A 55,355-nucleotide genomic window follows, 5' to 3' on the forward strand; every position below is an offset into this window, starting at 1 on the left:
CAAGCGAGAGCCCCTCGTCACGGCGCCATCGGCGCTGGACGCTTCCCGGAGAAGGGGGAGGTGTTCATCCCATCTCAGTTGGCTCATGAGCCTGAAACCCTGATGGTGAACGGTCATGAATAGCGTTGATTCGACGATCTCCGTGCGCAAATTCGTTTGCCTGAGCCTTGTCATGATGTTGCTGCTGCCGCGTGCGGCGCTGGCGGAAGAGGAGATGCGGGGTGCCGCGATTCCGTTGCTGCCCAAGTACAAGCAGGAGTGCGCGACCTGCCATATCGCGTATCCGCCCGGGGCGCTGCCTGCCGAGTCGTGGCGCCGCATCCTGAACGGTCTTGATCGCCACTTCGGCACCGATGCGACGTTGGATGCGGCAACGGTCGGGCAACTGGAGACCTGGCTGACGGCACACGCGGCGACGGGCTCCGCGGCCCGCCGTCCGCCGGAAGACAGGATTACCCGATCGTCGTGGTTCATCGCCACCCACGATGAAGTCCCGGCGTCGTTGTGGCGCAGCCCCGCAGTCAAACGGCCGTCGAACTGTGCCGCGTGTCATACACAAGCAGACAAAGGAAATTTCGATGAACGATTCATCCGCATCCCCGGTACGAGGTGAACCGGAGAAGTCGCGTCCCGCACGGATACTGGTTTGGGACGCACCGCTGCGCGTGTTCCACTGGCTTCTGGTCGTTGCCTTTGGCGGCGCATGGCTTACCGCCGAGAGCGAACAATGGCGACTGATGCACGTCGCGTTCGGGTACACGATGCTGGGGCTCGTTGCGTTTCGCGTCGCGTGGGGCCTTGCCGGCACGCGTCATGCGCGGTTCTCTTCGTTCGTGCGTCCGCCGGCGACCGCTTTCCGCTACTTGCTGAGCCTTGCCAAAGGCAGGCCTGAACATTACGTCGGCCATAATCCGGCCGGAGCGATTGCGATTGTGGCCATGCTGGCGATGACGGTCGTCACCGGCGCGACCGGCTGGGTGGCCTACACGGGCAATGGCGAATCGTTCGGTGATTTCCATGAGGGTGCGGCGAACATCATGCTCGCGCTCGTTGCGGTACATGTCGCCGCCGTTCTCGTCAGCAGCGCCGTTCATCGCGAGAATCTGGCCGGTGCGATGGTGACCGGCTACAAGCGCGGGGCGCCAGTTGACGGCATCCGGCGTGCTTGGTGGGGAATTGCGGCCATCATGACAGCAGCGGTGATCGGCTGGTGGTGGACACAATGGCGTGCGGCACCGCAGCCCGTACCAGCGGACCGGCCCGTCGCGACGGACACCAACCGTCCCGCGAACGGGGCGGGCCGGGACGACGATTGACGGCCGCAGGCGGAGTGCTTCATCGTGCGTATCCTGCTCGTGGAAGACGACGTCCTGCTCGGTGACGGAATCCGCGCCGGATTGCGCCAGCAAGGGTTCCAGGTCGACTGGGTGCGCGATGGCGACGCGGCCCAGCGCGAGCTGCGCGCGCATGTGCATGCCGCGGCGGTCCTTGATCTCGGTTTGCCGCTCGTGGATGGCATGGATGTCTTGCAACGCATTCGTCGCGACGGTGTTGCGTTGCCGATCCTGATTCTTACCGCGCGCGATGCCGTGCCCGACCGCATCAAGGCGCTCGATGTGGGGGCCGACGACTATGTGATCAAGCCCGTAGACTTATACGAGCTCGGTGCGCGCCTGAGAGCGCTGGTTCGGCGCTCCCATGGCAGGCCGACGGAGCGGCTCCAGGCGCAGGACGTCGAGCTGGAGCCCGCGTCGCGAACTGCGCGCCGCGCCGGCGTCGCCGTTGCGCTGTCGACGCGCGAGTTCGACCTGCTGCACATCCTGATGCTGAATGCCGGTCGGGTCCTGTCGCGCGAGCAGATCGAGCAGTATCTGTACAGCTGGGGGCAGGAGGTGGAGAGCAACGCCGTCGAGGTGCACATACATCGTTTGCGTAGCAAGCTCGGCAGCGAGCTGATCCGGACCGTGCGCGGCGTGGGTTACGTGCTGATGCGGGACGGCGCATGAAAGCCATGCTGCCCGCGCGCTCGTTGCATGGCCGGCTGCTGACGCTCGTGCCGGCCGTGGTCCTCGGCGTCTGGCTGTCGACGCTGATGCTGACCTGGCTTGATGCTCAGCGCGAGATTGACCAGTTGCTCGACGGCCACCTCGCGCAGGCGGCGGCACTGCTCGTCGCGCAACAGGCGCGAGGGCCGGATGACGACGACAATGCGATTGATGCGCCGATCCTTCATCCGTACGGGCCCCGCGTGGCATTTCAGGTGTTTCATGACGGGCGGCTCGGCCTGCACTCCGAGAATGCGCCGTCGATGCCGATGGTGGCTTCCGAACTGATCGGGCGCGATCGCGCCTCCGGATTCTGGACCGTCGTGATCGACGGGGCTGCGTGGCGGGTATTCGTCGTGCGCGGATTGCGCGACGATGTTCAGGTGTTCGTGGGCGAACGAATCGATTCACGCAAATCGATCCTGGGCGCCGTCATGCGAAGCGCATTGTGGCCGATGGCGGCTGCCTTGCCGTTGCTGGTGCTGGCCATCGGCTGGGCGGTACGCCGCGGCACGGCGCCGCTGCGTGATTTTGGCCGGGCGCTGGCGAAACGGAATCCGCAGGCGCTTGACACGATTCAACTGGATCGGACGCCGCTAGAGATGCGGCCGATGCTGGACGCGCTGAACCGCCTGTTCGAACGGATTCGTACCGTGCTGGACGCGGAACGCCGTTTCACTGCCGATGCGGCTCACGAGTTGCGCACGCCGATTGCGGCCGTGAAGGCACAGGCGCAGGTTGCAATGGCAGAGCGAAATGACGAGCGGCGCCAGCATGCGCTGCGGGGCGTTCTCGAAGGGTGTGATCGAGCGGCACGTCTGGTGGATCAGCTCTTGCTGCTTTCGCGTCTCGATGCGGGCGCACTGGCGGATCGCGCGCCGGTCGATGTTTCGGCCCTGGCGAAGCGGGTGGTCGCGGAGGCGGCGCCACTGTCGATCGGGAAACAGCAGAAGCTGGAACTCGATGCGCCATCGCCGTGTATCGTCGGCGGCAACGAAGCATTGCTCGCGTCGATGGTGCGCAATCTGGTCGACAACGCGATTCGCTATAGCCCGCCGCGGGCGCATATTGTCGTTTCGGTAAGCCGAGAACGGCGGCGTACCACGCTACGGGTCGAGGACAGCGGTCCGGGCATTGGCGACGTCGACCTGCGCAGACTGGGTGAACGGTTCTTTCGGCCGGCGGGAACCCGGCCGAGCGGGAGCGGCCTTGGATGGTCGATCGTGCGGAGAATCGCATCGGCGCATGACGCAGACATCCGGATCGATCGATCGACCACGCTTGGCGGATTGCGTGTGATCGTTTCGTGGCCGGATGCTGACGAAATCGATACGGCACCAGGTTAGCCGATCGGGTAGGTCCGGCCGGGCAGGACGAGTTCTACGCGTTGCCGGAGATCTTGGGAGCGGCCAGAGCAGCAGTACCGGCACGTTCGGCACCGGACGCGCCGAACCATGTGATCATTGGCTGGCCGCGCCGTTTCCGGGACCGCCAGGTTGGCCGTGCATGTAGCCCATGCCCATGCCCATGCCCATGCCTTGCCCCCGATGCATGCCCTTCATATGGGGGGGAACGTCCGGGAGCTTGATGCCACGTGCTTTTGCTCGTTTCTGCATTTCGGCGTGGTGTTCGTCACGTATTTTTTCGCGCTCGGCGTCCGACGCGGCGGCGAGCATACGAGTACGGTATTCATTCCGCTCGGCCGGCGTCATCAGCTGGCTGCCGTAAATCATGCCTCCTGCCTCACTTGCCGTACTGCGAGCGGGCTGACGGGGCTGGGCATCGGCAAAACTGAACGTCATCGCGATTGCAACGCCGAGCAGGCAAGCAACGGTGAACGTATTCGCTCTGGACATGGAAGTCTCCAAACCATTTTCGTGTATTCAACCGTATAGAGAAGGGCGGCAGATCCTTTGTTTCAGATCAAGTGCCGGCGAGTGACCGTCAATACTATCGAACGCATACCGCGGATCACGTTGTGGTCAAATGTGCGCCGACCCGTCGATGATGTATGCCGCACGTGCGCGAATGGCGTTCGACGAACTTGCGCTCCGAACGTCTGCACTGGAACAGCATGCGTCCTTGCCCCGTGTTCTCGACTTGCTGACATGCCATGACCGGTAAGCACGTGCCGATCCGGTTCGCTCAACCCCTGGAATGTGACACGGATCGTGACGTCAAAGAACAGCGATGATTTCCCGGAGACCGTTGCGGAAGCGACGCCAGCGGCGGCCGTGGCAGCCACTCGAAGCACCTGGGTGAGCGTCGCGGTGAATCTCGTGCTAAGCATCGGACAGGTGGTGATAGGTGTTCTGTCCCGATCGCAAGGTCTCGTCGCAGACGGTATTCATTCATTGTCCGATTTGCTCGCGGATTTCGTCGTCCTGCTGGCCAGCCACCATAGCAGGAAGCCCGTTGACGCAAAGCATCCGTACGGACATCAGCGCTTCGAGACCGGCGCATCGCTTGCACTTGCATTGATCCTGCTACTGGTCGGTGGCGGGATGCTCTGGTCCGCGATACAGAAACTGGAACACCCGGAAGCAATCCAGCGCGTCCACGCGGTTGCTCTATGGGTCGCGGCTATTGCGCTTATCGCGAAGGAAAGCTTGTTCCGTTACATGCTTGCAGTTGCAACGCGGGTGAAATCGAGCATGTTGGTCGCCAACGCATGGCATGCGCGCTCGGATGCCGCGTCCTCTCTGGTGGTCGGGTTCGGCATCGTCGGCAATTTGCTCGGTTACCCGCTCCTTGATCCCGTTGCCGCGCTGATCGTCGGCGGGATGATCGTGAAAATGGGCGCTACTTTCGGTTGGGACGCATTGCACGACCTGATGGATCGATCGGCCGACGCCAAAGATGTGCAGGCGATCCTCGCGACGCTACGTACGACACCGGGCGTGCTTGACGCGCACGACCTGCGCACGCGAAAGACGGGCGATCTGATCCTCGTCGACGTGCATCTCGACATCGATGCAGATCTCACCGTTGCTCAAGGGCATGCTATCGCTGTCGACGCGCGTGCTCGCGTGATGAGACATCATCGTGTTCTGAACGTGACGACGCACGTCGATCCCCGCAAGCGGGAAAGCGTCGCCGAAATCGCGTCGGAGATTCGAGGTGCGTAGACAAGAAGGGCCCGTCGACACGCTCGTTCAAAATGCTGCCTCGGCGGGGGGATCGGTGCAGGGTGGTGGCGCGTTTGCCTGCCACACTCTCCCGGAGCGCGCCCGTTCATGTCATCCGGAGTTGCGCGGATGATGACCGCGTCGAAACGTCAATCGACGTTCGTTGACGAGTGCACGCCAATTGAGCTTCATCAACGCGAAGACGAAGCCGAGCAATACCAGTTGCGTGACGACGAAGTATCCGCCGAGGTAAGTGCCTTCGAGCTGAGATTCCACATCCAGCCGGGTCGACGCAAAGCGGCCGAGGAGCGCCCAGATCGCATAGGTCATTGCGCGGCCGATGAAGAACGCCACAGCGATGATCTTGAGCGGCAACCCTGATAGTCCATACGCGATGAACAGATAGTTCGATGGAAGCGGGCTCAATGCATAGAAAAAGAATGCGCTGGCGGTCAGCGTCTTGTGCTTCCGCAGCCAGTGTGTGGCGATGTCGATATTCTCGCGATCGGATTCCCGTATCCAGCGGGACCGCACGAGCGACCTCGCGAAGGTAGCCAGAATGACGCGGCCCGTTGTTGCAGCGCCAGCCGCGACGACAGCAAAGATCAATGGATTTCCGGCAGGCAGATTGAACCCGACCCACGACATCGCCATCCAGGTCGGAGGGGCGAACGCCGGTATGAGATTCAGCAGAAGAATCACGAGGAACAGCACGGCCAGCGTTAGCACGATATCGACTCCAGGCCATCCGGCATCATGATTCCATTTTGCTGACGAAAGGAGTCGACGGCTTGACTCACGTCAAGCAAGGCATCGTGCCCGCATTTCGCCGGAGGCGTGTCGTCCTGACCCAGGTCAAGCATCGAACGGAGGCGTTTCCTAGACTGATGAAACGCGATCCGCGACCGGGTTCGGGTTCACCGAACACGTCCATGCACGGGGATCTGAAATATCGTCATGTCTCGAATTCCCTGGTCAATCGATTTCATGTTGCTGGTCTTTGCGGCCGTTACGCTCGCCGGTGGAGGCGTGTGCGTTGCGTTCGGCCTGCCTTCAGTCGCGCGAATCGTCTGGCTGCTCGGCACGTTGCCGGTCTTGCTCGCCCTGACTGTATCCATCGCAAAGGCCGTCGTGAAGCGGCAGGCCGGCATCGATGTTCTCGCGTGGCTGGCGATCGGGCTGGCGGTGGCGCTCGACGAGACGCTGACTGCCGCCGTCATTGCATTGATGCTGGCCAGCGGACGTACCCTCGAACAGTATGCGCAAGATCGTGCGCAACGCGAGATGACCGCGCTGCTCAGCCGTGCGCCCCGGCAGGCAATCCGATTCGAGAGCGGTGAATGGCGTTCTGTCGCGCTGGAAACCATCTGCCCCGGCGACCGGCTGCTCGTGCGGAGCGGCGAATTCGTGCCGGTCGACGGCACGCTGACCAATGACGCGGAACTGGACGAATCCATGCTGACGGGCGAGTCGTCGACCCAGCGGCGAAGCTCCGGGGAGCTCGCATGCAGCGGCGTGGTGAACGCCGGTGCTCCGTTTGAAATGGTCGCCCGCGCGACGGTCGGCGACAGTACATTCGCCGGTATCGTCCGGATGGTCGAGAGTGCGCAACGCGAGCGCAGTCCGGCCGTCCGTCTTGCGGATCGCTATGCGGCATTCTTCGTGCTGGTTTCGCTGCTGATCGCGGGTATCTCCTGGCTGGTGACAGGCGACATTGCACGCGCGCTTGCCGTGCTCGTCGTAGCCACTCCATGTCCGTTGATCCTCGCGGTGCCGGTAGCAATCGTTTCCGGCATGTCGCGCTGTTCGAAGCGAGGCGTTCTGGTCAAGGGCGGAGGCGCGCTGGAACGTCTAGCGCAAGCGACGATTCTCTTCTTCGACAAGACAGGGACGCTGACGGGCGGCCGGGCGCGCATCGTTTCGATCGAGTGCGGCCCGGATGTCGGAACGCACGATGTGCTGCGTTTCGCGGCATCGTTGGCGCAAGCTTCGGGTCATGTCATTTCGGATGCGTTGACGGTCGCGGCGCGGGAACGCCACGTCGACCTTTCTCCGCCGTCGGCCGTCAAGGAAACGGCCGGCGAAGGCGTGACAGGCCAGGTCGACAACCGGACCGTCGCAATCGGCAAGTTCGAGTACGTATCCGCCCGTTCGACCGTTGTGCCCTGGAGCGACGCCTTCCTTCGGCGGGTCGGCAGCCAGGGCGGGGCTGCAGTATTCGTTGGCGTGGATGGCGCGATGATCGGCGCAATTCAAATGGCCGACCAGGTGCGGCTGGAAACGCCGAGGGCATTGCGGCTGCTGAAACGCGAGGGCGTCAAGCGTCTCATCATGCTGACCGGCGACCGGCGGGACATTGCGGAAGCCGTTGGCGAACTGTTGGGCGTAACCGATGTACGCGCGGAGCAAACGCCAACGGACAAGCTTGCCGCCATTCGGGCAGCTCGCAAGGAGGGCGTAGTGATCATGGTGGGCGACGGCGTGAATGACGCGCCAGCGCTGGCGGCGGCCGACGTCGGTATTGCGATGGGTGCGCGCGGGGCGGCGGCGTCGTCGGAAGCGGCCGACGTGGTACTGCTGGTGGATCGGCTGGATCGGCTCGTGGACGCGATGCGTATCGCCCGGCAGTCGCGCCGGATTGCGCTGCAGAGCGTGGTGATCGGCATGTCGTTGTCTGTCGCCGCCATGACGATTGCTGCGTTGGGATTCCTGCAGCCGATCGCCGGTGCGGTGATTCAGGAGATCATCGACGTCGTCGTCATCATCAATGCGTTACGGGCGTCACTTGCGCGCCCGATGTCGACGGAGGCTCGCCTCGCCGACATCGACGTCGAAAAACTCAAGAGCGAGCATTCGGCATTGGCGCCGCTGATGGACCAGATCAGGGATCTGGCAGATCGCATACCTAAGCTATCCGGCGCAATCATGGCGAACGAACTCGCTCATGTAATCGACTCGCTGGACGAACGGCTTTTGCCTCACGAACAATCCGACGACCTCGACGTCTACCCGCGTCTCGCGCCACTTCTCGGCGGCGAGGACCCGCTCGCGGCGATGAGCAGCGCGCACCGGGAAATTTTCAAGATGGTTCGGTCGCTCAGGCAGATGGTCGCGGACATGCCGGATGACGGACCGGACGCGATGCAGATGCAGGCGGTACAACGCTTGCTGTACGGGCTGGAAGCAATCGTACGCCTGCATTGTGCTCAAGAGGAGGAGCTGTTCCACGCAGTCGGAACGGATGCGTGACAAAAAGCGCGTCACGCACCACGCGCATTCACGAGAAGGACAGGCGTCTTCGTGATCCGCGCGACGCGGCCGGCAACGCTACCGACAACCCAGCCCGCGATGCCTCGCCGCCCATGGGTGCCCATGACGATCATGTCCGCATTCCATTCGGCAGCTTCGTGCACGATTACCTGAGAAACGTCCGAGCCGGTTCGATCCGTTTGAAGCAGTTGCGACTGCGAGTGCGCGGTTACGCCATCGAGCACGGTCGCGGCTTCTTGCAGCGCCTGATTTCCTTCGTTGATCAATGCGCCCTCTATTGTTTCGACTGGTACGAAGTCACCCAGCGATACGGCGCGATCCTGTACGTAGATCGCGCGTAACTCGGTGTCGGGTCTCGAGAACTGCAATCCGACTCGCAATGCGTCGAGCGCCAGGGGGCTTCCGTCAACGGCAAACAGAATTCGCTGCGGCAGATGCTCGGCAGCCGAGACGAAACTTTCCGGAACGATAAGCAGCGGGCAACGAACAAGCCTGGCAAGCGGGCCCGAAACCGTTCCTTCAACCCATCTGCGCAACCCATGGTGCTGATGCGCACCGACGATCAGAAGGTCGGCCTGTTGAGCTTCCGTACTCTCGATCAGCGCACGCACGATATCGCCGCCATGCTTGGACAGGTCGATGACTTCCGTTTCGATGTCGATATCGTCGCGCTGCATTTCGTTTTTGGCGCGTGACACGGAGTCGGATGCGTCTTTAAGCAACTCGTTGCGCGCGGCCTCGAGAAATGCAGTGGCCTGTGATCCGAGCGGCACGAGCGTTCGCGGATTTTCCGCAATACTCACGATGTGTACCGACGCATTCGGAGGAACGATGTGCTGCGCATAGGCGACTGCCCGGTCGGACGCAACGGAGCCGTCGATTGCGATCAGTACCCTTTGGAGAGGAGCCCCTGCCTGGAAGGTTGAAGTGCTGGTGCTCATGAGCGTCTCCCGGTGGCAACCCAAGGTCTTGTACGCGGTAATTTTTTGCGCGCGCGGCTTGTGGCAGCTTGATCGCCATCAAGTTTTCAAGAATTAGCCGGCGACGTTCCGGCCCCACTCGGATCACGCGCGTTGCGTATGGGCGTCCGCGTGTTTCGCGTGCCCGGTGCCGGCACGCATTTCCTGTTCCAGGAGCGCTTTCGCGGCTTGCCACGCCCGCCCTGCGGACGCCGAATCGTTGAACGCTCTCGCTTCGACTGTCGCACCGTCCAGCAGCATCATATAAACGGCCGCCAGCCGTTGTGCCGTTTCGGGCGAAACGAGATCCGCGAGCAGTTCGGCGATCCATTCGACCATCTTGCGGCGATAGCGGATCGCGACATCCGAGATGGGCGCATACGCCGTTCCGAATTCGGCCAGCGCGCGCTCGAACAGGCAACCGGCGAATGCCGGCGTATTGAACCACGCTTCGTACCAGTCGAAGATCGTCTTGACCCGCTCGACCGGATCGGCGACGTGCTGCAGCTGCGCGTCGATACTGCCTACGATCAGGTCGTAACGCTGGACCAGCACTTCCCGGATCAGTTCGTCCTTGCTCGGAAAATGCCGATACAGCGTCATTCGGGCGACGCGAGAATCGTCGATGATCCAGTCGACACCGACCGGATGAAAACCGTGCTTCGAGAACAGTTCGGTAGCTTTATCTACCACCAACTGGCGTTTGCTGGCTCGCACGAACGGTTCCCTCCTTGATCCTTCCGACTGCGTAGATTAAACATTCTAGCATCGTACCGCTCGGTCACATCCGGTCTCGCCACCGATCTCCCGGACTTGGCGGGTCCGCATCATGATGCGCGTTCGCAAGTTGTCTTGACTATGATATAGACCGATATGTATCATTTGAAACTGGAAAGCGATGGTCGATGCTGCGTGCTTTAAAAAAATAGGAACGTGAGCCATCGATTCACTGCTCGACGGTGCCGCAGCGGGCACAGCAGCGAAATTGAAAGAATGCCGGCGGCGCCCTGTGCCTCTTGCCGGCTTCTGGCGATGCAGCGGTAATGCAAGACGAAAAGAGAACCTGAGAGAGCCGTGGGTTACGTGTCGGTGCTGGCGGATGGTATTCGCCGCGCCGCGCGCAAACCGGTGCGCGCTCGCGGGGCGGGATCGCGCGAAGCAGTCGGCGCAAATAAAACTCGAGGAAAGTACCCATGTACCGCCGTTTACTCGCACCGGGGCTGTTGTTGCTGCTGGCCGCGTGCGCGCAGGATCCGTCCGTGACCAGCAACACGGTGCGGATCTGCGACGACACCGGCTGTTCCTATCGACCTAAAGATCAGGTCTCCTATCAAAATAAGGGCGATGCGGAAGATCGCGAAGACCCTCGCATCGTCGCACTGAAGCAGGCCGCGAAAGCCCAGCCGAAGGCGGCCTACGATCTCGGCCTGCGTTATTTCCGCGGCGACGGCGTGCGCCAGGACAGCTATCAGGCACTCAAGTGGATGCGCGACGCCGCCGAGCGCGGCGACCTGCGGGCGCAGAAGGCGCTCGGCAGCTTCTACCTGTTCGGCCTCGAGGAAATGGGCTCCGATCCACGCGAAGCGGACAAGTGGCTGTCGATCGCGGCCGGCCGCGGCGACAAGGAGTCGAAGAAGCTGCTCGAACTCGCGCGCAAGGCGAAGAAGGAAGACGAAGAAGACTGGAAATGGCGCACGCAATGGCGTGACGTCTATTACGGCTACTGGAACTCGGGCTATCCGTACTACGGCGTCTGGAATCAGACGTACTGGTACTACTGACCGGGCCGGAAGCAACGGGGGCGGCAGCGGGGAGACCACCATCGCGCGCCACGCCGGGGGGCTTATCGACGTTCGTACGGACACGTAAGCCGAATAACGACTCTATCGAACGATAACGACATGAAGACCATCCTTTCCCATCGTCTCACCCAAGGTGCGCTGGTTGCAGCGCTTTGCGCGTCCGTCGCGGGCTGCGGCGGCGTGGTGACGCCCGGCGGCCAGAACGCCGGCGTGACGGGCGCCGCTGCAGGCGGCACGAGCGCAGGCGCCGATTCGGGGCTGCAGCGCTGCACGTCGCCGCTCGGCACGATCGCCGTCGACGACGGCCGCAACGCCGACTGGTGGGGCCCGTTCGGCAGCGCGACCAAGATGACGACGATCGACCCGCTGCTGCGCCTGGCGGTCCAGCAGTCGAACTGCTTCGTGATCACGTCGATCGGCAACCAGAAGAGCGACGCGCGCCTGTCGCGCATCACGCAGCTGCAGCGCAGCTCCGGCGAATATCGCGCGGGCTCGAAGCAGCAGAAGGGCCAGCGTGTCGCGGCCGACTACTACATGGAACCGCAGATCGTCATCAACGATTCGCCGATCGGCGGCATCGGCAGCATGATCGGCGGGCTGATCGGCAACGGCGCGGTGGCGGCGGTGGCCGGCCACCTGCAGGCGAAGGCATCGGTCGTGACGCTGACGCTGTTCGACGTGCGCTCGGCCGTGCAGATCGCGGCGTCGGAAGGCAGCTCGACGGCGACCAACTACGGCGCGGCGCTGGGCGGTTTCGGCGGCGGCGTGGGCGGTGCGCTCGCCGGTTTCTCGTCGACGCCGGAAGGCAAGGCGACGGTCGTCGCGTTCATCGATGCGTACAACAAGATGGTCGTCGCACTGCGCAGCTACAAGGCGCAGGACGTCAAGGGCGGCCTCGGCCGCGGCGGCCAGCTCCAGGTCAACTGATGTCCCCTGGCCGGCGGTGCGCCGCCGGTCGATTTCCGATACGTGAATGTCCGTGCGTGCGGCGTGATCTGCGCGTCTCGGCTTCGTTCGCCCTTTTCGTTCCGAGGTGACTCCGATGAAAGCCTTTGCATTGATCGCATTGACCTGTCTGGCGCTGACCGCGTGCGGCGGCGACGACAATTCCTCGCCCGCATCGTCCGGCAGCGGATCGGGCACGAGCAATAACGGTGGAAGCGGCGGCACGGGTTCCGGCGGCACGGGTTCCGGCGGTACGGGAAGCGGCGGGTCGGGCGGCAGCACGCTGACGCTGCGCTACGACGCCCAGCCGACCGCAGCGGATCAGGCGAGCTTCCTGACGCTGCTCAACAGTGAAGGCGCGAAGGGCTATCGTTATCTGGGCGACTACTTCTACAACGCGTCCAACGGCGGTTCGCGCTCGATCTTCGTGAGCGACGGCACCGCACAGACCTACACGTACCAGTTGCAGTCGACGCCCGCCGACATGACGGGCTTCGTCAGTCAGGCCAACGCGCAAGGCGCGAGCGGCTACCGCTTCGAAGGGCCGCTCACGTACGGTTATCTCTATCGCAAGGACGGCGGCTCGTCGGCTACCTATACGTACGCGACAACGGGCCTGCCGGCCGACACGAACGCGTTCCTCGCGCAGGCGAACGGCCAGGGCCAGTCGGGCTACTGGTTCGTGGGCCCGATGATGATCGGATCGGTGCAGGCGAACGTGTACATGAAGAACAACGCTTCGAACGCAACCTACACGTACGACGCGCTGGTGCCGACGTCGAACGTCAGCGACTTCATCGCGCAGGCCAACAGCGAAGGTGCGAAGGGTTATCGCGCGAAAGGCGGGATGCTGTTCGGCAGCACGATTTCGTGGGTCTACGTGAAGGACCAGACGCAGTCGCCGACCTTCACGTACCAGTCGGCCGCGATCCAGTCGACCGGCGACAGCTTCGTCCAGCAGTCGAACACGTTTGGCGCGCAGGGCTCCGCGTATCTGGGCGATCTCGCGCTCGGCACGACGACCCCGGTGATGGCGTCGTTCTATTTCAAGCCGGCGAACTGCACGGGCTTCCTGTGCACGACGCTGAATCCGCTCACGCAGAACTGAGCGGGTGCCTCCGGCGCAGCAGCATTGCGCGGGTCATTCGCTGCTGAATGATCCGCGCCAGCTGCATCGAGTGCCTCAGGTGCGTCACGTCATCCGTGGACGCATCTTTTGCCGCCGGCTTGCCGGCGGTATTTCGTTTTCGAGTACGGCAGAAGCCAGCCAAACGCCGGCCCTTTTTTGTCCGGCGGACCAGAAAATCGGCCGGAACCGAAGCGAAGCTGCCGGCCTCCATCGACCGCCGGGCCAGGGAAACGCTGATTCGTTTTCCTGAGGGACAGAAGCCGTGCCGGACGCTGGTTTCCGCGAGGGCATCACCTACAATGTAAAGATGGTCGCGACCTGTCAAGGAGGCTGCCATGACTCAGTCAATGATTAGCTTTGTAGTTGGCCTGGCGGTCGTACTCGCCATCGCGGTCATGCTGGCGCTGCGTTACCTGCGCGACCACAAGGGCGAAGGGATGGTTCAGTGGCTTGACGCACATCACATGGGCTGGATGCACCACAAGCACTGACGGCGTGGTCGACGATGCGGTTCCGATCCCGCTCCACGAAGCAGCGACGACAGTTGTGCGCGACGCTGAACAAGCCGCCGCGCACGCTGCGCATCGCTTGGGTCGTGGGGCCGGGAAAATGCTGGCCGGCGGCCGCCCGGTCCGGTTGATGACAGTAATGTGGCCTGGAGTGAATCGTGCCGTTGATGGCCCTTGACGCGAGATAGCGCTTGCATGGCCGTGATATAGGGCGCATTCTCATGAGGTTCGATGTGCGCGACCGGCGATTTTGTTTCGACTCCTTACGCTTCCCCCTGTCCGCACGGTTCCGCAGAACGCTCACCACAATGACCCCGCGCGCGAACGTTGAAGTTGCGAACGTCGTGCGTCAACCCGGCCTCCCCGCGAGGCCCGATCCGGCAGTTCAGTGCGCAACAGAGGCCGTCGGCGGCAAGCCCGCGGGTAGTCCGTTCGTGCCTCCTGTGGGCCGGACGACGACGAAATTCGGTCACCGCGACGGTCCTGACATTTGAAATTCATTTTTCGGGAACCGGCATGCCCAAGCAAACCGAACAGAAGTCCGTCACGTCCGTCAGGCAAAACGATTACGTCGACGCGCAAAAGTCCCGCGCCCAGGCACTGAAGCGCGCGGACATCGAGCGCGCCGAGAAGCGACGCGAAAATGACGCCCGCCTCGATGTCAACGCGAGCAAGTGGCGTTATATCTGCCAGGAGGGTTAGATGGGAAAAATCGACGCGGCACTCAACTTTCCTAATCCCAGTCGCACCTACGACATGTCCAGGCACTGCGTGTGCTTCTGGGGCTACGACAATGCTCGCGAGATTACCTTTCTGGTCGACGATGCGATGCTGGCGAAACTGAACTCCGACATGGATTCGAGCGAGCCCGCGTTGCTGGCGGCCTTCGACCGCAACCGCGACCGGATCCTGGGGCTCGCCAGAGATCTTTACAAGGGCGGCCCCCAGAACAGGTACATGATCTCGTGAGACGGGGCCGGTTTGCGCACGCGCCCGACCCGACGTATGCCTTCCTTCTGACCTGCACTGGCCGTGAGTAGTCGTCTGCTGGCGTCGGGACTGCCGATCGTTCGGGCGGAGAGCACGGACGGCTCGGTCCGGCGAGCCCGCGACTATTTCCTGCCGATCGCATACTGAAGACCTCGGGGAAAACAAGCACTCGCACCTCGGCGAAATCGATGTTGAAGGAAGGCGCGCGCCGGATTCCCCGACATGATGACGGCCGCGCTTAAGCGTCGAGCCATCCGGTTTTGTACAGTGCGTATGCAGTATTCCGGGTCTGAGGTGGACATGGATCGGTTAAGGCATGCGCTGCTTGATTATCACGAACGCAGCAAGCACCGCCTCGACTTCTACGCTCCCGGCCCCGGGCGGCTCGACTGGGCAACCCAGCCGGACCCGTTCCGGGTGTTTCGTGGCGCACCGCGCGTCGATCTGCCATTGGCCGCGGACACGCTGGCCACGCGCTACAACGCGTTGCGTTGCGGCAACCTGCCGCCCGCGCACGAATTCGATCTGTCCAGTCTGGCAATCCTGTTCGAACTCTCGCTCGGCTTGTCGGGGTGGAAATCCTATGGTGCCCAGCGGTGGGCACTGCGCTGCAATCCTTCGAGCGGGAATCTGCATCCGACCGAGGGCTATCTTCTGTGTCCGGCCCTGCCCGGCTTGTCCGCAGGCGTCTATCACTACCTGAGCCGGGATCATGCGCTTGAACATCGCGCCGCGGTGGACGAGCCGCAATGGACCGACGCGTTTTCGGGAAGTGGCGTCCTGGTCGGCGTCAGCTCGATCCATTGGCGCGAAGCGTGGAAATATGGCATGCGCGCCTGGCGCTACTGCCAACAGGATTGCGGCCATGTCGTCGCTGCGATGAGTTATGCAGCAGCTGCGCTCGGCTGGCAGACGCGGTTGATGGAGGCGGCTGCGGATGACGCAGTGGCCGATTTGCTCGGCGTGGACCGCCGCGAAGATTTCAGTGAAGCCGAAGCGGAGGCGCCGGATCTTTTGCTCTGGATCGGCAACCCCGAGACGCGACCCGATCTCGAGCGCATGCGGATCGCTTTGGGCAGCGCACAGTGGCACGGGCGCGCCAATCAACTGAGTTCGGGACATGTGGCCTGGCCGGACATTGATTCGATTCATCGCGCCACGCACAAGACCCGTACTCGCGAACCACCGTCGCCGAACCCGGAGCCGTGCTCGGCGCCGGCGATGCCAGCCCTCGATCTCGGCTTCGCCCGAATCGCCAGACAGCGTCGCAGCGCCGTGAATTTCGATGGCACGACGCGCATCGGCGACGCGGCCTTCTTCAGCATGCTGACATGCCTGCTGGCACGTCCCGGCACACCGCCGTGGAATGCGCTGACGTCTCCTGCCGCGGTGCAGGCGGCGCTGTTGGTGCATCGCGTCGACGGCCTGGAGCCGGGCCTCTATATGCTCGCAAGAAACCCTGGCGCACTGCCGGATCTGAAGCGATCCCTGCGTCCGGAATGGCTGTGGCAAAAGACCGGGCCGGACGACCTGCCGCTCTATCTGCTACTGCCTTACGATTTGCGCGCGGCGGCAGGGTTGATCTGCTGCCACCAGGATATCGCCGCCGATTCCTGCTTTGCGCTCGGGATGATTGCGAGATTCGAAATCGCGTTGAAGCAGCCATGGCGTTATCGCCACCTGTTCTGGGAATGCGGGATGCTTGGCCACGCGCTCTATCTCGAAGCAGAAGCCGCCGGCGTGCGCGCGACGGGGATCGGCTGCTTTTTCGATGATGAAATGCATGCATTGCTCGGCGCGAAGGACCATGTCTGGCAATCCCTGTATCACTTCACCGTTGGCGGCGCGGTGGACGATCCACGTCTGTCGGCATTTCCGCCGTACGAGAGACAGCCTTGACTGACAGCCCACCGACCTCTCCGTTCGATTTCACCCGGAGTGCTAGGATGATTGAACATGTGCAGTGCAGAAAGTCACATCATGGACGATTTCACATTCAGTACCAAAACACACTTCGCACGCATTCGTGTGATGGAATCTGCGCGTGGTGTGTACCGAGGTTATGTGTATTTGCGCCGCACCGACGAGGGGCCGAACGATGATCCCCCATACCAGACCGATTTCGATCGGGAGCAGTACGATCTCGCGCTCGAAGACGCCAAGATCCTCGCGCAACGTCTGCTTCGCGAGTTCGAGTCTTGAGCGGATGACGCTTCGTGGCGTCGAGTCGCGTTGGGGGAAGGCCGCAATCACTGCAGGAGCGAGCTATGTCGGCGCAGCTATCCCCGATTGACAATCATCTGCTCGCAGCCTTGCCGCCAGAAGCTCTCGCGCATATTTCGCCGCATCTTGTGCTGGTCGAGATGCCGTTGGGAAAGGTGCTGTACGAGTCGGGGGGGGCGCTCAGTCATGTCTATTTTCCGACGACCTCCATCGTCTCGCTGTTGTACGTGATGGAAGACGGTTCGTCGGCCGAAATTGCCATCGTCGGCAACGACGGGCTGATCGGCATCGCGCTGTTCATGGGGGGCGAAACGACCCCAAGCCGCGCGATCGTCCAAAGCGCCGGACACGCTTACCGACTCGATGCACGCATGCTGAAAGACGAGTTCCGTCGCGGCGGCTCGATGCAGCGGCTCTTGCTGCGCTACACCCAGGCGCTCATCACGCAGATGGCGCAGACCGCCGTCTGCAATCGGCATCATTCAATCGATCAGCAGCTGTGCCGCTGGCTCCTGCTCAGTCTCGACCGGCTGCCGTCGAGCGAACTGAAGATGACGCAGGAGTTGATCGCCAACATGCTCGGTGTCCGACGATCGGGCGTGACGGAAGCTGCGCTGAAACTTCAGGATGCCGGATTGATCCGGTACAACTATGGGCACATCGAGGTATTGGATCGATCCGGGCTCGAAAAGCGTGTGTGCGAATGCTACGGCGTGGTCAGGCGAGAATTCGACCGCTTGCTTCCTGATTTGAAGCGCCTTTAGAGCCCTTTGGAACCGTACCGAGGCCACGCGCCTGTCCGTGCCATCGGGTTCGTACGGCAGCGTACCGACTGCCGAAGCCCGCGGGTGCATGGTGGTACATGACGCACAGACTGCAGATCGGCCGCAGACTTCATGGAGAAAGCATGCCGTGATGGAAGCGGGACGTTGCGATCCGTATCGCTTGCGCAGTTTTATCCCGACTCGGGCGGCGCAAGCCAATCCATGATGAAACGCGGTTGCTTGACGGAGCTTGTTGATGAACGATCATCCGAAACGAGAAAAGAATTCGCAGGACGGGCAACAGGAACAGGCGGACGCACGCGCGACTGACGACGGGATGCCCGTTGTTCATCCAGACTGGCCAAGACGCCCTGCCTTTTCGTGGAAAGCCGTCACACCCAAGCAACGCATTTCCGATGCAAGGAAACGTCTGGGAATGGGTTTTATGTCGAACCATTAACCCAGGCGTAGCAAAACTCCTCGCTCTCAAACAGAACGAGGAGCCGCCCCAGCAAGGCGGAATTCGAAGCCGGCCAAGCGCCGGCTTTTTACTTTGGCACGTCGCTCGTTACGACAAACGGCGCCTGCAATGCCGCGATGTCCGTCGTCGGGCAGCGGCGTCAAGGGTGCCGGTTTTTTATGATCATCCCGATACGGGACAACGTCGTCGCAGTGATCGACGAGCGTATTCAAACGACCGCGTTCAAACCTCGCTGCGGGAGATGATCGGTTCATCGACGCTGCAGGCGCTCACCCGCATCGAACGAGCAATTGCCGGCCCGCTTGCACGAGCGGTGTCGTTGCGCGGAGCCGCGCGGGATCAAGGCCAGCGCCGAATTCTCGATCCGCCTGCGCCAGGGTATCTGGCGCCGGAACGTCTGCGGTGCAGCCTGCGCGATGCGCGCACGACGACGCGAGGCGCGAACGTCAACCGCCGCCTGCGCCGGGAGCAGTGCCGCGTCATTTACTTCACCCGATGGTCGGGACTGAAATAGCGCCACTTGCTCGCATTGGAGTCGATGCGGGCGTCGTTTTGCGTACGCTTGTCGGCCCGTTCGATGTCGGCGCGGGCGAGGTCGTCGCGGAGTTTTTGCCGGGTTGCCTGATCGCGTCGATCGATTGCCGTGCTTTCCTGGTATTTCATGGTTCCCTCGGAGCGAGGTGAGCGGATTGTCGGCCGGTCGCGGCGAATTTGCCGCGGCTGGTGGGTCGGATCTCTGGTGAAGCGATCTCGCCATCGACGATGTCCCTGCCGAATTGCATCGCCAGTTCGACGGCGAACGCCGCCGTTTGAGGCGCGCCTTCGTGGAAAACGGCCCGTGTCTCGCGCGGCGCAGCCGCGGAGGCGGTCGAGGCCGGGCAGCAGCCAGCGGCACGGCTGCCGATCGATCGAGTGATGCGGGTTGCAGACGGCGGCCTGCGCCGTCTGCGTGATTGGACGCATTGTCGCCGTGCGAGCGCTGCCGGGATCAGACATTCTCCCTGAGGTAGCGGATGCACTTCATTCGTAGACTCGATCGCCCCGCGAGTGCGTCTCGCGGAGGGGGCGTCGAGTCTTTTGCCGCACCAGGGGGCGGTCCTGAAAATGCGGCGTTGTCGACCGGGCGGACCGACTTCGCTATCTGAAGCGACGCATGGCCGATCCAGACCCGATCGCGCCACTCGCATTTCGCGCGATGGACGATCAACCATCCTTGCAGCGATTCGACGAGCTGAAACGGCGACAGCCACTCGCGACTCTGCCGTTGCGTGACGAGTTGCAGGACAACAAGGAAATAGAGCAAATCAACGTACTTGGTCCGGACGCGCATAGTCCATCTTCTGGTTGTCGATGCTCGCGAGTGTGCCGGCGCCGGCTCATCCCTGGATGCTGAGCGCCTTCTCGATCGCTGCAATCAGTTTGAACGCATCGTCCCGCCCGATCAGAAAACCGCGGCTGGTGTACTCGCATCCGAACGCATAGAAGCTCGGCAGCAGCGTCACCATGTCTTTCTGCTGATCGAAATCGACTTCGCATTTCGTCAGCGGGAAAAACGGCGGTGCTTCGCCCGGCATCTTGTACACGGTGTGCTCCCTAGTACATTTTGCGGGGCGGCAACATCCGCTTCGCCCGCAGGCGCTGCCTGGAAACGGCGCTGGCTTTCTTCCGCTTGCGTTCCGTCGTGGGTTTTTCGTAGCTGGTGCGACTGCGCAACTCCCGAATCAGCCCGGTTTTCTCGATAGTGCGTCGGAATCGCCGCAGCGCGACGTCGATCGGTTCGTTGACCTTGAGTGTGACTGTTGTCATGTAGATCCTGTTTGGGAACGTTTGAACGGAAAACTAGCCGAGTCGTGTCATGACGGCGCTCGCTATCTCGTCGGATTCGAATTCCGAATATCCGGCTCCGATCGATAGCGCGCGTACCGCCACGAACATTTGCAGTTCTTGCTGATGGCTTCGTGCCGAGTCGGCGATTCCGGCGGGCAGGACGGTGCCGGTCCAGCTGACCTCACGTCGACTGATCAAGCCGAGTAGTTCGTCGATGATCATGTTGCCCTCCAAATCGCCGACAGATTGCGTTGCGTTGACGGGGCGCGTTAGATCCCGTTGGAAAAGAAGCCCTGTTTCTCGCGATTGTCGTCGATGATGTTCTCGGCGTAGCGCAGCGAAGCGCGACGTGCGTCACCGGCGCTGTCAAACGGGGAGTTGTCGTGCAATCTGAACGTCTGGCTCTGCGTCACCGTGTCGGTGGTGCCGCGAAGGCAAATCTTGACTGCCGCGTCGAAACCGGCATCGTAGTTATGCGGACAGCCATTCGGCGCCGGTACGTGGGGGTAAATCAGTGGATAAATCTCGAATCCACGGTAGACATGCATGCTCATGGCAAACTCCTGGCGTTCGGCCACCACGAATTGCATGGACGAACACATCCGGCCAGTATCGCCGTTGCAGGGCGTGCCGGTGGGGTGAAAGGGACAACGTTGCAGCGCGAGGGAGGGGCGATGCAGCAAGAGGGTAGATGGAGGGGTGAGCAGTCAGACGGCAAGTGATCGCCCGAATAAACCCATCATACGCGCATCGTTTGTTGGGCGTTCAACTTATTCCGGATTGCGCGCGTCGATGCGCTCGGCCCATCACGCCGAGATCGCGCTGCACGGCAGCGGTGGCCGCCTCTTTGCCTATTCGTCGCGCAGCGGTTGGCTCGTTCCGCTATTACGGAGCAGGCGGCCGCTTCTTCGGGCGCGATTTCTCGCTAGCGGGAGCCTTGGGCGGCACCCAGTTCAATGCCGTGCCGAGCTTGGGCAGGGTCATGGCAGGCTTGGCACGCGGAGGCGCCTTGTTACTGCGAGGTTGACTTCTGGTCATGCGGGTTCTCCTGCTGCGCGGCTTGAGCGGTCCGCCGAGCGGGACTCGTCCGCTCACGCACGCGCGGCTGGACACGCGCGCGGCGAGGGGGCTGGGCATCTGCATACGCGCACGTTCGACGTCCGAATACGAAACGGATGACCCGGTCGAGCTTGCATCGGGACGCGTGGCGCCCGCGATGGAGGTGCGTATGCGCAGGAAGCGGCAGTTACGTGCCGCTTCGTGAACGGGACTTACAGGCCGGTAATGTTCGACGCCTGCAGGCCTTTGGGGCCGCTCTTCGTTTCGTAGCTGACTTTCTGGCCTTCGGCGAGCGTCTTGAAGCCGTCGCCGCGGATTTCCGAGAAATGCGCGAACAGATCGTCTCCGCCTGCGTCGGGCGTGATGAAGCCGAAGCCCTTGCTGTCGTTGAACCACTTGACGGTACCGGTATCCATGTTAGATCTCCTGAAAATGGACGAGCGTATGCGCCCTGAATGGACGCGGGAAAAAATAATCAAGGAGGGAGAGGACAACGAATACCGCAGGCCGCGGTTAATGATGGGCAGCAATCGCGCTTCTTGAATACTTCAGCGGCTGACAGTACGCCTCGGCAACGAAGGTGTCAAGCGCTTTCGGCCGAGGGGCAGAACAAGCGACTGCCCAGGAAAATCAGCATTCCGTAAAAAATGCGCGAAAAATCCCCGCGCGCGGCCGTTCGTCGGCCCTGGCCGTACGCCGTCCCGACTGCAACGTCAGAGGGTTGCCAGCAGATGCAACTGATGCTCGGTCTCGGTTCCGGTGATCAACGTGAAGAACCCTGTTTCCCGACGCTCGATTACTGAGAGGCCCTCTGCATCGGAGAAGATGTTCCACGCGACGTCATCGACATGTGCAAAGCTTCCGCGCGTTCGCGCGAACGCTCGCAACAGCGGGCTCGCTTCGCGGCGGAGCACCAGGCGGTCTGCATTCAACACATAGGGTGGCCAGCCGGCACGTAGGACGAGGTAGTGGGGAATGGAACTGCGATCGATTTTCATGGGTTGCGCTGTTTGTTCCAGGGAGGGCTTGCGTTAGCCGGTCCAACTCGTGTCGACGCTGTTCGATTCGCAGCGCGTCGCGCGAATGCACCCGTTGATATCTCCGGCCGGCACAAGCCGGCACTGCCTGCTCGAAGCTCGCGACGCCTGATGAAGCCATCCATGCGAAGCGGCCCCCATGCTTGGCCCAACACATGAATGATGTCGCCCCACAAGCGCCGCGACTGCTTTCCGGAACCGGCGGGGATACATACGAAAACGACCGGCCAGACCTCGAACTTCTTGCGGGTACCCGATTCTCGAACAGACGCGCGAATGTCGAGGAAAGCTGGCTCCACTATACGCGCTGTCGCCGTGATTCGTGCCGTGCCGTCGTGTAAGGGCGCGCTTTGGAGGCACGCGTTCGCAGGAAATTTCGCTATGCAAATTTATGGAACGGCGTACCATCGAATCGTTGGATGACCGCTGACCGGTTCCAACGCATTGCTCAGCGTGCTCCGATGAATGCGATCGGGCTTCTCATCGAATCTGGTGAAAGGCGACCGACCACCTGGGCACCCTTGATAAGTGTTTGACACCCCTCTCTTGTCCCACCGCTCGAGTGCGGCTCCGAAGGAATTCCGGAGCAACGGGCTTCAATCCCTACCCAGGGGCAGCATTTCGCTCGCTGGTCTATCCGTGACCATTGCTACGACGTCGATACGGATGCTTTCCTGATGTCCGTATCGGGTTGCGCACCGCGGTTCGAAAGCGGGATGGCGCGTCGTGAATCCGGTCAGGAGGCCGCCCGGATCAAGGCACGGCTGCAAGTTCGACACTTTCTTGTGCTGCTCCCGCGACAGCCTGGTTCGCGGCAACCAAACGGGGGGAGAAAATGCTCTTCAATACGACACGGTTCCGAATCGATCCGACGCCGCGCAGGGCTGATGGCGAGTACATCGCGCATGTGAGGATCACCACGATGCTTCTGGATGGCGGTGAGCGAGAGGTTCACTCCAGCGGCGATCTGGCTGGCTTCGATGTGCGCGACGACGCGGTTGCATACGCGAAAAAGTGGGCAGAAGGATGGCTGAACGCCCAATTTGGTTGAAGGCGACGGACACTTCGTCCGAAGCGTTCGCCGCGAGGATCGAACCGCAGTGAGCGACAGGCCGGTCTCGACAGGGAGCGCAGCCGAAGCGATCGCTTCGTGCCCGGCGTGCTGGCGAGAACGGGCGCGGTCCGGCGGTCGACGGGCGCGAGCGACAGGCCGGCCCGTCGATCCGAAAGCGCGAATCGCACCTTCGAATCAATGATGGAGCAACGGGTAGGCCACCAGCCCGAGGAGCGCCGCGGCGGTGACGATCACCGGCTCCTGGAGCTTCTTGAAGCGCCACAACAGCAGAACGGTCGCGACGGCCACGACGGCGGTCGGGACGTCGACGATCGAGCGTTTCGCGATGACCAGGACGGAGCCCGTGATTGCACCGACGGCTGCCGCCGTAATGCCGTCGACGAACGCCTTGACGTCGGCCCGGTGACCGTATTTCTTGACGTAGGGCGCCGGGATGATGGTGAACAGATAGCAGGGCAGGAAGGTGCCGAGCGCGGCGACGATTGCGCCCGGGAAGCCTGCCACCAGGTAACCGATGAAGCCGACGGTGATCACGACCGGCCCCGGCGTGATCATGGCGACCGCGACGGCGTCGACGAACTGCTTGTCGTTGAGCCAGTGATGCTCGGTCACGACACCGCCGTACAGAAACGGCACGATCGCGAGCCCCGACCCGAACACGAATGCGCCGGCTTTCGCGAAGAACACGCCGATCTGCGCGAGTTGCGGCAGATCGATGCCGCTCAGCAGGCCGCTTGCCGCCGGCAGGTTGGCGCCGGCAAGCGCGCTCAGCCCGCTCTTGTGCAGCCACTTGGGCGGGGCGCGCCACAGCCAGCCGATCAGGCCGGCGACGATGAAGAGCCACGCGATTTCCGATTCCGTGATGAAGGTCACGGCAGCCAGCGTGATGAAGATCGCCCACAGCAGCTTGTCGTTGCCGACGGTCTTTATCGTGAGCTTGTACGCGCTCATCGCGATGATGCCGACCACGGCGGCCCCGACGCCATAAAAGACCGCCTGCATCCACGACAGCCCGCCGAAGCGTGCATAGGCGAACCCGAGCGCGAGCACCATCAGGAACGACGGCAGCACGAACGCAAAACCGACGAGCGTCGCGCCGCGGATGCGGTAGTGGACGAAGCCGAGATAGATCGCGAGCTGGGCGGCCATCGGTCCCGGTGCGAGCTGGGCCAGCGTGAGTCCTTCCTTGTAGTCGGCCTCCGTGATCCAGCCGCGCTTCTCGACGAGATCGCGACGCATGTAGCCGGCGAGCGCCACCGGGCCGCCGAACCCCAGCGCGCCGAGTCGCAACATGTATCCGACCAGCTGGCCCAGCGAGTAACCCGGCGCGTTTGTCGTCACCGTCGTGGTCATGGCCGTCCTCCGGTTTCGTTCTTTCCGTTCGACGCGAAGTGCGCATGGAGCGAGTCAAGCACCGCGCTCATCTGTTCCAGCAGCTGATCGTCGTTTTCCGTGCGTTGACGCGTGCCGGCCATCACGGCCTCGAAGCCGGCCGCTTCGGGGGCGGCGGGACCGCCGACGTCGAGCGCATGCACGATCTCGCCGAGCCGTATCAACGCCGGATCCGTGTCGAGCCCGAAACTCGCCAGCAAGACCTCGAACGTCACGCGCTCGCCGACGTGCGTGAACGCGGCGCCGTCGAAATCGAAGCCCAGCGCGTCAGGCGGGCAATCCGCGGGCGACGCGAGCCAGACGAAGCGGGCGCGCGCGTCGATGAAGCGGCGGATCAGCCATGCGCTGGCGACACGATCGACCCACATCCGCTGACGGGTGGCCCAGGTGCGGCCCTGGTACTCGTCGGCAGCAAGCCGGCGGACGACGCGATCTGAGGCGTGCGGCTCGCCCGGCGACAGCAGCGTGTCGACCAGCGCGATGAAATCCTGCAGCGCGATTTCGGCGCGGGTCGCCGCATCGCCCGGGAAATAGTCGATCGCACGGAGGGCGTCGAAATCCTTGCGCAGGCGGCGCAGCAGCCGGGCGAGTTCCGTGGCCGACTGCCCGGCAAGCGTCTTGCGCACATCCGCGAGCTCGCGGATGAAGGCGGCGTAGTCGTCGTCGCGCCCGAAGCGTGCGCGGAATTCCTGCTCCTGCGACGCGTCGAGGCTCTGCGTGCGCAACAGGTGGGCCGTCCCGCCGCTGTCGGTGATTGCGTCCGCGAGTTCGCGCAACATGCGTTCGCGTTCTTCCGTGTACGGAAGCAGGTAGATGCCGTCGCGCAGCACGGCACAGCCCTTCGCCTTGAGCGCGCGCCAGAACCGCATGCGGGCCGTCGCGTTTTCCGTGGGGAGGGTCAGAACGAGAATCGACCAGATTGAGAAAGGAATCATGTAGAGAATGCTACTTCCATGTCTGAATATCTACAAGATGACTTTCGGGGACGGGCGGCATGGCGTCGTGGGCACGTGTAGCGGCGGTCAGGCACCGGTGGTTCGCAGCTCAAGCTCACCTTTCGTCTCGCTGAATATACCCCGCCCCCCTATAGGGAAAATCCTTTCCGGATATACTCCCCCCCGGTATATCAAAGGATCGCCATGAGCCACACCGTCAAGGAAAAGCAGAAGCTGCTGAATCGTGTCCGCCGGATCAAGGGGCAGGTCGAAGCCATCGAACGCGCGCTGGAGGAAGAGCGCGGTTGCAACGAAATCCTCCAGCTCATCACGAGCGGCCGCGGTGCGATGAACGGCCTGCTCGCGGTCGTGCTCGAGGATCACATCCGCAGCCATCTCGTCGATGCCGAGGGGCACGAGGACGAGGGCAGCGCGACCGAGCAGCTGATCGAAGTCGTTCACAGCTACTTCAAATGATCGAGGCAGGGATGAGCGACTTCAGGAACGACGCCTTCGGCGCAGGGCACGACCACATCTTTCTCGGCGCCGCGCACGAACAGAACGAACGCAGGACCTGGATGGTCATCGGGCTGTGCGCGGCAATGATGGTGGTCGAGATCGTCGGCGGGTCGATTTTCGGCTCGCTGGCGCTCATCGCGGACGGGTTGCACATGTCGACGCACGCGGGCGCGATGCTGATCGCCGCGCTCGCGTACACGTACGCGCGCCGGCATGCGAGCGACCCGCGATTCGTGTTCGGCACGGGCAAGCTCGGCGACCTGGCAGGCTTCACGAGCGCCATCGTGCTCGCGATGATCGCGCTGCTGATCGGCTATGAAGCGGTTGCGCGTTTGCTCGAGCCCGTTCCGATCCATTTCGGCGAGGCCATTCCGATCGCGGTTGCCGGCCTGCTCGTCAACATCGCGAGCGTCTGGCTGCTGAGCGGCGACCACCATGGGCACGGGCACGGGCACGGGCACGGGCACGGTCATGGGCATCACCACGGGCATGGGCACGACGATCACGACCATGACCACGACGAGGTGACGCACAAGGTCTTCGACCAAAGCGGCGCGTTCTTCGTGTCGATCTTCGAAGACGGCGTGCCGCCGGTGTTCCGGATCTCACCGGCGATCTCCGGCACGACGCTCGGCGACGTCACGGCTGCATCGATCACGACGATTCGTCCGGACGGTACGCGGCAGGCGTTCGCGATGAGCGTGCGCGGCGCATGCCTGGAGTCGGTCGAGAACATTCCCGAGCCGCATGAATTCACGGCGATTGTCCGGTTGAACGGGCGCGAGCACGAACTCGCATTCGACGAGCACGACCATGGCGCGTCCGCGGCGGCGGCGCGCGATCACAACATCCGTTCGGCCTACGTCCACGTGATTGCCGACGCGGCGGTCTCCGTGCTGACGATCGTCGGGCTGCTGCTCGCGCGCGCGTTCGGCTGGCTCTGGATGGATCCGCTGGCAGGCATCATCGGCGCGCTGGTGATCGCGAACTGGTCATACGGATTGATGCGCGACACCGGCGGCATCCTGCTCGACATGAGTGCGGACCGTCGGTTGGCGGACAACGTGCGCAGCGCAATCGAAGGCGGCGGCGACACGATCAACGACCTGCACGTCTGGCGTCTCGGGCCGGGGCACATGAGTGCGGTCGTGTCGGTGGCGACGGACGACCCGAAACGGGATTCGCGCTTCTATCACGGCGTGCTGCAGCGGTTCAAGGATCTGTCGCATGTCACCGTCGAAGTCGTGCCGGCGACGCGGGGGCAATAAGCATGGCGGTCAAATCGCCCTGCATCGACGTGTGCTCGTTCGACGGCAGAACGGGCTACTGCGTGGCTTGCCTGCGAACGCGGGACGAAGCGCGCGCGTGGAAGAAGATGACGGACCATCGGCGCCACCAGATCGTGAACGACCGGGCCCGGCGGCAGGCAAAACTCGCGCGGGAAACATCGGACTGATCGCGCACGCGCGGCGATCGCGGCAAACGCGGCGGCGACGGCCGCGATCCGGAAGACCTTGCCTCGGTAAAGGCATCGATCCGTGCGCAGGCGTCGGGCCGATCGAACTCGGTGCCGACGCTTCACCCTTTCGCTATGGCACAAGCGCTGTTCCCGGCGCTACCCGCGCTTGCGCACCCGCCACCGCGCACACTTGAACAGCAGCCGAAGCGCACCGACACCGCCCGCCACCGGAATCCGCGGCAGCAGAAACGGATCGTCGGACGCGTCGGCGCAACCGCGCCGGGTCGTCGTCGCATTGCCGTACCCGGCGGCGGCGACCTGGTCGCGGACGCGCGCGTCCAGATCGCCGTACGGATAGCAGAACGATTCGACGCGCCGGCCGCTCAGCGCTTCGAGCTGCCGCTTCGATTCGATGACCTGAAGGTCCGACACGTGCGCCGGCACGTACGACAGCGCGACGTGATCGAGCGTATGCGAGCCGATTTCATGGCCGTGATCGCGCCACGCGAGCATGTCCTCGCGCGTCATCAGCGGCGAGCGTGCGGTATCGGCGCCCGCATCCCAGTCGTTCTCGCCGCCGAACCGGCCGGCGACGAAATAGCAGGTCGCGGTGAACCCGAGCTCGTCCAGCACGGGCATCGCATGCGTGAGCACGTTGAGAAAGCCGTCGTCGAACGAAATGCCGAAGACTTTTCCGCTGCGCTCCCCGCGCAGATACGGCTGCAGTTCGCGCACGCTCAGGCCGCGGTAGCCGAGCCGCCTGAACAGCGTCATCTGGCGGCGGAACGCGTCGGGCGCGACGCTCAGGCCGCGTAGCCGGTCGGGCGGCGGCGGCAGCGGGCGTATCTGGTGATACATCAGGATCGGATAGCGCGTGGCGGACAGAAGCATCGGCGGATCGTGACAAGACAAGGGTTACGCGTCCTTGCGGAAAATCCGCAGGGTCTTGAAGTCGCCGACCTCGACGAAGTGCACGTCGCACGGGCACTCCTGCGTCCGCAGGTCCCAATACTTCTTCCAGATATTCATGGCCATTACATGGACCTCAGGGACGCCACCCAACGATACGGGTTGTGTCGAATCGATTTCTGATAGACGGACAGCGTCGCGTCGACGAATCTGTCGAACGAGAACTCACGCTTGCCTTTCAGCCGCGCGCTGCGTCCCATCGCGCGGACGCAGCCGGGCTCGCGCACGATCGTGCGCAGGATCTCGCCGATCGCTTCGGGCTCGCGCGGCGGAACGACCCATCCGTCCACGCCCGGCTCGACGTTTTCAGGCAGCCCGCCCACGCGCGTCACGATAGCGGGGCAGCCCAGCGACATCGCTTCGCGGCACGCGTACGACAGGCTCTCGTGGTACGACAGCACGAACGACACGTCGATGATCGAGAACGGCGCGCATATGTCGTCGACCCGTCCGGTGAATACGGTGCGCGACGTCATGCCGTGCCGCGCGATCTGCTCGCGCTGGTCGCAGGACGGCTCCGCACCGACCAGCAGCACGCGAAACCGCTCGCGCTCGTGCTCGGGCAGGCGGCCGAGTGCCGCGATCAGGTCCATCCAGCCTTTTTCCGGCGCGGTGCCGGCGCTGCTGCCCAGCACGATCGCGTCCGCGCCGGACGGCCCGAACAGCGCGACCTTGCGGCGGCGGATCTCGTCGCTCGCCAGTCGTTCCGCGGCCTGCCTGCGCACGCCGTGCTTGACGACCGTGACGTTCCCGTACGGCGACCGGAGCGCGAGCATGCTCGCGACATAGTCGCTGACCGCGATGGTGTGGTCGGTTGCGAGCCGTGCACGCAGCAGGTTGCCGAAGCTGTCGGCGCGATACGTGTTGTGCTTGGTGAGCACGACCGCGGGCCGGTGCCGGCACCCGAGCAGCGCCAGCATCACCTGCCGGTGATCGGCGGACCCGTTGACGTGAACGACGTCGAAGCGCTCGGCGACGATCCGCTGGCGCAGCCGCACAAGCTCCTGGCACAGCCGGTTCCAGCGCGGCTTGAATTCCATGTCGAAGATGGCCACGTCGGGGCTGTCCTTCAGCAGCCGCGACAGGCGGCTTCCCTCCGGCGACGCGACGGTTACGCGGTGATGCCGGCTCATCGCGGCGGCGAGATCGCGGACGTAGGTATCCTGGCCGCCGCCGTAGTCGCCGTGGAAGTTGGTGTACAGAATGTTCATCACGATGCCGATTTTTCCCGTTCATTCATTGGGAGGACTGCTTATCAAGCGAACGACTCGCCCCGTCTCGAAAAAAGGCTCGAACGCGGCTCCGCATTCCCGACTCGCGATTGCGCATTGCCGCTCGGGCGTTACGGCAACGCGAATCATTTCGAAATATTACATAGAGGTTACGTCCGGTAGTGTCGAGGTCTGCGCATCTTTGTGTGAATGTGTCGCGATCGTCTTCCCGTGTCGTCGCGGGCCGGCACGGGCGGCCTGTCCGTCGAGGTCGCGGCGCTCGATGGCCGCTCGCGCCGTTCGGCCGGATCGCGACAGAACCCGCTTTTACGGCGGCCGCATGGACGCGGATCAACCCCTTTGCTTTCAGATTTGAAAGCCGGTGCGTCATTTGCGTTAGAATGCCCCCCCTGTCCGCCATGGCGACCGCCGGAAGCGGGCCTGTCGCATGCATGGCGACGTGAGTTCCGATTCGCAGCCGGACGCGAATGATTTTCCAGCCGTTAGAAGCACACGCTCTGTAATTTGGATTGCTAATGAAGAAGAAGCACAACATTACCAAGTACATCGTCGTCGCGATGATTCTTGGTATCGCAGTGGGTTACGCGTGCCATAGCGCGTTTCCCGACCCGAAGATGGCCAAGGAAGTCGCCGGCTACGTGTCGTTGCTGTCCGACGTGTTCCTGCGATTGATCAAGATGATCATCGCGCCGCTGGTATTCGCGACGCTGACCGTCGGCATCGCGCAGATGGGCGACGGCGGCGCGGTGGGCCGCGTGGGCGTCAAGGCGTTCGGCTGGTTCTTCATCGCGTCGTTCACGTCGTTGCTGCTCGGCCTGCTGACCGCGACGATCCTGCAGCCGGGCAGCCACCTGAGCCTGCCGTTGCCGGCGTCCGACGCGGCCCTCAACCTGAAGACGGGCGCATTCACGCTGAAGGATTTCGTGGTTCACCTGGTGCCGAAATCGATCGCCGAGGCGATGGCGAACAACGAAATCCTGCAGATCGTCGTGTTCTCGATCTTCTTCGGCACCGCGCTGTCCGCGCTCGGCGAAGCGGGCAAGCGCCTGACCGGCGTGATCGACGATCTCGCGCAGGTGATGCTGAAGGTGACGGGCGCGGTGATGTGGTTCGCGCCGGTTGCGGTGTTCGCGGCGCTGGCGTCGACGATCACGACCGAAGGGCTCGGCATCCTGCTCACGTTCGCGAAGTTCATGGCGAGCTTCTATCTGGCGCTGGCGCTGCTGTGGGGCGTGCTGACGCTCGCCGGCGTGACGTTCCTCGGCAAGCGCGCGTTCACGCTGATCCGGCTGATCCGCGAGCCGTTCCTGCTGTCGTTCGCGACGGCGAGCTCCGAGGCCGCGTATCCGAAGCTGCTGGACGCGCTCGACCGCTTCGGCGTGAACCGCAAGATCTCGAGCTTCGTGCTGCCGATCGGGTACTCGTTCAACCTCGACGGCTCGATGATGTACTGCACGTTCGCGGTGCTGTTCATCGCGCAGGTGTACGGCATCCATCTGCCGCTGGGCACGCAGATCACGATGCTGCTGATGCTGATGGTGACGTCGAAGGGGATGGCGGGCGTGCCGCGCGCATCGCTGGTCGTGATCGCGGCGACGCTCAACCAGTTCAACATGCCCGAAGCGGGGTTGCTGCTGATCATGGGCGTCGACATGTTCCTCGACATGGGGCGCTCGGCCACCAACGCCGTCGGCAACTCGATCGCGGCTGCCGTGGTCGCGAAGTGGGAAGGGCAGCTCGACGCGCCGCGTGACGACGACGATCCGGACGGAGGGCGCGTCATGCAGGTGAAGGTGCCGGAGACGTCGGCATCGGCATGATGCGTGGCAACGCGGCGGCGGCGGCGCATTGCCTGCTCCGCGATCAATGACGATCGCCGGCCTGGATTCGAAACGGATTCAGGCCGGCGATTTGTTTTGTGGCAATGATTCCGCATTACGTGCGGTAGCTTTTTCCCGATTCGCCGGAAACGGTATTCGCGGTTTCAATCTTTCGTCGTTGAACAAGCGGCGATATTCCCGCAGGCGAACGGCCTGATTTCCCCGGTTTTCCCCATTCTCGATCGAGCGCGCAAGTGAACATTCACTGTCGCACCGCAGCGCCCGCTGTCGGGGTGCCTGATTGCCACGGGCGATGCGATCGAAGCCGATTCGGCGAAAAGCGCCATGGCACGGACGGTCCGCAATTTTTTTCGATTTATATAACGCTATTCTCGCCCTGCTCATTATCGAACGCATGCCGCACGTAATACCGACTGCGCCGGATGATTCAGCGGAACAATTTACGCATCGCGGATTTCAAGCCATCCGGCCGTCCGTCCCCTCATGTGAATGTTTGCCCCATTCAGGAGAGCATCAGTCATGGTCGCTGGAAAACGTATTCAGGCTGCGCTTCTTGCCGCAGCAATCGCCGCGATCGCGCCGGCCGCTCACGCAGGCAACACCACCGACTGGCTGGCGAACACGTACGGCACGCTCGCGGCCCACGTCGGCAACGTCGCGCGTTCGATGTGGGTTGCGCCCGAGGGCGTGATCTACACGGCGTCGATGTGGGACGAAGATGAAGGCGGCGTCGCGATCTATCAGAACGGCAAGAGCGTCGGCTCGATGGGCGCGCATTCGGAATTCCAGGGCAGCGCGATCACGGGCAACGCGACGTCGCTGTTCGTCGCGCTGCAGCCCGGCAAAACCTACGGCAGCGGCGCGGTCGGGCGGTACAACCGCGCCACGAAGTATCGCGACCGCGTGATCCAGATCAGCGCGGCGACCAACCAGCCGCGCATCGACGTCGTCACCGGGCTCGCGACGGCCGGCTCGCTGCTCTATGCGAGCGACTTCTACGGCAATCGCGTGCGCGTGTTCACCACCGACGGCGTCTGGCAGCGGGACATCAACGTGTCGGCGCCGGGCGCGCTCGCGGTGGATGGCGCGGGCAACGTGTGGGTCGCGCAGAAAAGCGCGGGCTCGGTGGTCGGCTTCAGCCCGGCCGGCGCGCTGCTGAACACGATCCGGCTGCCGGCCGGGTCGAAGCCGTCGGCGCTGTATTTCGATGCGGCGGCCGGGCAGCTCATGGTGGGCGACGAAGGCCCCGACATGAACATCAAGCGCTATACGGTGTCGGGCCGGCCCGCGCTGGCCGGCACGTTCGGCGTGCGCGGCGGTTATCTCGACACGACGACGGGCATCAAGGGGCAGGTCGGCGCGAAACGCTTCACGCGCGTCGCCGGGATCGGCAAGGACAGCGCCGGCAATCTCTATGTGCTCAACAACCCGTGGGGCGGAAGCTGGGATCTCGGCCGCAACGGCGCCACCGACATTCATGCGTACGGCAGCGCCGGCAGCCTGCGCTGGACGCTGCAGTCGCTGAACTTCGAAGGCATCGCCGCGCCGGACCCGGTCACGGACGGCGCGCTGTTCTACGGTGGCACGCATGTATACAGCGGCAGCGCGGGCGGCACGTTCGTCGCGAACACCGTCGATCCGTTCACGTACCCGTCGGATCCGCGCATCAACATGAGCGACACGCAGCGCGACGAGCATTTCGGGCTGCTCACGTCCGTCGGCGCGAACCGGATCCTCGTCGCGGCGGGCCAGAACCCGCCGGTCTTCTACTTCTTCCATTTCAACGCGGCGAACGGTTATATCGCGATTCCGGACGGATCGATTCCGGGCCCCGCATTCAACACGACGCAGCGCGTCACGAGCGGGTTCAGCATCGACAGCAAGGGCGGCGTGTGGGCCGGCCTCGACAAGACCGGCGCGATCTACCACTACCCGCTGACCGGTTTCGACGCGAGCGGCAAGCCGTCGTGGGGGCCGGGCGTCGCGACCCGCGTTCCCGCCAGCATCCAGCCGCTGACGCGCATCGTCTACCTCGCGGACAGCGACACGATGGTGCTCGCGCAGGGCGCGGTCGGGACCAACGACTGGACGTCGATCGGCACGCGCATCGAGGTGTATCACGGCTGGAGCGCGGGCAACACGACGAAGCCGGATCCGGTGATCACGCTGCCGCACAGCGGCGCGAAATCGATCGATGCGGCCGGCAACCACCTGTTCGTCGGCTACTGGTTCAGCAGCAGCGGGCCGCTGTGGCCGAACGTCGACGCATTCAACCTCACCACCGGCAATCTCGACACCACGCTGGTCAACGCGAGCCCCGCGACCGTCGATACCAGCAGCGCGATCGATGCGATGTACAGCATTCGCGCGTACCGCCGATCGAACGGCGAGTATGTGGTGATGAAGAACAACGTGAAGGGGAACAGCATCACCGTGTATCGGTGGACGCCTTGACGGCGGTGCGGCCGGTTGCGGTGACGCATGCCCGTCGCCGTTTCGGCTGGCGGCGGGAATTCGTCGTACCGCGATCGTCACTGCTTGCGTGATGAACGGCGCGCGCAACGCGCGCTTCGCCGCCTTCGGCGGCCGCCCCTAACCTCCCGACGCGCAAACGCGGTTCCGTGCACAATGATAGCGGCACGGGCGGAGGCTATCTGTGCTCGAGATGATGAACCTGAACGACTGTACGGTTGCGTCGGCGTGTGGCAACGCCGGTGAACCTGCGCGGCATACCCCATGCCGCGTTTTCCAAGCACGAAGCGACCAAACGATGAAGATGAAAACGACACCGAACCGCCTGTTGCTGATTGCCGTGCTGGCCGGCGCGCTGAGCGGTCCTGTTCACGCCCAGACGGCGGCTGCGTCGCAGCCGTCCGGCGCGACGGCAACTGTCGCGACCGTCAACGGCACGGCGATCACGCAGGCGGACGTCGATGCGGTGCTGCGCGCGTCGGGGCAGCCCGACTCGCCGCAGATCCGCGACGCGATCAAGCAGCAACTGATTACGCGCTTGCTGGTTCAGCAAGCCGCGGAGAAAGCAAACTACGCGGACAAGCCTGAGGTCAAGGCAGCGATCCAGCAGGCGAAGACGAATGCCGAGGTGCAACTGTACGTGCGAGACAACGTGAAGCCCGAGCCGGTGACCGACGAGCAGGTCAAGGCGCGCTACGACGCGCTCGTCGCGGCGCTCGGCAAGAACGAGTACAAGCCGCGGCTGATCGTCGTCAGGGATCCGGCGACGGCCGCGACCGTGCTGAGCGAGCTGAAGTCGGGCAAGTCGTTCGACGGGCTGGCGCGCCAGTACAGCATGGCGCCGAGCCGCGATGCCGGCGGCGAGCTGCCGTGGGTGAGTTTCAACACGCCGGCGGCGGAAGGCAAGACGGGCGGATTGCCCCTGCCGATCGCGCAGGCGCTCGAGAAATTGACGGTCGGTGCCGCGACGAAGGATTCGATCCCGGTCGATGGCGTGCGCGCCATCGTGAAGCTGGATGCGAAGCGGCCGACGCAGGTGCCGGGCTTCGAGACTGCGAAGCCGGTGCTTCAGCAGCAGCTGCAGGCGATTGCGGTCGAGAAGGCGAGTGCGCAGATGATCGGCAAGTTGCTGAAGGACGCGAAGATCACGCAATAACGCGGCGTCGATCTGTGATGCGTTACGCGCGCCAGACGAGGCTCGCACTCGTTTCTGTTTCCGATGCGGGCCGAAAGCCGAGCCGTTCGTAGAGCCGCCGCGCCGGATTGCCGTGCAGCACGCTGAGCGATACCGGCACGTTCTCGCGTGCCGCGTCGGCCAGCAGTTCGCGCAGCACGGCCTCGCCGATGCCCTGGCCCTGGCGGGCAGGGAGGATCTGGATCTGATGGACGTGCCATGCGCCGGCGGCGCGCGTCACCTTCAGCAAGCCGATTGCATCGGCGCCTTCGCAGACGATCATCGCGTCTTCGAAGTGCGCGCGGATGCGCCGGTCGTGCGCTTCGTCGTCGGTGGGTGCGCCGACCCGTTGCAGGTGCCCGGTCATCGTGAGCCGGCGGAGGGTCAGCAGGAAGGGGAGATCCTCCAGGGAGGCAGGGCGCAGGTCGATCGCCGGTTTCATGATGGATGACGGGTTGGGTTGGGCGCCTGGCCTTCGACGCGGATCAAAGGCCGGGCAACTGAATCTGCAGGCCGGCCGGACGATGTTCGAGGACATCCGTGACCTCGTATTCGGTTTTTGCGCCGTCCGAGGTTTGCCACTGCTGCATTCGGACATTGCAGACGAGCACGTCCCCCTTGCTGAAGCTGATCTGGCTGTTGTTCACGCGCGACAGGAAGCGGGTATCCGTGATCGCCGCGTGAATCGTCGATGAGCCGTCGTACAGTCGCCACTTGTTGTCGTCCTTGAACGCGAGCGACACGATCGAGAATGCCATCTTTCGATGCTCGTCGAGAAGGAGCGCATCGGCTTGTTCGGGCGCGAGAAACCACGCGATCTCGTTGCGGGTGACCGTCTCGATGATTTCCGTATCGGTGCCGGCCGCGAACATCACGATGCCTTCCCGCGCGAGCGGCGCAAGGACTTGTGCGGTTGCGTTGCGAACGCGGACGTCGCGCAGCAGGGTGAGGACGGGCAGGTCGATCTCGAGTTCGTCGCCGTCGACGTGCAGCACCGCGGTGTGGTCCTGCATCCGCACTTGCCGGATCTCGCGCCCGCGCAGCCATTTGAGGACGGCGAAGAGCCCCTTTCTTGCCCGGGGCGCGGCGATGCCGAGCGCGGTCAGGATCGTGACCGCATTGGCGAGCGCCGTGCCTTCGTTGCCGCTCAGCATATCGCGCATGCGGCCGAGCAGCGATGTCGCGAGCGTGAAGTCGATGCCGAAGCTGCCGGTCTTGAAGCTGCCGCGCACGTTCACCTGCGGCCGAACCTGATCGCCGCACAGCGCGCGGGTCGACGCGTCGAGCAAATCGCCGATTGCAAGCAGCGCGGGTGCAAGTTCGCGCACGTCCATCTCGGACGATTCGAGCGCGGGCCCGTCGTACGTGACGCGAAATCGGCTCATTGCATCGAAGGGGCCGATATCGGCCGGGCCGGTACTGCTTCCATTGCGTGTGGACATGCGGAATGTTGGCTGGAGACGTGGACGATACCTGAAACGAACGCTTTCGGACGCCTTTCATGTTAGGCGTGATCGACCGGCTGCGCGCGATTTTGGCCGTCCGGCCAAGACGACACGCTGACCTGTCCTGATAGCGCCCGGCAAACAACGAACTTTTCCGATACTTTCCCCGGTCACAATCGCCAGCTTGCGGGCGCGCCGAACGCGCTTGTTGCCGGCACAGCGAACGGATGGCGGATCACGCCACTTCCGGTCGACGCGCGATCCGCTCCCGGATCTCGGGCGACGCAAGGCACGTGGCAACCGCTTCGTAGCCGGGCGCGCCCGGGTAGGGCGCCACGCGCGAAGGCGGGCTGTGATTGGCCGGGCACAGGATGATGGTTTCGTTCGGGCCGACCGCCGACAGGTCGAGAATTGCCGACGAGCGCGTCAGCAGGAACAGCGGCCGCATCCCGGCGCTCGCGTGCTCGCGCAGATGGGTGATCAAAGCGTGTTGCGTGGGCCGGTCGAGATCCTGTTCGATCATGTCCACGACCAGCGCGCGCGGGCCATCCGCTTCGAGACTGGCGAGCAGTGCAGTCAACGCCGCCGAAAGCGTCGCACCGCTGGCGGCAAGCGTGGCCGATGCGCGATCGACGCGCGACTTCAATTCCGGATCGACGCGCAACGCATCGCATGCGGCAGCGCCGCCGTTTTTCAGCCGATCAAGGCTCACGAACGCGGCGCCTGGCAGCGCGTCGGCCAGCCGAAGCGCCAGCCGCGTCTTGCCGCTTCCGAGCGAGCCGATGATGTAGTTCAACGGCCGGATATCGCGACATTCGAACCACTCGCCGCCCCACGGCCACGGCAGGCTGAACGCGACGCCGGCGCCGGTATCGTCGAGCAGCCGCGTCAGTTCGCCGTCGGCGGGCATTCGGCCGCGCGCAAGGCCGGCGCGGATCGAGCGCACGCTGTCGACCTTGCGCACGAGATCCTGAATGCCGTGCTCAAGCACCGCTTCGTGAGCGGCCAGCGCGTCGTCCAGGCTGCGTGCGTCGCCATCGAGCACGTTCGCCACCTGTGCCAGACTGAGGCCGAGCGCTCGCAGTGCCGCAATGTCGGCCGCGCGTGCGAGGTCGTCCGGGCCATAGGCACGGTATCCGGCAGGCGTTCGCTCCGGTGTCACGAGACCGTGCTGTTCGTACAGCCGCAGCGCTTTGACCGATACGCCGAGCTGCGCGGCGGCGGCCGATGCGCTCAAACGGGGCGTGGACGTACCCATCCGTCACCTCTCTCTGCTGTCGATTCGTTGCGCTCAGCATAAAGGCGACCCCAAGGGCCGGGTCAAGCACGATTACGCGCGAAGGATCGAATACGCGAGCGCGCTGCCACTTGGTCGCTGGCCGCGGCCGGGCGCCATGCCCGATCGACGGGATCGGGAAAGGCGCGGAAAGGCAGCTTATCCGCGAGCTGTCCGGGATGGCCCATCGAGCGCAATCCGGTAAACGCGCACCGCGTTGTCATGCCAGATCGCGCGGCGTGCCGCGTCGTCGAGGTCCGCCATCGCGCGGGCGAACGTGCGCAGCAGCGCGGGATAGGACACGCGCAGGCCGGCCACCGGAAAGTTACTGGCGAACAGGCAGCGCTCCCAGCCGAAGATCGCGATCGTGTCGCGGATGATCCGCGCGTTGTCCGCGTCGTTCCACGCGGCGTCGCGCAAGCCGAGTTCGGAAATCTTCACGACCACACGCGGCGATGCCGCGAGCGCTTCCATGCCGCGGCGCCAGCGCGCGAGCCCTGCGTCGGAGCGATCCCACGGCAGCCCGGCGTGTTCGAGCACGACGTCGACAGCGGGTGCATCGGCGAGCAGCGCGGCCGCGTCGCCGAGATGCCAGAACGGCACGCGCAGATCCCAGCACAGGCCGTGCGCGGCGACGCGTTCCAGCGCGGCCGGCCAGCGCGGATCGTGCAGCGTGCCGGGCCCGTCGACGGGCGCATCCGGCGACGATGCGGTGCACGGCTTGAAGCGCACGCCGCGCACGCGCGGCCACGCGGCCTGTTCGGCGAGCCGTTCGTCCGCATCGCCGGCCAGCAGGTCGACCCACGCGACGACGGCCGACGGCAACCCGTGCGCTGCCGCGACCTCGTGCAGCCAGCGCGTTTCCGCCAGTGCTTCGTCGCGTGCGCGTTCGGCCTCGACGTGCACGCTGGCGACGATCGGCGCGCGTTGCGCCGCGCGCCGGAAATCGTCCACGCCGAAATCGCGGCACAGTGCCGCGTAATCGCCGAACATGAAGCGCGCGGGATCGTAGTGTGTCTGCAGCCACGGATAGTGCGCGCCCGCATCGAGCCGCCACAGGTGGTGATGCGCATCGACGAGCGCATCGGGCATGCCGTCGGGCGGCGATCCGTCGCGCATGTCAGCGTGCTCCCGCGAGCACGTACGATGCATCGGGCTCGCGCAGCGTCGCCAGCGCGCCGACGAAACGCCAGGTTTCGAGATCCAGTTCGCGCACGTAGTCGTCCTGGAACGACACGTAGGCGACGCGTCGCGACGGATGGAACGACAGTGCGGTCGGGTTCGCGGGCAGCGCGATGCGTTCGATTTCCTCGAGCTGGCGTGCATCGAACACGGAGATCGACCGTTCGCCCGAATTGGTCAGCAGAAGCAGGTCGCGGCCGTCCGGCGCGCTGGTCCGGTAGATGCGGTTCGGATCGCTGCGCGTCTTCACGCGGCGGCCGCAGGTCATCGTCTCCGTGTCGATCTCGACCAGCGTGTCGTCGCCGCGATTCGCGACGAACAGCGTGCGCTCGTCGGCCGACAGCGCATTGCCTTCGGGGCGCGGGCCGGGCATCACCGCGCGCGGCGCGACCGTCGCATCGCGCGGATGGAACTGCGTAACCGTGTTCGACAGCAGGTGCACGCCGTACGCGCGGCTCGCGTCGCGCGTGAGCGTCACGAGGTGCGTCTTCACGCCGCCGGACGGCACGGCCATGTTCGGCACGGGTTGCCGGGTCGGCTCGTCGAACACGAGCAGCATGTCGTGCGCCTCGCTCATCGCGTACAACCGACCGTCGCGGTCGCTCGCCATGCCGTGCGGCCGGTAGTACGGCCACAGGTCGAGCATGCGCGTGTGCGTGCGCTCGACGAGGTCGATCTCGGCGATCCGGTGGTCGCCTTCATGGCCGCGCGTCCACGCGGTCTCGATCCCGAAGATGCCGACGTACGCGTAGCGCTCGTTCACGTCGACGGTGAACTCGTGCGGGAAGTTCGGCAGCACGATGTGCTTGAGCGCGGCTTTCGTGTCGAGGTCGTAGAAACTGAAGGTATGGGCGCATTTCTGCACCAGCAGCAGGATGTCGTTCAAGGTGTGTCTCCGTTATTTCGTTCGCAGGCCTGCATATCGGGTATCAGGGCTCAGTCCTCGCAGCGCTTCGGCAGCGTCAGCGCGAGCAGGCCGGCCACCGCGAGCGTGACCGCGAGGCTGAGCACGCCGGCCGCCGCGCTCACGTGCTGGGTCAGCACGCCGACCGCATACGGGCCGCAGAACCCGCCGAGATTGCCGAGCGCATTGATCAGGCCGCGCGCGCTGCCGGCCGTCTCGACGCTGCACAGCTTCGGCGGAATCGCCCAGAACACGCCGGCGGCCGCCTGCAGGAAGAAGCCGCAGCCGATCAGGAACGCGAACGATACGGCCATCGACGCGTGCGTGAGCACCGACAGCGCGAGGCACGCGGCGAAGCCGACGAGCGGCAGCAGCACGAACAGGCGGCGCTTGCCGGTTCGGTCAGACAAATACGACGTGACGAACATCCCGATCACCATCGCGACATACGGCAGCATCGCGAGCAGGCCGACCTTGCCCATTCCGCCGTGCGTGAGGTTCTTCAGCAGCGTCGGCAACCACATCGTATAGCCGTAGATGCCGACCTGATAGCAGAAGTTGATCGCGATGAGCAGCCAGATCGTCGGGTTGCGCAGCATCTCGCCGAACGATGCGGCAGCCGGCGTGCCGGCCGCGCGCTTGCGTTCCTGCTCGTCGCGCAGCGCGTCGAGGATGTACGCCTTTTCGCGCGGCGACACCCAGCGCGCGGTCTCCGGGCCGTCGTCGGCGAGCAGCATCCACGCGACCAGGCACAGCAGCGACAGTGCGCCCGCGCTGTAGAACAGGTGGCGCCAGTCGTACGCGGCGAGGATGAAGCCGGACAGCGGCGCGGTGATCATGCCGGCGAGCGGCACGAACATGATGACCATCGCATTCGCGCGGCCGCGTTCGCGGTCGGGGAACCAGTGGCTGACCATCGTGAGCACGACGGGCAGCATGCCGCCCTCGGCCACCCCGAGCAGGAAGCGCAGCGCCAGCAACTGCCAGGTATGCGTGACGAGCCCGGTCAGCACCGACAGCACGGCCCAGCTCACGAGCGACCACGCGATGAATGTCTTGCCGCTGCCGAGCGCCGCGCGCCGGCCGCCGGGAATCTGCAGGAACAGGTAGCCGAAGAAGAAGATGCCGCCGGCGAGGCCGGCCATCGTCGCGTCCATGCCGAGCTCGGCGTTCATCCCGCCGGGCATCGCGAACGCGATGTTCACGCGGTCCATGTAGGAAATGATGCAGGCGAGCAGCAGCGGCGGAATCACGCGCAGCCAGCGGCGGCGCGGAATGGCTTCGCCGGCTTCGTATGCCGGGGTGGTGGGGTTCAACAGGGTCATTGTGTCTCCGTCCAGTTCGGGTAGTCGGCCGCGGCGGCCTTCTGATGGGCCGCTGTCTCGCCGTGGTGGCCGGCAGGTGCCGGCCGCCGATGCGCAACGCGTTTGCGTCGCGCGTGCTTTCGATCTCTAGCGTCCCCAGCGCAGCACGAGCGGGTCGAGCCGCCGCGCCGTATCGAGCAGCCCCGCACGCACCTGCGGATGCAGCTCGGGCCACGGCGCGCGCGGCCGGTCGCACGCGATCACGCCGCCTTCCTGCATCAGCGCCTTCGCGGTCAGGAAGCCCGACTGACGGTTCTCGTAGTTGATCAGCGGCAGCCAGCGCGCGTACTGCTCGCATGCTTCATCGCGGCGCCCGGCGAAATACGCGTCGGTGATCCGGCGAATCCCGTCCGGATAACCGCCGCCCGTCATCGCGCCGGTTGCGCCGGCGTCGAGATCGGCGAGCAGCGTGATGCCTTCCTCGCCGTCCCACGGCCCCTCGATCGCGTCGCCGCCGAGCGCGATCAGCTCGCGCAGCTTCGACGCGGCGCCGGCCGTCTCGATCTTGAAGTACGACACGGCATCGATCTCGCGCGCGAGCGTCGCGAGGAACGACGCGGTGAGCGCGACGCCGCTGGCCGGCGCGTCCTGGATCATCAGCGGAATGCGGAGCCCGTCGGCCGCCTCGGCGAAGAATGCGCGAACCTGCGCTTCGGGCACGCGGAACGTCGCGCCGTGGTACGGCGGCATCACCATCACCATCGCCGCGCCGAGCGCCTGTGCGCGCCGGTTGCGTTCCGCGCAGATCCGCGCGCTGAAGTGCGACGTCGTGACGATCACCGGCACGCGGCCCGCGACGTGCTCGAGCGTGGTGCGCGTGATCAGGTCGCGTTCGTCGTCGCCGAGCGCGAACTGCTCGGAGTAGTTCGCGTGGATGCAGAGGCCCTGCGAACCGGCATCGATCATGAAGTCGAGGCAGCGGCGCTGGCCGTCGAGATCGAGCGCGCCGTGCGCGTCGAAGATCGTCGGCGCGACCGGAAAGACGCCCTGGTAGCGTGCGTTCATGGCGGGCCTCACTCGACGATGTCGAACTGGTCGAGGAATTCGGTCTTCAGCGTGAGGCCGAGACCCGGCACGTCGTCGCGCAGTTGCAGGAAGCCGTTTTCGGCTACCGGCTCGCCGTCGAAGATGTAATAGAACAGCTCGTTGCCGACCTCGACGTCGAACATCGGGAAGTATTCGCTCATCGGCGACGCGAGCGTGCTCATCGTCAGGTGATAGTTGTGCATCTGGCCCGCGTGCGGAATCACCGGCACGCTGTACGCCTCGCACAGCGCGTTGATCTTGTGCGCCATCGTGATCCCGCCGACGCGGTTCGTGTCGTACTGGACGACCGACACGGCCTTGCGGTCGAGCAGCTGCTTGAAGCCGTACAGCGAGAACTCGTGCTCGCCGCCGGAGATCGGAATGCGCGTCAGCTGGTTCAGCTCCGCGTAGCCGTCGATGTCGTCGGCGATCACCGGTTCCTCGAGCCAGCGCGGCTGGTATTTCTCGAGCTTCGGCAGGATGCGCTTCGCGTATTCGAGGTTCCAGCCCATGTAGCACTCGAGCATCAGGTCGTTGTCGTAGCCGATCACCTCGCGGATCGCCGCGACCGACTTCAGGTTCTCGATCACCCCCTGCTGCCCGTGCGCGGGCCCGTAGCCGAAGCGCATCTTGAACGCGCGGAAGCCTTCCTTCAGATACTGCTGCGCTTCGTCCTGCATCGCCTTCAGGTCGGTGCGGTAGAGCTTCGAGTAGTAGCAGGGGATCTTTTCCTTGGTGCGGCCGCCGAGCAGCTTGAACACCGGCTTGCCGACGCTCTTGCCGAGGATGTCCCAGATCGCGATGTCGACCGCCGAGATCGCCGCCATGCCGATGCCCTTGCGGCCCCACGCGTGGGTGGCGCGATACATCCGCTGGTTCAGGTATTCGTAGTCCCACGGATCATGGCCGATCACGAGCGGCGCGAGGTACTGGTCGATGATGACCTTCGCGACGTGCGGCGCGAGCGCGACGTTGCCGAGGCCGACGATGCCGTCGTCGGTCTCGACTTCGACGACCGTCCACGAATGGAAGCGGAACGTGCTCATCGTTTCCTGAGGCGCGTACAGCAGATCCATCGCATTCGAGCAGAAGTTGCCCTGCGGCGGGACGGTCTTTCCTTTCCACTGGAATACGCGTGCGCGCACGGACCTGATTTTCATGATGGTGTCTCCGAGAATCGATGTTGTCGTGTGTGAAAGGCGGGAGGCCGGCGTGGCCGTCACGCCGGAACAGCGGGGGTGCGGCGCGCGGCGCCCATCCGGCACGCGATCTGCAGCGCCTGCCAGGTGGCGCCGACGTCGGCCGTGCCGCGGCCGGCGATGTCGTACGCGGTGCCGTGCGCGGGCGTCGTGATCGGCACGGGCAGCCCGCCCTGCACGGTCACGCCGCGCGAGAAGCCGAGCAGCTTGATCGCGATCTGCCCCTGGTCGTGGTACATCGTGACGATCGCCTGGTAGTCGCCGGCCTGCGCCTTCAGGAAGATCGTGTCGGCGGGGAACGGGCCGTGGAACGGCGCGTCGGTCGGCCAGTCGCGCGACTGCAGCTGGCGCACCGCGGGCTCGATGATGTCGACTTCCTCGCGGCCGCAACTGCCGCCGTCGCCGCCGTGCGGGTTGAACGCGGCGATCGCCACCTTCGGCGCGGCGACGCCGTTCGCGAGCAGCGACCGGTAGATCAGTTCGGATGCCTGTTCGATCCGCTCGATGCTCAGGCAGCCCGCCGCGTCCTTCAGCGGGATATGCGACGAGATGCGCGCGGTCCACAGTTCGCCGAGCGTGTTGAATTCGCAGAAGTAACCGGTCACGCCGAGCGCTTCGGCGAAGTGGTGCAGTTCGTCGTCGTGGCGCAGCCCGCCGAGCTTCATCGCGTACTTGTTCAGCGGAGCGAAGCAGATCGCGTCGATGTCGCCGGCGAGCGCGGCGTCGAGACACCGGTCGAGCACGGCGAGCGTCGAGCGGCCGCCGTCCGCGCCGGCCTGGCCGACCGTGACCTGCGCGGGAACGACCGTATCGACTTCGACGAACGCGGCGCGCGCGGTCGACGGCCGGCCGCGCACCGCGGCCAGCGAAGCGACGGGTTCGACGGCGACCTGCACGCCGGCGACGCGCTGGCCGGCTTCCCACAGCCAGCGATCGCCGATCAGCACCAGATTCGCATGAGCGGTGGCATCGGGCCGCGCGAGCAGTTTCGCGATCAGTTCGGCGCCGATGCCGGCGGGGTCGCCGAGCGTCAGCGCGACGACGGGCAGGGGGGCGGCGGTCGAGGGGGTGTTCATGCTGCGTCTCCGGTGGCGGCGCGTGGCCGTTCGTTGTATGGGGTTGATGCTAGGTAGACGGAATGAGTCGGTAAATTGAAAACTCTTGATGAATCGATAACCTGGAGTAATCAAAAATGGGCTCGATCGACAGACGAGACTCGACCCCGCAGTTGCTGAACCGGCTGCGCATGCGGCAGATCGCGCTGTTGCTTGCCGTGGACGAATGCCTGACGCTGCGCGCGGCAGCCGAGCAGATGGGCCTCACGCAGCCGGCCGCGACGAAGATGCTGGCCGAACTGGAGAGCGCGCTCGGCCAGCGGCTGTTCGATCGCATCGGGCGCGGGCTCGTGCTGAATCCGGCCGGCGAGCGCGTGCTCGGTTATTTCCGCGGGATCCGCGGCAGCATGGAGGCGCTGAACCGCGAGCTCGGCGAACTGCAGCTCGGCAGCGCCGGGCGGCTGGCGATCGGCAGCATCATGGCCGCGTCGCCGGGGCGGCTCACCGAGGCGCTGGTGCAGCTGAAGGCGCGTTATCCGCTGCTCGCGATCGACATCGCGGTCGACACGAGCGACCGGCTGATGCCGCAGCTTCGCGAAGGCGTGCTCGAAGTGGTGATCGGCCGCAACGTCGGGGCCGATTGCGACTTTCGCGTGGTCGACGACGAGGCGCTCGCGATCATCGCGGGCCGCGACCATCCGCTCGCGGGCGCCGGGCCGGTGGGGTTCGATGCGCTGCTCGATTACACGTGGATCCTGCAGCCGGCGGGTAGCCCGGCACGCGAGGTCGTCGAGCGCGAGTTCCATGCGCGTCACCAGCCGATGCCGCGCGGGCTGGTCGAAACGGGCTCGATCCTGACCACGATGAACCTCGTCGACCGTTCGACGATGCTCGGCGTGATTCCGCTGACGGTCGCGCAGCGCAACGCGGAGCACGGGCTCGTCGCGATCATCGACTACGCGCTCGATCAGAAGCTGCCGTCGTACGGCAGCATCGTGCGGCGCGACCGGCCGCTGAGCATCCCCGCGCAGCAGTTTCTCGCGCTGTTTCACCGGGAGGGTGGCGAGGAGGATGACGGCGCTTGACGGAGCGGTTTGCCGGCTGTGCCGATCACGCGTCGCGGAACGTGGCGATGCGTGATGGCGGTGCGGGCGGCACGGGTGAAGTCATGGCGAGCCGGTTTAGTGCGCCGACGGTGCGACGGGCGCCTCGGCGAGCGTCGGCATCGATGCCGACAGCGTGCGGTCCGGGCGAATCCGCAGCGCGGCGACGATGCCGATCAGCAGCATCGCGACCGATCCGATGAACGGCACCGTCCAGCTGCCGGTGCGGTCGACGAGATAGCCGAACAGGATCGGCGACAGGATCCCCGCGATCGCGGAACCGGCGTTCATCATCCCGCTCGCGATGCCGGCGTGGATCGGCGCGATGTCGCTCGGCACGGCCCAGATCGGCCCGATCGTCAGTTCGAGGCACAGGAACGACCCCGACAGGCACAGTGCGATGCCGGCCGTGGAATGCACGAACGCGAGCGGCAGCAGGCAGGTGAGCGCGCCGGCGAAGCTCGTCACGATCACGCTCTGGCGCGACAGCGCGAGGTTGCCGGTCTTCCGGTAGATCCGGTCGCAGAGCCAGCCGCCGAGCGTGTCGCCGACCACGCCCGCGAAGAACACGCCGGACGCGAACAGCGCGGTCGATTTCAGGTTCAGGCCCTGGCCGTTCAGGAAGAACGTCGGCAGCCACGTGAAGAACAGCCAGGCGGTCCAGCCGTAGCAGAAGTAGACGAAGATCGTCGGCGCCATCCGGCGCAACAGCGGCCCCCACGGCGTCGGGCCGGACGGTGACGCGGGGCGGGCGGCGGCGCGTGCGTGGCCGTCGTCGTCGCCGAGCGGATGCTCGCGGAAGCCGACGACCCACCATACGAGCCATACCAGCGTCACCGCGCCGATCACGAAGAACGCGGCGCGCCACGACAGCCACGTCATCAGCGCGGCGACGATCGGTGGCGTGACCGCGTTGCCGAGCCGCGAGAACGAATGCGTGAAGCCTTGCACGACGCCGCGCCGCTCGCGCGGGAACCAGTGCGTGATCGCGCGGGCCTGGGCGGGCAGCGTCGCACCTTCGCCGATGCCGAGCAGCAGGCGCGCGGCGAACAGCAGCGTGAGACTGTGCACGAGCCCCGTCGTGAAGGTCGACACGACCCAGATCAGCCCGCAGCCGATCAGCGTGATGCGGGCGCCGAACCGGTCGGCGATCCAGCCGCCGCCGATCTGGCAGATTGCATACGAATACGCGAACGCGGAGAATGCGACGCCGAGCTCGGTGTTCGACAGGCCGAGCTCGGCCTTGATCGCGCCGGCCGCGGTCGCGAGGTTGACGCGGTCGACGTAGAGGATGAACGAAAGCGCGCACAGCAGCCACAGTGTGTGGCGCCGTTGACGGTGGTCGTTAGGCATGTGTCTCACTCCATTCGCGTGCGCGGCGTTGCAATGACACCGCGTTCACTGGCGGGGCCAGCATCGCGCGGCGGCGGAGGCACCGTCTAATGAATCTTTGGGATCAATCGATAACCTGAGGTATTCATTTGTATTTCGGTCGGGCGCGGGTAACGCAGTGCTGGTGGCGCAACGGAACTCCACGGGTGAGACATTGACGGACAACGAAGAACTTTCGCTACACCGGGAGAGCCGATTCTGGCAGCTGTCGCCGGTGAAATGGTGGATCCAGGGGCACGGTCGCGGCGGCTATTCGTTCCGTCTGCTGCTGGTTCCGCTGGTCATCGTGTTCGTGCTCGAATTCGTCTGCGTGATGTTCGACGCGCTGTACAGCGGCATCGTCGTCAGCGCGGTTGCGACGCTGTTCCTCGGCATCGCCGGGTTCTTCGGCGCGCAGCGCGAATGGCTGGTGACGTCCGCGGCCGCGCGCGCACTCGTGAAGGCGCGCATGAAGAAGGCGGCCGAACGGTTCTCGTCGCTCGGAGTGGGCGCAACCGTGCTTGCGATCTTCGTCGCGGCAACGTCGCTGTCGCTCGTGATGTCGGGCCAGCCGATGCTCGACAGCGTGTCGAAGGACGCGGTGTCGATCTTCATCGCGCTGGTGTTCCTGCCGGTGTACGTGTCCGGCGCGGTGCGCAAGCTGGCGATTGCGCGGATCGAGGAACTGGAGGCGCTGCGCAACGCGACCGTCGGCACGCAGCTGAAATTCGACCGGGCCGGCGCCGTGCGCGCGGTGGTGGTGCAGGGCGCGGCCGGGAAGGGGACGGTGTCCGTGACGGAGTACACGGTGCTCGGGTTCAGCCCGCCGCTCGAACAGGTCGGGCGCGAACCGCGCGCGTGATCGCGGGAACGCGGCGCCGGCGCAAGCCCGTTATTGGCCGGAACAGGCCCTAAGCCGGGAACCGCTCGCTGTCGGGCGCCGGCACGAGGTTGTCGGGCCACTGCACCTCGAACCGCGTGCCGCCGGCGCCCGTCGGCACGCAGATCGCCTCGCCGTGGTGCGCATGCGCGATCGCCGCGACGACGGCGAGCCCGAGGCCGGTGCCGCCGGGCCGCGACTCGTCGACGCGCCTGAATGCCTTGAACACGTGCGGCGCGAAATCGGCCGGGATGCCGGGGCCGTCGTCTTCGACACGCAGCCGGCACATCCCGTGTTCGATGCGCGTCTGGATCCGGATCGCGCCGGGCACCGCATGGCGGCGCGCATTCTCCAGCAGTGCCAGCAGCGCCTGGCGGAGGCGGACCGGGTCGCAGCACATGCGCCGCGGGTCGAGATCGAGCACCGGCTGCTGGCCGGCGGCCTGCAGCGCGTGTGCGAACACGTCGACCACGGCGCGCACGTCGGCGGCAAGATCGGTTTCGCGAATCTCGATGCTCAGGTGGCCGCTATCGGCGAGGCTGACCACGCGCAGATCCTCGATCAGCCGCGTCAACCCTTCGACCTGTGCGAGCAGGCTGCGGTAGAGCGCTTCACTCGGCGTGAACACGCCTTCGGCGAGCCCTTGCAGCCGCCCGCGCAGCACGGTGACGGGCGTGCGCAGTTCGTGCGCGATCGCGGCATTCCAGAACGTCTGCTCGTCGGTCACGCGCTGCAGTTCGCTCGCGAGCGCGTTGAAATTGTCGGCGAGCCGCGCGGCTTCGTGCAGCGAGCGGTCGCCGGCGACGGCGCGCGCGCCGAGATCGCCGCGCGCGACGCGGCGGATGCCGTCCGTCACCGAATTCAGCGGCACGAGGATGCGCCGCGACAGGTTGACCGCAACGATGATCGAGATCACGAGACCGACCAGCGCGGTCGAAGTGATCCACACCCACTCCGGCCCGGTCGGGAACCAGCCCGTCTGCTTGAAATCGTCCGGCCAGTAGGTGTACAGAACGTAGTAAAACGCGTAGGCCGTCACGACGACCAGCAGCGTGACGCCGAACGCGATCGCGCCCATCGCCAGCGCGATCTGGCGGCTCAGCCCGTCGAGTTTCAATCTCCGCTCCACAGCTTGTAGCCGACGCCGCGCACGCTCACGGGCACGCCCGCGACACCGAGATCGTCGAGTTTCTTGCGCAGCTTGCTGACGTGGCTGTCGACCGTGCGCTCCAGCGCATCGCCTTCCGGCAGGCAGGTGGCCATCAGCTCGGCGCGGCTGAACACGCGCCGCGGCGCGCGCGCGAGCTGCGCGAGCAGCTTGAATTCGGTGAGCGTCAGCACGAGCGTGTGCCGTGTGCTGCCGACCTCGACCGTCGCTTCGTGGTGTTCGAGATCGATCTCGAACGGCGCGGCGCGCAGCACGCGCTGTTCCTCGTGGCGCGAGCCGGCCATAGAACGGCGCAGCACGGCCTGCGCGCGCGCAACGACTTCGGCGGGATTGAACGGCTTGACCACGTAGTCGTCGGCGCCGATGCGCAGCCCGGTCAGCTTGTCGATGTCCTGGTCGAGCGCGGTCAGCATGATGACGGGCGTGTCGCCGCGATGGCGGATCTCGGCGAGCACCTTCCAGCCGTCGACGTGCGGCATCTGCACGTCGAGCAGCACGAGGTCGGGCTTGAGCGACAGGTGGAGTTCGAGCGCGCGGCGGCCGTCGGTGGCGTGTACGGTGCGCAGGCCGCTGCGCGCGAAATAGGCGATCAGGATCTCGGCGATCTCGGGTTCGTCCTCGGCGATGAGGACGAGCGCCTGGGCGCCCTGGCCGGCGCCGGAAGATGAAGAAATATCGGGCATGGCCACTTGTTCAGATCCATCGGGGTTCCATCGAGCCGCCATACTACCGCACGGGCTGTTCCATCGAACGTAGACATCGGGCGCCACCGATCCGCATCGTGCGCGCCGTCTTTCACAGACCTTTCAGAATCGGCACGATTCGCATCGCGACAGGGGAATACCCTGTCTTTTTTTTTCAATCTTGTTTTATGTATCATGACCTAACTTTTGCAACATTTACTAATTCAGGGGGCCGGCAAATCCTTATCGATACAAGGAAATACGGCACGCGTACAGGCAGGAATGCGAACTGGATCGCACACCGGAATCGAGGTGGGCGGGCCGGCGGCAGGTGAAGCGGAACGAGGTCGCATCCAGTCGTCAGATCCCGCGCGAGCGATGGCCGCGTGCCGCCGAGGCGGCCGCCGCTCGCGCCATTTGCAGGCGGTAACCAACACATCATGTCCAGGAAGTCATCCACCAGCGGGTCGGCCGACATGCAGCGCAGGCAGTGGCTCAAGGTCGCGGGCGCGTCCGTCGCGGCGGGCGGGCTTGCGCTCGGCACGGTGCGGGCGAAGGCCGATGCGGTGCCTGCCGCCGGCAACGACGGCGACGTGCTCGATGTCGCGATCGTCGGCGCCGGGCTTGCCGGCCTGACGGCCGCGCGCGATCTGCGCTACGCGGGCTGCGAATCCTTCGTCGTGCTCGAGGCGCGCGATCGCGTGGGCGGCCGCACGCTCAATTACGACGTGGGTGGAGGCTATGTGACGGAAGTCGGCGGCCAGTGGATCGGCCCGGGCCAGACGGCTGTTGCGGATCTCGCCCGCGAGCTGGAAGTGGGCACGTTCCCGAGTTATTACGCAGGCAAGACGGTCATTCTCGGCGGCGACGGGCGCGCCGAGATCGACCTGCAGGGCACGTTCGGCACCGACGAGGCCGTCGCGGCGAAGCTCAGCAGGCTGTCGCGCGACGTGCCGTCGGCCACGCCGTGGACGTCGCCGAAGGCCGGCGAACTCGACCGGCTGTCGGTCGGCGACTGGCTCGCGCAGCAGGGCATCAAACCCGAAGACCGGATGGGCTGGAACGCGTCGATCTCGCTGTCGGGCGGCGTTGCGCCGGCGAAGATGGGGCTGCTGCATTTCCTGTCGATGATCAATTCCGCCGATTGCGATTACGCGCAGCTCGACTCGATCAAGCACAGCGCGCAGGAAACCCGTTTCGTCGGCGGCTCGCAGATCCTCAGCACCCGGATGGCGCAGCAACTGGGCGACAAGGTGCGCCTGTCGTCGCCGGTGCGCCGGATCGTCGGCTGGGATCGCGACGTCGTCACGTTGCAGACCGATCGCGGCACGGTGCGCGCGAAACAGGTCGTGATGGCGCTCCACCCGGCGCTGTGCCATCAGGTGCAGTTCGACCCGCCGCTGCCGGAAAAGCGCAGCGCGCTGCAGCGTGCGTGGCCGGCCCATTCGCCGGCGCGCAAGACGGCGATGGTCTACCGCCGCCCGTTCTGGCGCGACAAGGGCTTGAACGGCCACCTTTTCCAGACCGACGGGCCGATCTTCTGGGCTTATGACAATTCGCCGCCGGGCGGCGAAATCGGCGTGATCAACGCGTTCGTCCGGAATGCGCTGGTGCCGTCGGACCCGCAGGCCGCGAAACAGATGCACATGGATCTGTACGCGCAGGCATGGGGCGACGACGCGCGCGCGCCGGTGTCGTACCACGATCGCGACTGGGGGCTCGCCGACCCGTGGACGCTCACGTGCGTATCGGCAATCCCGCCGGGCTTCTGGAGCGCGCACGGCGAAGCGTTGCGCGCGCCGTGCGGCAACCTGATCTGGTCGGGCACCGAGACCGCGAACATCTGGGCCGGCTATATGGACGGCGCCGTTCGCTCCGGTCACCAAAGCGCGCTTCAGGCGCTCAACGCACTGCGTCGCGCATAGGAGAGCGGAGATGAAGAAACGCATGCTGCTGCTCGCGGCGCTCGTGGTGGCGGGCGCGCTGCTGGCCCTCTACGGCCCTGCGCTGCTCGGCTTCTATCGCCTGCAGCACCATATCGATACGACGGCGCAAGCCGACGACGCCGACGGCGGCCCGTGGCCGCGCGTGACCGACGCGTGCATGGGCTGCCACGGCGTGAAGGGCACGTCGCTCAGCCAGGCATATCCGAGCCTCGCCGGCCAGCCGGCCCAATACGTCGCCGCGCAGCTGCGCGCGTTCGCGAGCGGGCAACGGGCGAACCCGACGATGGGCCCGCTCGCGATGACCATGAGCGAAGCGGAGATCGCCCATCTGGCCGGTTACTACGCGAAACAGGCGCCGGCGGACAACCGCTATTTCAAACCGGATGCACGACTGCGCGCGAAGGGCGAGCAACTGGTGACGGGCGGCGCGTGTGCGGCCTGCCACGGCGCGCGGCTGACGGGGCAGGCGCAGTTTCCGCGTCTGGCCGGGCAGGGCTACGACTACCTGCTCGCGCAGCTCGACGCGTTCGCGAACGGCTCGCGCAGCGAGGCCACGGGCACGATGCAGCGCGTCGCGCAGGCGCTGTCGGCGGACGATCGCGCGGCGGTCGCGACCTATCTCGCGAGTGTCGGCCCCGGCAAACAGTGAATCATCGAAAGCAATCGACCTCGGGAGTTCTCACCATGGATCACAGATCACTTGCTCTTTGTCTTGCCAGCGCGACGCTTGCGACGACGACTGGCGTGTACGGCTTCAAGTTCGTCCGCAAGCGCAACTTCCTGCTCGGCTTCGAATGGTGGATCGTCACGATCTCCGCGACCAATGCGCTGATCTTTTTCGCGACGGAATCCCCGGTGTCGTACGCCATTTCGCACTTTCTCGATGCATTCTCGCGGGGGTTCGGGATGCCGGTCATCGCCGTCGCGGGCCTGATGACCGTCACGCACGGCTACCGGCCGTCGGTGTGGCAGGACGTGATGCTGTTCGTGCTCGCGACCGTCGGAACGATCGCACTGGTAACGGCCGATTTCCTGAAAGGCCCGCTGCCGTATTTCTACGTGACGATGTGGACGTTGCTCGCGATCTATCTCGCCGGCTTCGTGATGCGGCTGCTGCGCGCCGGGCACGCGTTTCATGCGCTGACGACGCTCGTCGCGCTCGCCGCGTCGCTGGCGATCGCGTGCATCTACGACTTCTACAAGATACCGGGCGACGAGACCAATGTCGTGTTCAACTTCTACGTACTCGCGTTGCTCACGTGGTCGTACTTCACGGTCGTGATCTATTACGCGTATTGCGCGCTGGAGCGGGAACAGGGGCGAAGTCGTGACGGTGCTGGCGTGTTGTCGTATCCGAAATGAGTAGCTGTACTGAAAAATAGACCGGGGTTTGTGGACCGCAGCCGGCCGGCCGTGGCGGTGGCGGAGCGTGCCGATGGAAGCGACCCGCCTGACCCGTGCGCAGCGGCGCGACGCGACGCGCGAACGCCTGCCCGGCGCCGCGCGCGATCTTCGCGGACAAGAGGTATGCGGCCGCGTGCGCGGATGACGTTGCGACCACGTGCCGGCCGCGCTTCGTCGCAAGCTTGTATGAAGGCCGAAAGCCGATTGCCATGACGGGCCGGCAGCCCGTCGCGATGCTCGTTCGATCATGCAGACAAAACAGGGAATACCCCGTCTATTTCTTTATTTTATTTTTGTCATGATGACCTAACATTGTCACCATGTTCTACTGAAAAGGTCGGCAATCGAGGTTGATCGCCGGCTATCGTTGGACGAATCAGGAGATCTACGATGGATGCAGCCAAACGCAGGGCTTTCTTCGAGGATGGTGCGGTTCTCGTCGAAGGCGTGCTCAACGACGAACAACTGGCGCAATGCCGCGCAGTGTTCGACTGGGGGATGGAGAACCCGGGCCCGATGGCGACGACGCTGCTCGACGGCACCGAGTACAAGTCGCACAACGACAACGCGAACCCGTATGCGAAGGCACGGCTCGACGAACTCGTCGGCACGCTGCCGTTCGGGCAGTTGTTCGCCGACCTGTGGGGCTCGAAGCACGTGTGGTACTTCGCGGAGGAGCTGTTCATGAAGGGCGGCGGCAAGAGCGCGCGCTCGCCGTGGCACCAGGACACGTCGTACCTGCCATGGCAGGGGATGCACTTCGGCAACGCATGGATCAGCTTCGAGGCCGTGCCGAAGCGCAATGCGCTGGAGATCGTACGCGGTTCGCATCACGGCGTGCGCCACGACGGCACCACGTTCCAGAATGCCGACGACCCGACCGACCCGCTCCATGGCGGCGACGTGTGGCCGCGCCTGCCGAACATCGAAGCCGAACGCCGCGCGGCGCCGGGCGCGTACGACATCGTCTCGTGGGAAACGAAGCCGGGCGACGTGCTGCTGCTCCATCCGGGCGTGCTGCACGGCGGTGGCGCGGTCGATGCGGATTTCCCCGATCGCCACACGCTGGTGCTGCGCTTCTTCGGCGACGACGCGGTGTTCAGCCCGCTGCCCGATGAAAGCCGCTCGGGCTTCACGCCCGCCGGCGTGCTGTTCGTCGAGGAACTCGCCGCGTTGAAGGCAGGCGATCCGTTCCGGGCACCGTGTTTCCGTCAACTCGTCTGAGCCAGGAGATTTTCATCATGGCAGCTACCCCCAAGCGGCAATCGATCGTTCCGCCCGCATTCCAGCCGTGGTACGACGCGTACCACTTCTCGCCGGCGACGCGTGTCGGCGACACGATCTGGGTCTCGGGTCAGGTCGGCCTCGACGCGCAGATGCAGCCGGCGGACGGCGTGCAGGCGCAGGCGCGGATCGCGTTCGAGTGCCTGAAGATGATCCTCGAGGAGGCAGGCGCGAGCCTCGCCGACGTCGTCGAATTGACGACATTTCATACGGATCTGCAGCGCGAGACCGAGGGCTTTGCGGCAGTCAAGGACGAGTATTTCCCGAACCGCTATCCGTCCTGGACCGCGGTCGGCGTGACGCAGCTGGCGCTGCCGGGCCTGTGCGTGGAGGTCCGCGCGGTAGCGGTGGCCGGTTCCGGCAAGGACTGACGGGCGGCAGCGACGAATTTCAGGACGGGTTCGCGTTCCATATGAATCGCAGTCCTGAAGGAAAGGCACGAGCGAATCGAAGAAGGCAATGCAATCGGCAGTCGGCCGGCCGGACCCCCGGCCGGCCGCGATCAAGGAGCGACGCAATCGTCGGTCGACGAAAGCGGTCGGAGTGAACGCGTTTCGCCCACGACGGGCGAACGAAGGCGGAGTGGGAAGGAGAACCGTGATGAAGAAGCATAGTTTCTGGGCCGTGTCCGCGATCGCGGCCGCTGCATGTCTCGCGATCGGCACGGCCGTCGCGGCGGACGACCTGACACCGGCCGGCGCCGATCGAACGGCAAGCAAGGACGGCGCGGTGCCGGCCTACGCCGGCAAGCAATCGCCCGATGCGGGCTGGGAGTGGGGCAAGGTGCGCGGCGATTTCTGGAAGCATCGCAACGAAAAGCCGCTCTACT

60 protein-coding genes and 1 pseudogene (1 of these 61 running past the window's edge) are annotated in these 55,355 nt (G+C 64.8%); 31 read left to right on the top strand and 30 right to left on the bottom strand.

Features of this window, described 5'->3' with window-relative positions; genetic code table 11:
- Positions 1-115: 115 nt before the first annotated feature.
- The 4 genes from KVT39_RS08020 to KVT39_RS08035 are packed head-to-tail and all read left to right on the top strand — an operon-like array spanning position 116 to position 3,391.
- Positions 116-613, top strand: coding sequence for a diheme cytochrome c (locus tag KVT39_RS08020; protein ID WP_105391346.1), 498 nt, complete (start codon positions 116-118; stop codon positions 611-613).
- Positions 579-1,316, top strand: a complete 738-nt coding sequence (locus tag KVT39_RS08025; protein WP_105391347.1) for a cytochrome b/b6 domain-containing protein — start codon at positions 579-581, stop codon at positions 1,314-1,316. Before KVT39_RS08020 ends, KVT39_RS08025 begins: the two co-directional genes overlap by 35 nt.
- 24 nt (positions 1,317-1,340) lie before the next feature.
- Positions 1,341-2,006, top strand: coding sequence for a response regulator (locus tag KVT39_RS08030; protein ID WP_217588345.1), 666 nt, complete (start codon positions 1,341-1,343; stop codon positions 2,004-2,006).
- A gap of 5 nt (positions 2,007-2,011) precedes the next feature.
- Positions 2,012-3,391, top strand: a complete 1,380-nt coding sequence (locus tag KVT39_RS08035; RefSeq protein WP_175747054.1) for an ATP-binding protein — start codon at positions 2,012-2,014, stop codon at positions 3,389-3,391.
- Positions 3,392-3,505: 114 nt separating this feature from the next.
- Here KVT39_RS08035 and KVT39_RS08040 read toward each other — a convergent pair whose 3' ends face one another.
- Complete coding sequence (locus KVT39_RS08040) at positions 3,506-3,901, bottom strand: hypothetical protein (protein ID WP_217588346.1); 396 nt, start codon at positions 3,899-3,901, stop codon at positions 3,506-3,508.
- Between the two features lie 441 nt (positions 3,902-4,342).
- On the opposite strand from KVT39_RS08040, the gene KVT39_RS08045 reads away from it, so the two are divergent.
- Positions 4,343-5,173, top strand: coding sequence for a cation diffusion facilitator family transporter (locus KVT39_RS08045; protein ID WP_368858912.1), 831 nt, complete (start codon positions 4,343-4,345; stop codon positions 5,171-5,173).
- 111 nt (positions 5,174-5,284) lie between these two features.
- On the opposite strand, the gene KVT39_RS08050 is transcribed toward KVT39_RS08045, so the two are convergent.
- A complete protein-coding gene (locus KVT39_RS08050; RefSeq protein ID WP_105391353.1) occupies positions 5,285-5,902 on the bottom strand; it encodes a VTT domain-containing protein in 618 nt (205 codons plus the stop codon).
- Between the two features lie 228 nt (positions 5,903-6,130).
- Here KVT39_RS08050 and KVT39_RS08055 point away from each other — a divergent pair, with 228 nt between their 5' ends.
- Positions 6,131-8,422, top strand: coding sequence for a heavy metal translocating P-type ATPase (locus KVT39_RS08055; RefSeq protein WP_217588348.1), 2,292 nt, complete (start codon positions 6,131-6,133; stop codon positions 8,420-8,422).
- 11 nt (positions 8,423-8,433) lie between these two features.
- On the opposite strand, the gene KVT39_RS08060 is transcribed toward KVT39_RS08055, so the two are convergent.
- Together KVT39_RS08060 and KVT39_RS08065 are read right to left on the bottom strand one after the other, a co-directional pair.
- Positions 8,434-9,384: a universal stress protein gene (locus tag KVT39_RS08060; RefSeq protein ID WP_217588349.1), complete on the bottom strand. Its 951-nt coding sequence runs from the start codon at positions 9,382-9,384 to the stop codon at positions 8,434-8,436.
- Positions 9,385-9,507: 123 nt separating this feature from the next.
- On the bottom strand, positions 9,508-10,119 hold the full coding sequence (locus KVT39_RS08065; protein ID WP_051983726.1) for a TetR/AcrR family transcriptional regulator: 612 nt from the start codon (positions 10,117-10,119) through the stop codon (positions 9,508-9,510).
- Positions 10,120-10,595: 476 nt separating this feature from the next.
- Here KVT39_RS08065 and KVT39_RS08070 point away from each other — a divergent pair, with 476 nt between their 5' ends.
- From KVT39_RS08070 to KVT39_RS08080, 3 genes are all read left to right on the top strand, one after another.
- The gene (locus KVT39_RS08070; RefSeq protein ID WP_175746964.1) at positions 10,596-11,183 is read left to right on the top strand and encodes a tetratricopeptide repeat protein; all 588 of its coding nucleotides are present in this window, start codon (positions 10,596-10,598) and stop codon (positions 11,181-11,183) included.
- Between the two features lie 120 nt (positions 11,184-11,303).
- Complete coding sequence (locus KVT39_RS08075) at positions 11,304-12,131, top strand: hypothetical protein (protein ID WP_105391356.1); 828 nt, start codon at positions 11,304-11,306, stop codon at positions 12,129-12,131.
- Between the two features lie 115 nt (positions 12,132-12,246).
- On the top strand, positions 12,247-13,257 hold the full coding sequence (locus KVT39_RS08080; RefSeq protein WP_217588350.1) for a hypothetical protein: 1,011 nt from the start codon (positions 12,247-12,249) through the stop codon (positions 13,255-13,257).
- Here KVT39_RS08080 and KVT39_RS08085 read toward each other — a convergent pair.
- Positions 13,244-13,615, bottom strand: coding sequence for a hypothetical protein (locus KVT39_RS08085; protein ID WP_146120844.1), 372 nt, complete (start codon positions 13,613-13,615; stop codon positions 13,244-13,246). The two genes, KVT39_RS08080 and KVT39_RS08085, sit on opposite strands and share 14 nt — an antisense overlap.
- Here KVT39_RS08085 and KVT39_RS08090 point away from each other — a divergent pair.
- The 7 genes from KVT39_RS08090 (at position 13,614) to KVT39_RS08120 (ending at position 18,759) form a co-directional block, all read left to right on the top strand.
- Positions 13,614-13,769, top strand: a complete 156-nt coding sequence (locus tag KVT39_RS08090) for a hypothetical protein (protein WP_165948038.1) — start codon at positions 13,614-13,616, stop codon at positions 13,767-13,769. The two genes, KVT39_RS08085 and KVT39_RS08090, sit on opposite strands and share 2 nt — an antisense overlap.
- Positions 13,770-14,303: 534 nt before the next feature.
- Positions 14,304-14,489: a hypothetical protein gene (locus tag KVT39_RS08095; RefSeq protein ID WP_217588353.1), complete on the top strand. Its 186-nt coding sequence runs from the start codon at positions 14,304-14,306 to the stop codon at positions 14,487-14,489.
- Positions 14,490-14,756, top strand: a complete 267-nt coding sequence (locus tag KVT39_RS08100; RefSeq protein ID WP_034181437.1) for a DUF1488 domain-containing protein — start codon at positions 14,490-14,492, stop codon at positions 14,754-14,756.
- A 243-nt stretch (positions 14,757-14,999) separates the two neighbouring features.
- Positions 15,000-16,676, top strand: a complete 1,677-nt coding sequence (locus KVT39_RS08105) for a SagB/ThcOx family dehydrogenase (protein WP_254640394.1) — start codon at positions 15,000-15,002, stop codon at positions 16,674-16,676.
- An 81-nt stretch (positions 16,677-16,757) separates the two neighbouring features.
- Positions 16,758-16,979: a hypothetical protein gene (locus KVT39_RS08110; RefSeq protein WP_034181801.1), complete on the top strand. Its 222-nt coding sequence runs from the start codon at positions 16,758-16,760 to the stop codon at positions 16,977-16,979.
- Positions 16,980-17,044: 65 nt separating this feature from the next.
- Positions 17,045-17,764, top strand: a complete 720-nt coding sequence (locus KVT39_RS08115; RefSeq protein WP_034181435.1) for a Crp/Fnr family transcriptional regulator — start codon at positions 17,045-17,047, stop codon at positions 17,762-17,764.
- Positions 17,765-18,180: 416 nt separating this feature from the next.
- A complete protein-coding gene (locus tag KVT39_RS08120) occupies positions 18,181-18,759 on the top strand; it encodes a hypothetical protein (protein ID WP_217588355.1) in 579 nt (192 codons plus the stop codon).
- Here the strand turns inward: KVT39_RS08120 and KVT39_RS08125 are convergent.
- The 9 genes and pseudogenes from KVT39_RS08125 to KVT39_RS08160 all read right to left on the bottom strand — a co-directional run bounded on the left by KVT39_RS08125 (position 18,729) and on the right by KVT39_RS08160 (position 22,129).
- Complete coding sequence (locus KVT39_RS08125; RefSeq protein ID WP_034181434.1) at positions 18,729-18,908, bottom strand: hypothetical protein; 180 nt, start codon at positions 18,906-18,908, stop codon at positions 18,729-18,731. The two genes, KVT39_RS08120 and KVT39_RS08125, sit on opposite strands and share 31 nt — an antisense overlap.
- 192 nt (positions 18,909-19,100) lie before the next feature.
- A pseudogene (locus tag KVT39_RS37875) lies at positions 19,101-19,199 on the bottom strand (Crp/Fnr family transcriptional regulator); the annotation flags it as partial.
- 34 nt (positions 19,200-19,233) lie between these two features.
- Positions 19,234-19,575, bottom strand: coding sequence for a hypothetical protein (locus tag KVT39_RS08130; protein WP_051983725.1), 342 nt, complete (start codon positions 19,573-19,575; stop codon positions 19,234-19,236).
- A 46-nt stretch (positions 19,576-19,621) separates the two neighbouring features.
- Entirely contained in the window at positions 19,622-19,828 is a 207-nt protein-coding gene (locus KVT39_RS08135) for a hypothetical protein (protein WP_175746959.1), read from the bottom strand.
- 10 nt (positions 19,829-19,838) lie between these two features.
- On the bottom strand, positions 19,839-20,051 hold the full coding sequence (rpsU, locus tag KVT39_RS08140) for a 30S ribosomal protein S21 (RefSeq protein WP_034181433.1): 213 nt from the start codon (positions 20,049-20,051) through the stop codon (positions 19,839-19,841).
- Positions 20,052-20,084: 33 nt separating this feature from the next.
- A complete protein-coding gene (locus KVT39_RS08145) occupies positions 20,085-20,294 on the bottom strand; it encodes a hypothetical protein (RefSeq protein ID WP_034181432.1) in 210 nt (69 codons plus the stop codon).
- A 47-nt stretch (positions 20,295-20,341) separates the two neighbouring features.
- Positions 20,342-20,626 (bottom strand): hypothetical protein, encoded by a 285-nt coding sequence (locus tag KVT39_RS08150; protein WP_034181798.1) that lies wholly within the window; start codon positions 20,624-20,626, stop codon positions 20,342-20,344.
- A gap of 717 nt (positions 20,627-21,343) precedes the next feature.
- Complete coding sequence (locus tag KVT39_RS08155) at positions 21,344-21,547, bottom strand: cold-shock protein (protein WP_034181431.1); 204 nt, start codon at positions 21,545-21,547, stop codon at positions 21,344-21,346.
- Between the two features lie 297 nt (positions 21,548-21,844).
- Positions 21,845-22,129, bottom strand: coding sequence for a hypothetical protein (locus tag KVT39_RS08160; protein WP_131948223.1), 285 nt, complete (start codon positions 22,127-22,129; stop codon positions 21,845-21,847).
- Positions 22,130-23,003: 874 nt separating this feature from the next.
- Here KVT39_RS08160 and KVT39_RS08165 point away from each other — a divergent pair.
- Complete coding sequence (locus KVT39_RS08165) at positions 23,004-23,219, top strand: hypothetical protein (protein ID WP_034181429.1); 216 nt, start codon at positions 23,004-23,006, stop codon at positions 23,217-23,219.
- A gap of 198 nt (positions 23,220-23,417) precedes the next feature.
- On the opposite strand, the gene KVT39_RS08170 is transcribed toward KVT39_RS08165, so the two are convergent.
- Complete coding sequence (locus KVT39_RS08170) at positions 23,418-24,596, bottom strand: chromate transporter (RefSeq protein WP_131948222.1); 1,179 nt, start codon at positions 24,594-24,596, stop codon at positions 23,418-23,420.
- Positions 24,593-25,570, bottom strand: a complete 978-nt coding sequence (locus tag KVT39_RS08175) for a chromate resistance protein ChrB domain-containing protein (RefSeq protein ID WP_105393520.1) — start codon at positions 25,568-25,570, stop codon at positions 24,593-24,595. Before KVT39_RS08175 ends, KVT39_RS08170 begins: the two co-directional genes overlap by 4 nt.
- 204 nt (positions 25,571-25,774) lie before the next feature.
- On the opposite strand from KVT39_RS08175, the gene KVT39_RS08180 reads away from it, so the two are divergent.
- From KVT39_RS08180 to KVT39_RS08190, 3 genes are read left to right on the top strand one after another with little or no spacing between them, the layout of a single operon-like run.
- Entirely contained in the window at positions 25,775-26,047 is a 273-nt protein-coding gene (locus tag KVT39_RS08180) for a metal/formaldehyde-sensitive transcriptional repressor (RefSeq protein ID WP_072438025.1), read from the top strand.
- 11 nt (positions 26,048-26,058) lie between these two features.
- Positions 26,059-27,357, top strand: a complete 1,299-nt coding sequence (gene dmeF / locus KVT39_RS08185) for a CDF family Co(II)/Ni(II) efflux transporter DmeF (protein ID WP_217588363.1) — start codon at positions 26,059-26,061, stop codon at positions 27,355-27,357.
- Positions 27,358-27,359: 2 nt separating this feature from the next.
- Positions 27,360-27,545, top strand: a complete 186-nt coding sequence (locus tag KVT39_RS08190; protein WP_152855903.1) for a DUF1289 domain-containing protein — start codon at positions 27,360-27,362, stop codon at positions 27,543-27,545.
- A gap of 159 nt (positions 27,546-27,704) precedes the next feature.
- Here the strand turns inward: KVT39_RS08190 and KVT39_RS08195 are convergent, their stop codons facing one another.
- Positions 27,705-28,439 carry a polysaccharide deacetylase family protein gene (locus tag KVT39_RS08195; protein ID WP_217588367.1) on the bottom strand — a complete coding sequence of 245 codons (735 nt, stop codon included), beginning with the start codon at positions 28,437-28,439 and terminating at the stop codon, positions 27,705-27,707.
- 143 nt (positions 28,440-28,582) lie between these two features.
- Entirely contained in the window at positions 28,583-29,728 is a 1,146-nt protein-coding gene (locus KVT39_RS08200; protein ID WP_217588369.1) for a glycosyltransferase, read from the bottom strand.
- Between the two features lie 536 nt (positions 29,729-30,264).
- Between KVT39_RS08200 and KVT39_RS08205 the strand changes: the two genes are divergently transcribed.
- The 3 genes from KVT39_RS08205 (at position 30,265) to KVT39_RS08215 (ending at position 35,218) form a co-directional block, all read left to right on the top strand.
- Positions 30,265-31,569, top strand: coding sequence for a dicarboxylate/amino acid:cation symporter (locus KVT39_RS08205; protein ID WP_175746948.1), 1,305 nt, complete (start codon positions 30,265-30,267; stop codon positions 31,567-31,569).
- A 540-nt stretch (positions 31,570-32,109) separates the two neighbouring features.
- Entirely contained in the window at positions 32,110-34,044 is a 1,935-nt protein-coding gene (locus tag KVT39_RS08210; protein WP_034181421.1) for an SMP-30/gluconolactonase/LRE family protein, read from the top strand.
- A gap of 316 nt (positions 34,045-34,360) precedes the next feature.
- Entirely contained in the window at positions 34,361-35,218 is an 858-nt protein-coding gene (locus tag KVT39_RS08215) for a peptidyl-prolyl cis-trans isomerase (RefSeq protein WP_217588371.1), read from the top strand.
- 22 nt (positions 35,219-35,240) lie between these two features.
- Here KVT39_RS08215 and KVT39_RS08220 read toward each other — a convergent pair whose 3' ends face one another.
- From KVT39_RS08220 to KVT39_RS08260, 9 genes are all read right to left on the bottom strand, one after another.
- Positions 35,241-35,678 (bottom strand): N-acetyltransferase, encoded by a 438-nt coding sequence (locus tag KVT39_RS08220; protein ID WP_217588377.1) that lies wholly within the window; start codon positions 35,676-35,678, stop codon positions 35,241-35,243.
- Between the two features lie 43 nt (positions 35,679-35,721).
- A complete protein-coding gene (locus tag KVT39_RS08225) occupies positions 35,722-36,678 on the bottom strand; it encodes a hypothetical protein (protein ID WP_105393527.1) in 957 nt (318 codons plus the stop codon).
- Positions 36,679-36,916: 238 nt separating this feature from the next.
- A complete protein-coding gene (locus KVT39_RS08230) occupies positions 36,917-37,939 on the bottom strand; it encodes a MerR family transcriptional regulator (protein ID WP_217588383.1) in 1,023 nt (340 codons plus the stop codon).
- 177 nt (positions 37,940-38,116) lie between these two features.
- The gene (locus tag KVT39_RS08235) at positions 38,117-39,076 is read right to left on the bottom strand and encodes an amidohydrolase (RefSeq protein ID WP_217588390.1); all 960 of its coding nucleotides are present in this window, start codon (positions 39,074-39,076) and stop codon (positions 38,117-38,119) included.
- A 1-nt stretch (position 39,077) separates the two neighbouring features.
- The gene (locus tag KVT39_RS08240) at positions 39,078-40,025 is read right to left on the bottom strand and encodes a YncE family protein (RefSeq protein WP_217588394.1); all 948 of its coding nucleotides are present in this window, start codon (positions 40,023-40,025) and stop codon (positions 39,078-39,080) included.
- A 50-nt stretch (positions 40,026-40,075) separates the two neighbouring features.
- Positions 40,076-41,368, bottom strand: coding sequence for an MFS transporter (locus KVT39_RS08245; RefSeq protein ID WP_131948211.1), 1,293 nt, complete (start codon positions 41,366-41,368; stop codon positions 40,076-40,078).
- 126 nt (positions 41,369-41,494) lie between these two features.
- Positions 41,495-42,412, bottom strand: a complete 918-nt coding sequence (locus KVT39_RS08250; RefSeq protein WP_217588395.1) for a dihydrodipicolinate synthase family protein — start codon at positions 42,410-42,412, stop codon at positions 41,495-41,497.
- Positions 42,413-42,420: 8 nt separating this feature from the next.
- Entirely contained in the window at positions 42,421-43,593 is a 1,173-nt protein-coding gene (locus KVT39_RS08255) for an L-rhamnonate dehydratase (protein WP_131948209.1), read from the bottom strand.
- Between the two features lie 59 nt (positions 43,594-43,652).
- Positions 43,653-44,708, bottom strand: a complete 1,056-nt coding sequence (locus KVT39_RS08260; protein ID WP_217588396.1) for a 4-hydroxythreonine-4-phosphate dehydrogenase PdxA — start codon at positions 44,706-44,708, stop codon at positions 43,653-43,655.
- 116 nt (positions 44,709-44,824) lie between these two features.
- Here KVT39_RS08260 and KVT39_RS08265 point away from each other — a divergent pair, with 116 nt between their 5' ends.
- Complete coding sequence (locus KVT39_RS08265; protein ID WP_217588397.1) at positions 44,825-45,772, top strand: LysR family transcriptional regulator; 948 nt, start codon at positions 44,825-44,827, stop codon at positions 45,770-45,772.
- Between the two features lie 96 nt (positions 45,773-45,868).
- Here KVT39_RS08265 and KVT39_RS08270 read toward each other — a convergent pair whose 3' ends face one another.
- Positions 45,869-47,143 (bottom strand): MFS transporter, encoded by a 1,275-nt coding sequence (locus KVT39_RS08270; protein WP_217588403.1) that lies wholly within the window; start codon positions 47,141-47,143, stop codon positions 45,869-45,871.
- Positions 47,144-47,336: 193 nt separating this feature from the next.
- Between KVT39_RS08270 and KVT39_RS08275 the strand changes: the two genes are divergently transcribed.
- Positions 47,337-48,023: a hypothetical protein gene (locus KVT39_RS08275; protein WP_217588405.1), complete on the top strand. Its 687-nt coding sequence runs from the start codon at positions 47,337-47,339 to the stop codon at positions 48,021-48,023.
- Positions 48,024-48,072: 49 nt separating this feature from the next.
- Here the strand turns inward: KVT39_RS08275 and KVT39_RS08280 are convergent, their stop codons facing one another.
- Complete coding sequence (locus KVT39_RS08280; protein WP_217588413.1) at positions 48,073-49,158, bottom strand: ATP-binding protein; 1,086 nt, start codon at positions 49,156-49,158, stop codon at positions 48,073-48,075.
- Entirely contained in the window at positions 49,155-49,892 is a 738-nt protein-coding gene (locus KVT39_RS08285) for a response regulator (protein WP_217588415.1), read from the bottom strand. The genes KVT39_RS08280 and KVT39_RS08285 overlap by 4 nt, the downstream gene beginning before the upstream one ends.
- A 440-nt stretch (positions 49,893-50,332) precedes the next feature.
- On the opposite strand from KVT39_RS08285, the gene KVT39_RS08290 reads away from it, so the two are divergent.
- The 6 genes from KVT39_RS08290 to KVT39_RS08315 form a co-directional block, all read left to right on the top strand.
- Positions 50,333-51,817, top strand: a complete 1,485-nt coding sequence (locus KVT39_RS08290) for an FAD-dependent oxidoreductase (RefSeq protein ID WP_217588433.1) — start codon at positions 50,333-50,335, stop codon at positions 51,815-51,817.
- A gap of 10 nt (positions 51,818-51,827) precedes the next feature.
- On the top strand, positions 51,828-52,487 hold the full coding sequence (locus KVT39_RS08295) for a c-type cytochrome (protein ID WP_217588438.1): 660 nt from the start codon (positions 51,828-51,830) through the stop codon (positions 52,485-52,487).
- Between the two features lie 35 nt (positions 52,488-52,522).
- Positions 52,523-53,200, top strand: a complete 678-nt coding sequence (locus tag KVT39_RS08300; RefSeq protein WP_217588445.1) for a hypothetical protein — start codon at positions 52,523-52,525, stop codon at positions 53,198-53,200.
- A 432-nt stretch (positions 53,201-53,632) separates the two neighbouring features.
- Positions 53,633-54,466, top strand: a complete 834-nt coding sequence (locus tag KVT39_RS08305; RefSeq protein WP_131948199.1) for a phytanoyl-CoA dioxygenase family protein — start codon at positions 53,633-53,635, stop codon at positions 54,464-54,466.
- 17 nt (positions 54,467-54,483) lie between these two features.
- Positions 54,484-54,897 carry a RidA family protein gene (locus KVT39_RS08310; RefSeq protein ID WP_047901979.1) on the top strand — a complete coding sequence of 138 codons (414 nt, stop codon included), beginning with the start codon at positions 54,484-54,486 and terminating at the stop codon, positions 54,895-54,897.
- A 229-nt stretch (positions 54,898-55,126) separates the two neighbouring features.
- A protein-coding gene (locus KVT39_RS08315) for a DUF1329 domain-containing protein (protein WP_217588446.1) crosses the window boundary here: on the top strand, positions 55,127-55,355 show its 5' portion. It continues 1,136 nt past the right edge of the window; only the first 229 of its 1,365 coding nucleotides appear in the window; it begins with the start codon at positions 55,127-55,129; its stop codon lies off the right edge, out of view.

It is taken from the genome of Burkholderia sp. GbtcB21 (assembly GCF_019091065.1).
Taxonomy (GTDB): Bacteria; Pseudomonadota; Gammaproteobacteria; order Burkholderiales; family Burkholderiaceae; genus Burkholderia; species Burkholderia pyrrocinia_C.

Coding starts and splice junctions, on each gene's coding strand:
- KVT39_RS08170 (WP_131948222.1), bottom strand. CDS start 24,596: ATGACCACGACGGTGACGACAAACGCGCCGGGTTACTCGCTGGGCCAG.
- KVT39_RS08190 (WP_152855903.1), top strand. CDS start 27,360: ATGGCGGTCAAATCGCCCTGCATCGACGTGTGCTCGTTCGACGGCAGA.
- KVT39_RS08295 (WP_217588438.1), top strand. CDS start 51,828: ATGAAGAAACGCATGCTGCTGCTCGCGGCGCTCGTGGTGGCGGGCGCG.
- KVT39_RS08090 (WP_165948038.1), top strand. CDS start 13,614: ATGACTCAGTCAATGATTAGCTTTGTAGTTGGCCTGGCGGTCGTACTC.
- KVT39_RS08290 (WP_217588433.1), top strand. CDS start 50,333: ATGTCCAGGAAGTCATCCACCAGCGGGTCGGCCGACATGCAGCGCAGG.
- KVT39_RS08025 (WP_105391347.1), top strand. CDS start 579: ATGAACGATTCATCCGCATCCCCGGTACGAGGTGAACCGGAGAAGTCG.
- KVT39_RS08310 (WP_047901979.1), top strand. CDS start 54,484: ATGGCAGCTACCCCCAAGCGGCAATCGATCGTTCCGCCCGCATTCCAG.
- KVT39_RS08300 (WP_217588445.1), top strand. CDS start 52,523: ATGGATCACAGATCACTTGCTCTTTGTCTTGCCAGCGCGACGCTTGCG.
- KVT39_RS08265 (WP_217588397.1), top strand. CDS start 44,825: ATGGGCTCGATCGACAGACGAGACTCGACCCCGCAGTTGCTGAACCGG.
- KVT39_RS08285 (WP_217588415.1), bottom strand. CDS start 49,892: ATGCCCGATATTTCTTCATCTTCCGGCGCCGGCCAGGGCGCCCAGGCG.
- KVT39_RS08270 (WP_217588403.1), bottom strand. CDS start 47,143: ATGCCTAACGACCACCGTCAACGGCGCCACACACTGTGGCTGCTGTGC.
- KVT39_RS08145 (WP_034181432.1), bottom strand. CDS start 20,294: ATGATCATCGACGAACTACTCGGCTTGATCAGTCGACGTGAGGTCAGC.
- KVT39_RS08205 (WP_175746948.1), top strand. CDS start 30,265: ATGAAGAAGAAGCACAACATTACCAAGTACATCGTCGTCGCGATGATT.
- KVT39_RS08200 (WP_217588369.1), bottom strand. CDS start 29,728: ATGAACATTCTGTACACCAACTTCCACGGCGACTACGGCGGCGGCCAG.
- KVT39_RS08100 (WP_034181437.1), top strand. CDS start 14,490: ATGGGAAAAATCGACGCGGCACTCAACTTTCCTAATCCCAGTCGCACC.
- KVT39_RS08105 (WP_254640394.1), top strand. CDS start 15,000: ATGATGACGGCCGCGCTTAAGCGTCGAGCCATCCGGTTTTGTACAGTG.
- KVT39_RS08020 (WP_105391346.1), top strand. CDS start 116: ATGAATAGCGTTGATTCGACGATCTCCGTGCGCAAATTCGTTTGCCTG.
- KVT39_RS08035 (WP_175747054.1), top strand. CDS start 2,012: ATGCTGCCCGCGCGCTCGTTGCATGGCCGGCTGCTGACGCTCGTGCCG.
- KVT39_RS08060 (WP_217588349.1), bottom strand. CDS start 9,384: ATGAGCACCAGCACTTCAACCTTCCAGGCAGGGGCTCCTCTCCAAAGG.
- KVT39_RS08130 (WP_051983725.1), bottom strand. CDS start 19,575: ATGCGCGTCCGGACCAAGTACGTTGATTTGCTCTATTTCCTTGTTGTC.
- KVT39_RS08230 (WP_217588383.1), bottom strand. CDS start 37,939: ATGGGTACGTCCACGCCCCGTTTGAGCGCATCGGCCGCCGCCGCGCAG.
- KVT39_RS08235 (WP_217588390.1), bottom strand. CDS start 39,076: ATGCGCGACGGATCGCCGCCCGACGGCATGCCCGATGCGCTCGTCGAT.
- KVT39_RS08125 (WP_034181434.1), bottom strand. CDS start 18,908: ATGAAATACCAGGAAAGCACGGCAATCGATCGACGCGATCAGGCAACC.
- KVT39_RS08095 (WP_217588353.1), top strand. CDS start 14,304: ATGCCCAAGCAAACCGAACAGAAGTCCGTCACGTCCGTCAGGCAAAAC.
- KVT39_RS08155 (WP_034181431.1), bottom strand. CDS start 21,547: ATGGATACCGGTACCGTCAAGTGGTTCAACGACAGCAAGGGCTTCGGC.
- KVT39_RS08250 (WP_217588395.1), bottom strand. CDS start 42,412: ATGAACGCACGCTACCAGGGCGTCTTTCCGGTCGCGCCGACGATCTTC.
- KVT39_RS08180 (WP_072438025.1), top strand. CDS start 25,775: ATGAGCCACACCGTCAAGGAAAAGCAGAAGCTGCTGAATCGTGTCCGC.
- KVT39_RS08040 (WP_217588346.1), bottom strand. CDS start 3,901: ATGTCCAGAGCGAATACGTTCACCGTTGCTTGCCTGCTCGGCGTTGCA.
- KVT39_RS08260 (WP_217588396.1), bottom strand. CDS start 44,708: ATGAACACCCCCTCGACCGCCGCCCCCCTGCCCGTCGTCGCGCTGACG.
- KVT39_RS08085 (WP_146120844.1), bottom strand. CDS start 13,615: ATGGCAGCCTCCTTGACAGGTCGCGACCATCTTTACATTGTAGGTGAT.
- KVT39_RS08110 (WP_034181801.1), top strand. CDS start 16,758: ATGGACGATTTCACATTCAGTACCAAAACACACTTCGCACGCATTCGT.
- KVT39_RS08215 (WP_217588371.1), top strand. CDS start 34,361: ATGAAGATGAAAACGACACCGAACCGCCTGTTGCTGATTGCCGTGCTG.
- KVT39_RS08115 (WP_034181435.1), top strand. CDS start 17,045: ATGTCGGCGCAGCTATCCCCGATTGACAATCATCTGCTCGCAGCCTTG.
- KVT39_RS08160 (WP_131948223.1), bottom strand. CDS start 22,129: ATGAAAATCGATCGCAGTTCCATTCCCCACTACCTCGTCCTACGTGCC.
- KVT39_RS08195 (WP_217588367.1), bottom strand. CDS start 28,439: ATGCTTCTGTCCGCCACGCGCTATCCGATCCTGATGTATCACCAGATA.
- KVT39_RS08255 (WP_131948209.1), bottom strand. CDS start 43,593: ATGAAAATCAGGTCCGTGCGCGCACGCGTATTCCAGTGGAAAGGAAAG.
- KVT39_RS08245 (WP_131948211.1), bottom strand. CDS start 41,368: ATGACCCTGTTGAACCCCACCACCCCGGCATACGAAGCCGGCGAAGCC.
- KVT39_RS08305 (WP_131948199.1), top strand. CDS start 53,633: ATGGATGCAGCCAAACGCAGGGCTTTCTTCGAGGATGGTGCGGTTCTC.
- KVT39_RS08070 (WP_175746964.1), top strand. CDS start 10,596: ATGTACCGCCGTTTACTCGCACCGGGGCTGTTGTTGCTGCTGGCCGCG.
- dmeF (WP_217588363.1), top strand. CDS start 26,059: ATGAGCGACTTCAGGAACGACGCCTTCGGCGCAGGGCACGACCACATC.
- KVT39_RS08055 (WP_217588348.1), top strand. CDS start 6,131: ATGTCTCGAATTCCCTGGTCAATCGATTTCATGTTGCTGGTCTTTGCG.
- KVT39_RS08165 (WP_034181429.1), top strand. CDS start 23,004: ATGCTCTTCAATACGACACGGTTCCGAATCGATCCGACGCCGCGCAGG.
- KVT39_RS08080 (WP_217588350.1), top strand. CDS start 12,247: ATGAAAGCCTTTGCATTGATCGCATTGACCTGTCTGGCGCTGACCGCG.
- KVT39_RS08225 (WP_105393527.1), bottom strand. CDS start 36,678: ATGTCCACACGCAATGGAAGCAGTACCGGCCCGGCCGATATCGGCCCC.
- KVT39_RS08220 (WP_217588377.1), bottom strand. CDS start 35,678: ATGAAACCGGCGATCGACCTGCGCCCTGCCTCCCTGGAGGATCTCCCC.
- KVT39_RS08175 (WP_105393520.1), bottom strand. CDS start 25,570: ATGATTCCTTTCTCAATCTGGTCGATTCTCGTTCTGACCCTCCCCACG.
- KVT39_RS08210 (WP_034181421.1), top strand. CDS start 32,110: ATGGTCGCTGGAAAACGTATTCAGGCTGCGCTTCTTGCCGCAGCAATC.
- KVT39_RS08150 (WP_034181798.1), bottom strand. CDS start 20,626: ATGAGCATGCATGTCTACCGTGGATTCGAGATTTATCCACTGATTTAC.
- KVT39_RS08120 (WP_217588355.1), top strand. CDS start 18,181: ATGCAAGGAAACGTCTGGGAATGGGTTTTATGTCGAACCATTAACCCA.
- KVT39_RS08075 (WP_105391356.1), top strand. CDS start 11,304: ATGAAGACCATCCTTTCCCATCGTCTCACCCAAGGTGCGCTGGTTGCA.
- rpsU (WP_034181433.1), bottom strand. CDS start 20,051: ATGACAACAGTCACACTCAAGGTCAACGAACCGATCGACGTCGCGCTG.